This is a genomic window from Bradyrhizobium sp. ISRA430 (assembly GCF_029909975.1).
In the GTDB taxonomy this organism is placed as follows: domain Bacteria; phylum Pseudomonadota; class Alphaproteobacteria; order Rhizobiales; family Xanthobacteraceae; genus Bradyrhizobium.
Genome location: NZ_CP094516.1, coordinates 6,868,334 through 6,925,714 on the forward strand (window position 1 = coordinate 6,868,334; position 57,381 = coordinate 6,925,714).

Sequence of the window (57,381 nt, forward strand, 5' to 3'; positions counted from 1 at the left end):
CGTCGATGCATAATCCCGTTGTCAGGCCGCGGCCATACCAGCGCGCGAGCATTTCCTGATTGTCCTGGGCGTAGGTTACCCGCGCGATCAGCCGCGTCTTGACCCTCTCGAGATCTTCGGTGCTCGCGGGATTACCCGCAATGTCCGCTATTACCTCGTCGATGGAGCGCTCGATCTGGCTGAGTTTGACGCCGGGTTTTGGTACGGCAGAAATCGCGAATAGCGAGGGATCGAGCGCGGCAGAGTGGTAGGTCGCTCCGGCAGTGACCGCGAGCTGCTTTTCGACCACCAGCGAGCGATAGAGATATGAGTTGACGCCGCCGCCCATCAACTGCTCGAGCACGTCAAGCACTGGACCCTCGCCGGCGGCCGCGGTGCGAGCCGATGGTACAAGATAATAGCGGTGCAGGGCGGGCTGCTCGACGCGGGCATCGGCCAACGTCACTGTGCGCGGCGCGGCCGGCGTCGGCTCCTGCGGCCGCAGGCGTTCCACGGGAATCGATGCTTGCGCGGGGATGCCGCCAAATGTGTCCGTCACCATCGAGCGGATTTCCTTGGGGGCGACGTCGCCGGCGACAATCAGGATCGCGTTGTTCGGTGCATAGAAGCGCTTGTAGAAGGTAAGCGCGTCCTCTCGGGTAAGCTTTTCGATTTCCTGGCGCCACCCGATAATGGGGCGACCGTAGGGGTGGTTGAGGTAAAGCGCCGCCATCATCTGCTCGGCGAGACGTTCACCTGGATTGTTGGCGACGCTCATATTGAATTCCTCCAGCACGACGTCGCGCTCGCAAAGCACGTCCTCATCTTTGAGAATGAGACCGGTCATGCGGTCGGCTTCAAATTCCATCATCTTGCCGAGGTGCTCGCGCCGCACGTGCTGGAAGTAGCTGGTGTAGTCGAGCCCGGTGAAGGCGTTCTGATTTCCGCCGGCGCGCAGGACGGCCTTGGAGAATTCATTCGCCGGATGTTTCGAGGTGCCCTTGAACATCAGGTGTTCGAGGAAATGCGCAAGCCCCGATTTGCCAGGCGGCTCGTCGGCGGAACCGACCTTATACCAGATCATCTGAGTCACAACGGGTGTGCGATGATCCGGGATCACGACCACCTGGAGGCCGTTCTGAAGCGTGAAGCTAGCTGGTCGATCCGATCTGACCGTGTCGGCAAAGACGCTCTCCCCTTCAGGAAGATATAAGTCAGTGCTATCATCCATTCTGTGCTCGACCGCCAGCGCGGTGAGCGTCGTCGAGCCAGAGGCATTAGCGGCAGTACCTCCTGCCTTGGCGGTGACCGAAATCCCATTCTTCATGGCATCTTCCATACTGATCCACGTTCATGGTGGACAAATCCGACAAAGCGGGGAGCCGCGCGTCGTTTGCCAAACACCAGAGCAAAGACCGGACCAATTGCCGGAGGGGCGTACTCACGGCCGCGCGCACGCCAACTGGACACAAAATAGAACTGGCGCGTACCATCCTGGCAAAAGGTGAACCGTCGACGTGTCGTGAACACGACATTTACGCACGACGCGTCAGGATGACTTGGCGTCAACTGGCAGAATGGAAAACTTGCAGAAGGGGTGGATTGAGCGGCGGTATGACGTCGGTGCAACTTTCCGCAGGCTCGCGGTTACACATCTCGCTCTACACGATGAATGGCTTGGCAATATTTCTCATGGTCGCGAGGCGGGAGTCGGCGAGCAGCTCCTTGGAGTACACTGCGCCGAAGTAGTCGAGGACGAAGGTGCCAGAATAGCGTAGATTATCGGCCGCGCGGATTAGGTTATCGAGAATTGTGCCGACTTGGCTAATGCGGTCGCGATAGCGCGCGCGGATAACGTTAACGGCGTTCATCGAGTGGACCGCCTCGTCTGCAATTACCTCCCTCAGCCAATGATGGAACATGCTGTTCCCAAGTGTGTCGTAAAACGGCTTTTCTGCTGCATAGGCGCGACAAGTGCACATCTCATCAAATGCGATCATAACCATTAGGGAAAATTCGTCCTTCAGGTGTTCAACGATCGGACCAAAATCATGAGATCGAGCCTCCAATCTCTCCCGAAGATTCTTTTTGGATCCATTAGCGACAAGTTCAATGATCCGGATGAATCCGTCGGTGTGGCGCTCTTCGTCAATCGCCCAGGCGTTGAAGAATGCGGCAGCTTCATCGGAAGCGATAAGATTTCTCGCCACTAATTCTTGTTTCAAGTACCGGGCGTCATATTCGGTGTACAGATCAGGCCACAATTTGTCCCAACGTGCGCGGACAGCCGACGGCTCGGCGGCGAACATCGCTGGCGTAAGAGTATTGAATAATTCTTTTGGACTCCAGTTCCGTCGAAACGGCGTGATCATCCGAGTGCCCCTAAACGCGTAGGATGCGAGCGCGCCGGCGCACAATTGTTGTCATCCGTACGCTCGTGTCATCCGTACGCTCGCAGAGCATATGCTACAAACAAGAGGCCGTCGTCTCCTTGTTTTGGTAGGCTGATGGCCAGAGGTCTTTCGGCTGGCTGCAGTGTCCCCTTGAATGGCGCAGTAGCCTTTTGTGATCCACACGGCCGCAAAACCAGGGACACTTGTCATTGCTAGTTGCGGGTCTAAAACGGCCTCACTTGACCTCGCGAGGGGCGCTCTGGCGGGCCGCCATGCTGACAGGCACGATAGTTTCAGCAGATCCACGACGCCGCATATTGAGGGGTAGGACTGCGGCACGTTTTGAAGCACAATTAGCGGCACACGTGGCATCCGATGGGAGTCCCCGGCATCAATCGGGTGTGGACCAATGGTGGTAGTCTGCGTCCCAGTGGATCCCGAACGTTAGCCTCGTTCCCATAGCCCTTTAATTTTCGGCAGTTGCGGCGATACGACTTCCTTGAAAGGGAGTGCACGGATGAAACACCTCATCATGAGTATCGATGAGTATCTCTCTGGCCTTCTTCGATTCCGCTAAATTCTCGGTGAAATCCCTGTGCACTCCCGCCGCGCAAGCGCACCGCTAAATCAAGTAAACGGAGCGACGGAAGAGAATCAGAAGCTTATGCGATAAGCTTACGCGACCTGGTAGATTGCCTAGGGTTGCGCGATTGAGAGGATCCGTCGCTAAGCAGCATTTCGGTTGTCGACCGGCGAGGTAAACAACTGCTCAATCTCGCTAGCTTCGATGAGACGGAGGAAGTCACAGTTGCGTGCCGTTTGCTGTTTATGGAGGCAAAAGGATGGCGACAAAGCACCGGCTCTCTGTCATTCAAATCACCAATAAACGGATTGCTCAAATTAGTTAGTGAGGATTCCAACGACAGGCCAGTTCACAGTCATCCTGATTGAGATTGCAAGCCGAAACGTGCCTCGCTCGCGCTAGCTATTGCTAACTCCGCTATCCAACCAATAAACTGAGCCAACGGGGTGCAGAAGCGCCCGGATGGAGCACTGCCGAGCCGGGTTTTATGTGGATGTGCTCCTTGTGGAAGACATTCATTATCGGCCTCTGTCATGCCGGCAAGGTTCTGCCAACCATTCACGGCTTCCACTCCGACCGCTAACGGATCGAAAACGGTTTTCGAGCAAGTTCTTGCCCGGGATAGCAGGGGAGGAGATCCACACATGACCGGACCGGCCGTTATGGAAAACGTGCGCCGCTATCGCGCGATAGCTTCGTTGTGCCGTCAGTCCGCCGCATTTCGGCCAATCCAACGGGACTCATTGCTAGCGCAAGCTGCAGAGTGGGAGGAACGCGCGATCGCGGAGATCGAGAGATACTTCAGTTGTTCTGCTGCACGTCCTGCTTGATTGCGCTCGACGATGAAAAGAATCCACCATCTGGCCAATAGGTCGGATCATGAAAGGCAATGCTGGCCAAACGATCCAGTCGCGCAAGCGGCCGCGCTGGGAATTCATCGGCGGGAGCTTCGAATAGAACGCTCAAACAGCTTCATCATCTCCGCCAGCACATCCCGGGCCCTCGTCCAGCCACGGGATAGCTCAGCTCTGTGGATTGCTTCCGCCCTCGCCGACGCTGTGCCAAGGGCGCCGTTACGTTGCCCGGAGGGATGATGCGTTCGCATTCGGCAAGAAGAACTCCTTGGTTCGGCACCGTTCGTCGCGGTGCCGTGCAAACATTAAGCCCTAAAGCCGACCGTAAGAGGGGCATGCCGAGTAAATCTGCTAGCCGCCAGGAGCTCGTGTATGATCGCCTGATGAATGTCGGCGCGCGCTGGCCAGCCGGAAGATCCGATGTTGCGCCACGCAAGGAAAATGGAAACTCCGGCTTATCAAAAGCGCAATTCCGCCATCTCCTGCGGATGCAGAAATCATTGATCAAGAGTTATATGGCGAAGGGCATGAGATGCGAGGCTGACTCGCCAAAGTCGATCTGGCCAATGACGTGGGTTATCTTCGTGTAGAGCCTGTACGCTCTACATAAAGTCATATTCATCATCATACGGATCGTTCGCGGGCTTTGCCGCACTCTCGGTACACCTGGCATTGCCGCTATTGTCTTCAGTTGCGGCAAGATACAAAGGCGGTTTACCCGCTCGTTGCCATTTGCATCCTTTTTCCATTTGTCCTCGTGCTTGGTGGGATCAAGCACCATCATCGAGTCACTTACCTCAACAAGCCAAACGCTGCTGCGCGGGCTTTCGCTTCCGGATTGAAAGAGTGAGAGAGGACGAGCGGTTCGTTGCCGTCGATCCGGAGCTGATGTTCAAGCAAGATATCGCCCGCGTTATCGACAAGCGGATGAGTAGCCCGGAAATCTATTATTGAGGTGAGTTCATCTCACCCAGGAAATTGTTCGCGCCAATCATTTTTGCGCTTGAACAGCTCACTCGGGCGACCTCCGGCTTCCGTTCTCAGGGCCCGGCGCTCTTGTTCTCGAGCTGATAGCTGAAAATATCGCGCTTTCTCCGAACCAGACTTCGTGCCGAAGCAAAACGCAACGTCCGCTGTTCGTTGAGCCTTTCGGGACACCCGAGCTAGGGTATCGCTGGGGATTCGCAGCAATATGCTCTATGTCTCCGCCATAAAACTCCGTCAGCTTGTTCTCGAATGAAGATCTTGAGATCTCAACCACCGGTGGCTCGTCAACCAGCGCGTATGGCGGGACTGCAGCCGAAAATGAATCAGAGGAGAAACTCGATGGCGCCGAATTCAGGAAGGAGAGTATATCTGGCGAATCTTTGGCGATGCGCGTAGTACCGGTCATTAGTCGCGCTCGTTCTCATTTCATCGGCCTCGGAAGCGCATTTGGTATCGGATAAATTGCTGGTGCGCTGAAACATGAAGCCTCCCATTTGTATCGACGAGGTCGCGAGGGCTGCCGCCGATTGAGTGTTCCGCATTGATGGTAAGCCTAGCTGTCGGTATGCTGACAGCTTAGCATCAAGACGTCACCATTCCGATCCGCTCCCGCATTGGCTCGTTCGAGATAGCGCCGCGAAGTGCCGGCCGTCCGCCTGCGGTGCTGGGTTGGCGCCGCCGGCCTCCGTCTTACCTTCAAGGGCGAGGGACAGTTTGAAGTTATTGCGCAGCATCGGGTTTGCGGGTTCCGCTGCGAGAGCTTGGCGGTAGAGTTCTTGGGCCTCCAGATGTCGGCCCTCGTGATCGAGAACAACTGCTTTGGCATTCAATGCGCGCAGGTCGCCAGGGGCTGCCAATAAGATCCCGTCGAGCACCTCAAGCGCATCATTCGGGCATTTGCGTGCCAGCAAAGCCCGCGCAAGAGGAATCGCGGCATCAACATTGTCCGGTCGTTGCTTCAGTGCATCGCGCAAAGCCTCCTCGTCAGCATCCCGACCGAGGGCGTGAGCGATGCGCTCGCGCATAGCTGGATCGACCTCCTTGGCCCCGACCAGTTCTGCCGTAGACGTCGGCTGCTGTGAAAGACCCGACTTGTGCGAGTTAACGCAACCCGCGAGCAGCACAATGGCAAGCATGGGGAGAAAGGCCGAGCACGAATGGCGACGAAAATTACGCCAGCGCCGCAGAACGTTAATCTTACATGAATTCATAAGCGTCCTCACGACCCCAAACCTGTGCTCGTCAGCCGGCCGCAGGGAGGAGGTCACGATGCCCGCCTGTAGGAGTCTTGTCCTTGCCGGGCGCAAGTTTGACGGAGCCAATCGGCTGGACGGTGAAATCCGAGGCGAGATCCTGATAGGAGAGAACAGGTAGGTCTATTCCATTGCGGGTGAGAAAGCCGCGGACGAAGCGCCGGATATCCATCGAGCCCAGGATAACTGGCTGGTTCTGACTGCGTGCGATGCTCGAATGGATCTGGCGAAATTGTGAAAGCAGCATCTCGCTTTGCCGATCCTCCAAAACGAGATAGGGACCGACAGCGGTCTCGCGCACCGCACTGCGCACGATATCCTCGGTCTCGCGCTCGACGATAAAAGCCGCCACAACACGATGGGCGTTGGCGTAGCGGTGACAGATCTGCCGCTTCAGAGCGGAGCGCACATATTCGGTGAGCAGTACGGCATTTTGTTCCCGTTCGCTCCATTCTGCAAGCGCCTCCAAAACCAAACGGGTGTTCCGGATCGGGATGCCCTCGTCCAGCAAGCGACGTAGGACATCCGCGATGCGAGGGATCGGTGTCGTGCGCAGCACCTCTTTCACCAGATCGGCATATTCCTGCTCCATCCGGCCAAGCAACTGACGCGTTTCCTGAATGCCCACCAGGCGCTGTGCATAGCGCGTCAACGTTAACTGCACGCGCAGGGCGATGATTTCGCTCGGACGGTGGTGCCCTATTCCGGCAGCTTTGAGAGCAGGCGCATGGACTTGTTTGATCCAGATCCGATTCGTGTCTGGGTCGTGCCAAAAGGGGATCCCGCTCAAATCAATGTTCGCCACGTCGTCGTTAAGTAAGAGTTGTGTAGGGTCAATGGCGCCCTCTTCCACGGGCACTCCTTCGACATCCACCCGGAATTGCGATTGGGCCAGGTGCTTTGCGCTTTGGGCGGGAATGCGTGGAATTGTGATGCCAAGATCAGCTGAAACCAGTGCCGAAACCCGAGCGACGCACTGCTCGAGTTCCCCTACGTCGATTGCCTGCATCAGGCTCGGCGCTAGCAACAGCGTAATTGGAAGTGCCTCCGCGGGCACGGCTTGCTTCTGACCCTGTGCGGAAGCGGGAGCCGAACCGGTGGGACCGGCGCCGGCTTTGGGAGCGGTCTTGCCCTCTTGCACGCCAACCTTGAGAAAGCTGGCGGCGGAGAAGAGCGCGGCCAGTATGACAAAGGGGGGCAAAGGGAAGCCAGGAACGAGCCCCATCACAAGCAAGACACAGGAGGCCAAGCGTAGCGCTTGTGTGCTGGCCGTAAGTTGGTTGACGATATCGGCGCCGAGATTGAGTTTGGAAGGACCGTTGACACGAGTAACAATGGTTGCTGCGGTAATTGACAGCAGCAGGGCCGGAATCTGCGAAATGAGCGCATCACCGATCGTCAGGATGGTGTATTGATGCATCGCCTCCTCGAGGGACATGCCCTTGGAGAGTGATCCGATCGTGATGCCACCCAGCATGTTGATGCAGATGACTATGAGTCCGGCTATGGCATCGCCCTTCACGAATTTCATAGCGCCGTCCATCGCACCGTGCAGTTGGCTTTCTCGCTCCAGCGCGCCGCGCCGGCTGCGGGCTTCGTGCTGATCGATATGGCCGTTGCGCAGCTCCGCGTCGATCGCCATCTGCTTGCCCGGCAGCGCATCGAGCGTGAAGCGCGCCGATACCTCCGCCACCCGTTCGGCGCCCTTGGCGAGAACCATGAACTGCACCATGGTCACGATCAGGAATATGACAATGCCGACGGCGATGTTGCCGGATATGACGAAATCGCCGAACGTATGGATGATGCTGCCGGCATCGCCCTCGGCTAGGATCAGTCGCGTCGTTGCAACGGTGAGAGCAAGACGAAAGACGGTGGAGATCAGGATGACGCCCGGCAGGGACGAAAAGTCGAGCGGCGTGTTGAGATACAGGGCTACCATCAACAGCAATATGGCAAACCCCAGATTGAAGCCGATCAGCATATCGATCACGATGATCGGGATCGGCATGATCATCATTCCGATCGCCAGAAGAAGCATCAACGCGACCATCAAATCCGGGTGAGCCGGCGCGCGCGTGATGAGATTTCGTAGAAGGTTGGCCATGAGAAGCCTTATTGTTGTTCGATTGCAGCTGTGCTGCCCCGCAACAAAACATAGCGTTTGAAGACGGCTTGCGCTTCGGTCATGCGGCCAGCGTGACGCAGGGCGTGGCTGCGCATCAGCATCAAGGGCAGACACGAAGATGGCTCGTCATCCAGTTTATCAAGCTTGTCCAATACCGACAGTGCTTCGTCACCGCGACGCTCCGAGATGAGAGCGTAGGCCAGGATGCGGAGCAGGCCGATGTCTTGGGACTGTTCGTGAGCGACCAGCCGCAACAGAGCCAGGCTCTTGGCGCTCTGTCCGCACGCAAGGTAGACATAAGAAAGCACGCAGAGCAAATCTCGCTCCGGCCCGGAGATCAGCTCGACAGCGCCGGCTTCGGAAACGCGCTGTGTAGATGTGAAGTGTTGCACTTTGTCTGGCCCGGCCATCGCTAGACTTTGATCAAGCCGTTGTGACTCTGCCGGAGCAGGATTAATTGCTGCAGCTCCAGTTGCAGAAGCGCGGCCCCTTCACGTGACACCAAATCCTCTGGCGCGGCTGATAGCGTATCAGCCAAACGCTCCAGAAGAAGGCCGTGTTGCTCTGGACGCAGAACATGCGAATGACGTAAGCGCGGCGTCACGAAGGAGAGCAGACCGTGCGCGAGATTGGGCTCATTAAGCCAAGCGGGTTCCGAGCCTGGCTCGACCTGACCTGGCGGGGCGCGCGCCTCGTCGAGATTGACGCGCGAAACTGCATCGATCGAACTGAGCTCGAGCGCGCTCTCGATCGTGGCGTCCACCAACGGATCCAGCACGTCGCTGTGACGAGAAATTGAGGTGTGGCTCTTGTTATCATTGCCACGCGTCCGATCAATCCCGATGGACTTGCCTCGAGAACTAACGGGCGTGATGGCAGATGCATGATGATCGACGTTTGGCTCCTGAAAAGAGGTGCCAGGCTTGACGGGATTCGGGGGCAGCCTAGTCATGGCACTTTGCTTCCTTACCTGCGGCCTAAAACGCTAATAGGGTAGGGTGGCAAGCCGACCATCCCGGCTCAGCAAAACACGCCCTTCCTCAATCCCGCAGACGGTCCATCCATTGCTCAAGAGCGCGCCGACGAAATACTTTTGACCAGCAACGACAATATAGGGTTCGCTCCCGCGCCAAACAGCTTGGACCTCAATTGCTGGGGGCGTCTTCTCAACCTTGATGGCGACCGCATTGACAAGCGTATAAGCGCCATTGCTATTTTGATCAAACCGCTGCTGGACGTCTCGCCATGTGGCGAGCGAGGCGGGCGTAACGGTGCCGTCGGCGGTGACAACGCCCGCCCCAGAGCCGACCTTGATGCCGACAAGGCCCGCTCTGTCAACTTCCTCTTGCAGCCGCTCGGCAGCTGCATTGGTGGCCAAAGCATCAGGAGCGCTGAGCGCCAGCGTGGGTGCAATGGTCGTAGCAGGGGACGACCGGCTTGACGCCACGGTGGTGTCGGTCTGGACAAAACTGGATGAGACTGCGCCAATCGCGGCAGAGCTGATCAGGACAAAAGTGAGAACGGCGAGCGATATACGCCGGCGGTCGACGGAGCCAGGTTGTTTGTAGTCCTCGATCGTCCAGCGAATGGACATCGCCCCGGCATGCAAAACGACAGGAAGAGGGACAACAATGGGCTCATTCGCTAAAACAGTCTCGTGCCCCTCGATCCTGACGTCCCTCGCAAGGGCCTCGATCTCGATTGAATTGGAATGCGGGGTGACACGGAGATGGTGCGGTTCGAGGCCTTGTTCGACGAAGATTAAGTCTGCATCGAGGCTGCTGCCAATCAGACACGATCCGATCCCCACTTTACTTGTCAGCCCAGAATAACCCCCCGACAGCACTTCGAAATGCAAGCAATTTGGTTCATTCACGGTCAGTTTCCTGAATAGCGAACGGGACCGTACGGCAAAACCGTACGGCCCGTTGCGACTTCACAGACTAAGCAGCCGGGGAAAGTGGGGCGGCGACGCCGCCCCATCTCATCCCTTACTGCACCCGCTCATCGGCCGCTTTTTTGATAGTCGAAAGCTCAGTCGAGACAACGCGAAGTTCCACATCCCTCTCAGCAGCCTTTGTGCTGGTCGCAGTCAGAGCGGCGATTTGCTTTTGGAATGCCGCCTCTCCAGCAACTTCAGCAGCCGTGGAAGCTGCTGCAGCAGTAGCGGTGCCGGCTGCCCCACCTGCAGTCGAGGTACCAGACGCACCAACTCCTTTACCCATACTATTCTCCTGTTTGCTCGATTTCGCCGCCACGTGCGGCTCCTATTTCCTAACGTCGCAACATGCGACGTCAGGAATCCTCCTCTGTCTCGGCCATGACATCGTCGAAACGGCTCATTGCACTATTCGCAAATTGGAGAGCAACGGCTCCAAGAGCGACGTTGAACGCTTGCTGCATAGCGGCTTCATGCGAGCTACCGCCCGGAGTGGACGCGCCGCCGTTTACGGGAATGTTTGCATCAGGCGATCGGCCATGATCGTCGCGCTCGCCAGGCTTGTGAGATGCTTTTTTGCCGCCGCTTTTGCCGCCAGCCGCATGGAGGTCAGCATCAACGTGCCCAGCGGCGCCAGAGCTCGTAACGCGCATCGGGTTCTCCTATGTCAATTCGATGTGCCAATCGAGGCAGTTTCCACCCTCCACTCTGCAGGTATTAGCTTTCGACAAGCTGACGAGTCGTAGAAAATACAATGAGCCGATGGTGGATCGTCATTAAACGTCTTCACCAGCAGACCGTATTTGAAAGATGGCCGGCGAAAGCTGGAGATCAGATGGTTAAGACAAACAATCGTTTGTGGAGCTTGATCGAGTGAGCACGTTGCTCATCGCTTCGAAAGCGTTCAATTGGCGAAATATCAAAGCCACCACTAATAACGTGCTGCAATCTCGGGCTGATGTCTCTTGCGATGCCTCCGAGCTCTTTCGACAATTTGCTTGCGGTCAGGCGATGCGGCACGGAGCTTGACCTCGTCGGGAGCGAGGCTGAAAGCCAGAGTGACGGCCGATTCAGCGGCCAGAGCGGTCCATCGGCCCTGGCGGGCCCATGGCAGATCCGTCAATCGCGACCCACTTTCAGGGAGACCGAGCAGGAGCCCGCTACTCGAGAAAGAGCCCTTCGGCTCTACCGCTTTGCACCAATGTGCTCTCGATCCTTGCGCAATCGGCTGGCTCCGCGGCTGTGGCCGTCTATCGGGTATTGTTAATGCATCGCGATGTTGACAGGCGGCGTATGCAGTCAATGGAACTTCACAGCGGCAGACCGGGCTTGAGGTCGGATTCGAACGATCGAGTGCGGCCAACATAGTTTGTGCGCAGTGAAGAGCCGAAATAAGTTCCTCGGATTCGGGGGGTCTCAAGTTTGTTGGTGGAGCTTGCGCGACCTACTGCTCGGCAGAGAGGCCCAACCGCGCGGAGGCCGCGCAAGCGCCGTTTTCAGCGTGATCCTGAGAAGATAGCGTCGCTCCGCCTAGGCGTAAGCGCCTGCAGCTTGCAAGCGCTCGGATTCGATGCGAGCCTTCAGGTTATTCAAATAATCCTCCGCGTAGGACTGGGCCACCGAAACCGGCAGGTTGATGCCGGCCGTCGCGGCTTCTTGAATTGCCTGCTTCACCAAGCCTTCTCGCATTGCTAATTTGACCTCAGGTCCGGCGATGCAGCCCACCGCCTGTGCCGCAAGGCTCAGCCCGGCTTCTTCCAGCGCTTGCTTTATGTTGCCGCCACTGATGGCAGTGTGAAGAAGATTTGCAGCTTGCGCCTCGGCTTCGAGCACCATTGACGCCAGATCGGCCAATTCACCCAAACCTGGAATGAAGCCAAGGACACCGACTGCTGTCGCGGCCCAGTCGAATACCTTAGAGCCAACTTTGAGCACGTCATTAAGTGCGTGCATGAAGGCGCCACCGTTCTTTTTGGCAGACTTGATGTCGGGCTGGTCTGCCACGCCCATCGTCATGTCCGCGACCGCGTCCTGCTCGGCAGGCGTTCGGACGGCATGCGTCTTCACTTGGTGGACGGTGCGGTTCGCACCCGACATGTTGTTGAAGAACTGGTTGAAGTCGCTGCTGCTGATGTTGCCGGAATCGACCGTATGCCCGCCGCCGAAGTCGAAGAACTTATGGTGGGTTTTGTAGCCCGTAATCGCGTTGTTCATCAACCCGAACAACACAGGATCGGAGAGCAGCTGGGAGGCCGCCTTTCGCACCTCGGGCGTGAGGCTCTTATCATCGACCATGCTCGCCAGCTTTTCCCGGGTCAGATCACCGTTCCCGAAGAAAGCGTTTTGGTTCTTGTTGATCGTATTGAGCGTATCGAGCTCGGCTTGCGTGAGATTCATCGATGATGAAGCAATCTGCAGGAAGTCCTCTTTGTGGACCTTGTCTATCGAGCCACCATACAACTGCTTCCATTCATCCGGGTGATCGAGGAAGTATTGAGCGGCCGCGAGGACCTGTGGCGGGCATTTGCCGGTTTTGGCTTCGCCGTCGACGATCCGCTTGAAATCCGCAAGGCTCAGGTTCTTAGGCAGGTTGTCGGAATACCGATAGAGCTCGCGCAATGCATCGGTCTGGGTCATAACCGATGGCTCGCCATTGCCGGTGCCGTCGGAAGGGATGTAGTTTTGCGTATAGCTCTTTGCCCGCTGCTCCTGGAACGCACCAACCTGAGGGTGGTGATCGGAGAAGCCGGAGAGATCACCTGCTTTAATCTTCCCGCCGCAGCGGCCGTCACCTTGCGAGCCTATCGCATAGAAGAGCTCTGGGTCCTGTTGCAGAGCCTCGATCGCGGCTTTTAGATCCGGTGGTGTGGAGGGATCGTTGGCCAAATCTCCAAGAGATTTCCAATCCAGCGGGCATTTGTCTTTGTGTCGGTTCAGCACCGACACAATCTGCAGCTCGGCATGAGTCAACGTGCCGCTGTTCCACGTGATCCTGGAGCTTTGTACGGGTGCCTCTGCAATCTTCGGTGCGCTCGCAGCGGAGGAGGACTCAGTGGAGGATGGCTCTGGCGCCTGCTGACATGCGTCCAGTGCGGCCTTGACCTCCGGCGGGAGGATGTTCCGCACCTCCTGCGTGAGTTCCTCCGTCAGCTGCTTGGCTGAGTCTGCAGCCGCCGGATCCTGCGGTGCGGAATGGTCATCGACTTTGTCTTTCAACGAGAAACTAGCCAGCATGGCCTCGAAATTTGAAAGATCCCGCGCCGATGAAGGCCCGGGCGCCAGCCCGGACAAAGTGGAGCTGGCGATTAGCGACAGGTTGTTGACTGACATTATACGTCCTCTGATTTGAGATCGCACCACAAGTCGGTCATGTGGCGCAGCCCGAGAATCGCGACGAACAATGAGCAATAAATGTTGATAGGATCGATGGCACCTACCACTTGCTTCCGATTGCTCAGTGCGTCCCAGCGCTCAGTTCCGCTACAATCTATAGGCACATCGCCGTCTAGATGTTCACGCCCTATGGTAGGTTCGATTAGCTTTCCAAAAGCTGACGGCATTCAGAGGTTTCATAACGAGACGCGAAATGACAGTGTGAAAGGCGGTCATGGTTCTTGATATCGGAATCGGCTTGCCTGTTATATCTCGATCGCTCGCGTCCACGCCAACTAGGTCGAATTAACGAACCCGAGTCTGCCGCTCTGCGGATGGTCACGTGCGCTGATTCCTGCAACAACATCGCAGGTCTCCGCAGCATCTTATAGTGAAATCACCCACGCCTAGCGACCTCGCGTCTGCGCCCAACGAGAGCGTTGGCGTCTGCCCGATGAGCCAGATACAGAATGATCGTATCAGATTGACTGGCGTAGATGCTCGAAAGAGTCCGACGGTATTGTGTGGACCATGTTGCCCCGAGCGGATCGAAGCTCAGCTGCGCCTGGCATTCTTTATGTCATCATGCTTATCCGCTTGGCGAGTGTTCGCTCGAACCTACAGGCCAAAGGTCAGAGTCTAGCGATGGTTTGAGACGAATAAAACCTCCTTCTCGCCATTCCGCCCTGTGAGGCACACCCAGCATGGTGAACGTGGTTGTCCGGGCAGCCCTGGTCGGTATGAGATCGCGGCTTCTTAGCATTTCGATCTGAGCAGGCGTAGCGGTTTGGCCAGTGAAGATCCACTCGTCCCTGGCGCGACGGCCGTTCGCCATGGCGAAATCTCCAAGTTCCGGCGGAGCAACCCGTGCGGGCAACGCGAGCTCCGCTTGAGACGGTCCAGCGTGAGGTGACCCGGATCTTGCCACAAGGTCGTGGCCGAAATCGGAGGCGTCCACGCGATGCTGAGCGGGGCTGTTAGGAATTGGTCCGCTCGCCGCCGCTCAATGATGGCTCGACACGCGATGATCTGCCTCCGAGTTCCTACCAAATTAGGTCCTGGCTGTATTCGGGTATTTTATGCAATGCGACTCTCTCGGACCGGCGGGCGACGAGGACGAGTGGGACGCTGGGCTGTTGTCCGCGGGGCTTAGCGCGTTGAAGTCCATCCTGTTCCTCCTTTTGGACAACGGAGGGGCTTTCATTCTTTTGGGACGAAGCTCATTTGCATGGCAGAGTTCGTAGAGTTGTTCAAAAGCTCGCAAAGGTCGCACGAGGCGCTAAAGCGGCAAAGCACGGTCGCCGATGCTGCTGGCCAGGACTCTGGTTCGCATCCGTGGCTCCGGCCAGGACGTTTATTGCGCCGCCCTGCGGCATCGGCCATCTACATATCCGCGCTCTGACAATGGCAGCAGTAGCTTTCGAAAAGCTGACAGAGGGCATAAACAGACGCATTACACCTCTTCGTAGGCGATCTGTTGTCATCAGGTCATTTCTCACCTGCATCGGGTAGGTGGACCATGCCGTCATGATGTGGTGCCTCCGGCGGAGGAGCGTCATTCGGTCGTCCTTCGCGAATGACCACGCTGGAGGATCCCCGAAACAGCATCAAAACCGACTCGTGCGGTGGCTTTTCGCCACCGCTCGGGTTTCGCCGTGCCTGTGCCTCCGCCGCAAGTCCTTTGAGTGTTTGCTCCACAAGCGCGACAAAGCGGGGTGGACCAGAGGCGAAGACGAGGCCATCTCCCGGGACGGCTCTCACGATGTAACGCTCGTCGGAGATGTTGAGCGCATCGAGTGCCGCCTTGAGCGCATCAAAGCTGATTGGACTCAAGACCAAAAGGCGGCTTTGCGCCTCATGCGCGTCGGATACATAGAGCACCAGCCCATCGTAGTACCATTGAAGATTGTAGAGATTGATCAACCGTTCGAGGAACTCTCGCGGTGGGAGATCGGGCATTCGCCCGCGAATCCGCCCCTTCACCCCGGTGCTGACATTGATTCTGATATTTAGGTTGTTGCCGAATTCCTGCAGTGCGGCCGCGAGGTCCTGATCCAGAACTGTGTAACTATAAGGCGTCGATGGCAACGCCAGGGGGGCGCCGAGCGCCTCGACCACGTCCAAGCAAATGAAAACACCAACATAGAGAAGTTTCTTCAAGATGTGCCGCCTTGTAGATGGAATGAGCATTCCTGCTATTTTACGCTCGAGAACAAGCACTGGAATTCGTCCCAAAATTTGGAAGCCGCTGCTTCGTCGAAAATTGGAAGCTGACCGTGATCATTAGATGACAGCTGCTCGTCAGTTTTTGGTCAGCTTGCTTCTCTAGGGTGCCGGCCCGTTCGTGTGAACTGACGGGCTCACCTCACTACGTGACAGAAATGATTTCCTCCATGTTGTTTGGCATTACGTCGATCCCTGCCAACTCCGTCGAGTGTGCCTCCAACGGCTGTTCGCCGGCACACGCCCAGTTTGATGAGAGTCTTGCGCAGGTGGCCTCGAACCAAGGTGCCGCCTCTTCTGTGACCGAGCGCGCGCCAGCTCCATTGCTGCCGGAAGTGCAGCGCGCAGTCATGTCGCCGAGCCCGCTCGGCGATCGTGTCCTTCAGAGCATTTCTGCTATCCATCAGGGCAAACCATTTCCGTCGGGTGCAGTTTCGCCGACGCTCGTCGGCGAGCCTGATCCTACCAAGAGTCTCCAGCTTGGGCCGGCAGCGCAACCAGTCTTGCGTGTACAGCAAGTCGAGGTACATCCAGCGGGCAAACCGGAAGGTGCGGATCATTTCGACTCGGCGCTGGCGAATCTGCGGGATGTTTACAACGGCGTCATCCAGGTTTCGCTCCTTTCCAAGGGGACAGGTGCTGTCAGTTCATCTCTGAACAAGCTTCTATCGGCGGGCTGAGCGGGCCGTTGGCTGTCTTGACGAAAGACAAGATCTGTAACGGCTGTCCCGCAAGAAAGCGGCTTCATGCTCTCGTCCTGTTGCCGCTTTTGCTGACCCTCGCCGGTTGCAAAGCTGATCTGTATACCAAAGTTCAAGAGCGCGAAGCCAACGAGATGCTTGGGCTGCTCCTGAGCAAGGGTGTCGATGCCATCCGTGTTGTCGGTAAGGATGGGACCAGCACAATTCAGGTGGAAGAAAAGCAGCTAGCCTACTCAATCGAGCTTCTGAATGACCAGGGCTTGCCGCGCCAACCCTTCAAGAGCCTTGGTGAGGTGTTCAAGGGGGCGGGCCTCGTTGCCTCTCCGGTTGAGGAGCGAGCCCGCTACGTCTATGCTCTCAGTGAAGAATTGTCGCGCACGATCAACGATATCGATGGGGTTCTCTCCGCCCGTGTTCATGTCGTTCTGCCGAAGAATGATCTTTTGCGACAGGATGCAACCCCGTCTTCGGCGTCGGTGTTCATTCGATACGCCTCGAACGCGAAGCTCTCAGCCTTGCTGCCGCAGATCAAGATGCTCGTCGCCAACAGCATCGAAGGTCTATCATACGACAAGGTGGCGGTCGTGTTCGTGCCGGTTGAGCGGGCTCAGCATGAGGTCTCCGTTGGGCCAGCGGCAGCTTCCGCCGAACCAACCAAGTTCATTGCAACCCACATTGCGATCGGTGCAGGAGGTGGGCTCGCCGCGTTGGGCATTCTATCTTACGTGCTGCTGAGCACACGTGGGCGACAGCTTCGTCAATCCTGGCGCAAAGTGACAAGTTTCGGCAGAGATGCCAGCAAGCCAGCGGTCCAGTCCGCCGGCAAAAAGCTCTCCTCCGATCCGAAATAGCGGCAGCAGGTCCGTATCGATGGCATCCACTAACCCAAGTTATTCACTCAACCCGCATTCCGATCGCCTGCGCGAGCTTGCCGCTTTGATCCATCCCAGCCGGTTTGCCGGCCATCTTGATGGGCTTCTGTCGGACGCCACAGTGCTGCAGTTGCAGAAGTCTCCAAGACTGCAGCAAAGACTGGTCGAATTGCTGCTAGGTAGGGAGCTGGTTTCGAACGGAACCGACTGGGGTAGTGACGTTCTGCTCGGGCATGATCCGCGTCGGGCGGCGCTGCTCGCTGGCAGTATCTGGCATGCCCGCTCGGTGCTGAAGCCTGTGTCAAGGCATGATGTAGCGATTCTGATCGAAAATATTGGTGCCGAAGCACATGCTTTCGCAATCCGACACTTATCCAGCGCCGTCGCAACCACATCGATTGACGATCCGGAGAAGCTCGCGAGCCAGATTGAAAATGACGGATTTGCCTGCCTTGGCGCTTGGCTCAAGAACGCATCAGAGCTTGACCGTGTGCGCGTTCTTCTCCGCTTACCTGTGGGGACCACCGCCGAATCTCCAGCAGCCGAACACCACAACTCAGCGGGTCAGTTACTGTCTTTGGTGGTGGCCCACTTGGCCACGGAGGAGCCAGCGGCATGACGGCCAATGAAACAGTCTTGCCATATAGCCCGCAGATACGGCCGCTCGGTCCGCTCATACCAGCCGCGGAACTTGGCATCTGGTACGATGCGGTGCAGACGCGCGCGCTAGCCGAGCGATACCTGCGGCAGGTTCGCAGTTGGGCAAGGAAGGCCTATCAGCAGGAGCGGGAGCGCGGGCACTGCGAGGGTCTAAGGTCAGGCTCGGACGAAATGGCACAGCTGATTGCCCGAGCTGCTTCCGATGTGGCCGCGCGAAAAGCCGTTCTGCAACAGGAGTTACCACAGCTCGTCATTGAGATATTGACCGATTTGTTGGGCTCCTTTGATCCGGGTGAGATGTTGGTAAGGACCGTTCGTCACGCTGTCGAGAAAAGATATGGCAGCGCAGAAGTATGCCTTCACGTGTCTCCTGTGAACGCTGATGCACTAAGACATGAATTCCTGGCGTTCGATGGAACGAATGGTCGGCCGAAAGTCAGAATTGATCCGGACCCTGCTGTGGGGCCGGACCAGTGCGTTCTGTGGAGTGAGTTCGGTAGTGTCGATTTAGGACTTACCGCGCAGCTCCGCACATTGCGTCTCGCCCTTAATCCATCTTCTCAGGAAAGCTATCCGTGACGACGCAACAATCAGGCCATGATCAAGCCGGCGGAGAAGGAGATGTGCATGCGGCGATAGCATCTCTGAGATTCGCAGCAAAGGATGTCGATACGCGTGCCGTGCGGGGACGGATCACGCGTGCGATCGGCACCTTGCTCCATGCCGTGTTGCCAGGGGCCCGTGTTGGAGAACTTTGCCTATTGCAGGATCACGCTTCCGGATGGTCACTTGAGGCGGAAGTCATCGGTTTGCTGCCGGACGGGGTGTTGCTGACGCCCATTGGCGATATGGTAGGCTTGTCCCACCGCGCGGAAGTGCTCCCGACCGGGCGCATGCAGGAGGTGTCAGTCGGGCCCGACCTGCTCGGCCGCGTGATCGATAGCTTCGGCCGTCCCCTCGATGGCAAGGGGCCGATAAGGACGGTCCACACTTGTCCGCTCCGCGGCAAGGCGCCCAACCCGATGAGGCGGCGTGGCATCGAGCAGCCGTTTCCGCTCGGCGTTCGCGTTCTGGATGGACTTCTGACGTGTGGCGAAGGTCAGCGCATCGGAATCTATGGAGATGCCGGTTGCGGTAAGTCGACGCTGATGTCGCAAATTGTAAAGGGCGCGGCCGCCGATGTCACCGTGGTTGCGCTCATAGGGGAGCGTGGGCGCGAGGTGCGTGAATTCATCGAACGTCATATTGGAGATGCCCTCGCTCGCACGATCGTTGTCGTTGAGACATCCGATCGATCGGCAATGGAGCGGGCGCAATGCGCTCATATGGCGACCGCACTCGCCGAGTATTTTCGTGATCAAGGGCTGCAAGTCGTTCTGATGATGGATTCGCTGACGCGCTTTAGCCGTGCGATGCGCGAAATCGGTCTTGCGGCCGGAGAACCTCCCACCCGGCGCGGCTTTCCTCCTTCCGTCTTTGCGCTGCTTCCTGGTCTGTTGGAGCGAGCCGGTATGGGCGAGCGGGGCTCGATCACGGCATTCTATACCGTGCTTGTCGAAGGTGACGGCACGGGCGATCCGATCGCCGAAGAGTCGCGCGGCATTCTCGATGGTCATATCATTCTTTCGCGCGCGCTGGCCTCGCGAGAGCATTTTCCCGCCATCGACGTGCTGTCGAGCCGAAGTCGTGTCATGGATGCGGTCGCCTCTGGTCCACATCGCAAGGCGGCATCCGCCTTCCGCGATCTGCTCTCGCGCTACAATGAGGCTGAGTTCCTGATCAAGGTCGGTGAATACAAGCCGGGCAGCGATCCACTGACTGATCGGGCAATCGAGTCAATCGAGGAACTGCGCGCATTCTTGCGCCAGGGACAGGACGAGCCGTGTAGCTTTGAGGAGACCGTTTCATGGATGTCGCGTCTGACGGCCTGAATCTCGTGCAAGCGTCAAAATTGCGGCTGGTGAAAGACATGAGAGAGCGAAGCGCGCTTCGTGAGTTGTCAAACATGGAAGACAGGCGCCAAATTGCGGTCGCAGCGCTGCAGCGAGCGTCTGAGAATCTTAAAGGCGCGGAGAATCGTCGCGCCAAGGCCGAAGCTGAACTTTATCAGGAGCTGGCGTCGCTCGAGATGGTGTCCGTGACCGAGCTCGATCGTCGCTGTCAACTCGTCCTTGGGCGGCTGGCGGCAGAGATCGAATCGGCACGCCAGGCGCGTGAGCAGGCGCGCATCGCGCATGAGCAGGCCCAGCGGGCAGTGAATGAAGCGCGGACCATATGGGCCAAGCGTTCGGCGGCGAGCCAGAAATGGCAGGAGATTGAGGGCGATGTCCAGCGCACTAGCGCTGTCCGTTCGGAGTTTGCAGCCGAAATCGATGCCGACGATGAGGTTTTGCTCCGATATCAGGCTGGTTCGCGCAGCCAGGCGGTCGGTGGCTCAAACTAATGGCTGGTTCTCTTATCACGTCGCGAGCTGCGCCCGCGGAACCTGTCGATAAATGCCATGGGTGAACCCGCACTATTTCAGCCAGCGGCAAAGCTGTCGCATGAAGTGGTCTCCTGGCTCAACGAGATCGCCGCACCGCGCGCGGTTCTGCAGAGCCGCATTGGCGATAAGCCGCTATCGATCCGTATGAGCCGGCTTGTTTGGCAGGCCGAGCCATATGCCATATCGATGCTCGACTGCGTATTTTGCGCCGGAGGCGAGACCGCTGTGTTGTCCTTGCCCCGCCTTCTCGTCGAGGCACTGATTTCAACGGTCCAGTATGGCCTTACTTTACCTTCCGACCCAACCCGCTCGCTTCTTCTCGAACTTGCACTGGAACCTTGGCTCGCTCCATTAGAGACCGTGCTCGCGCGGAATTTGCAGCTGATCTGCGTCGAAGACGCAACGGCCAAAGACCCCTATTTGGAGTTCGACGTTACTTTCGGGCCGCTGGCGGCCAAGGCCCGCCTGTTCTTGTTCGCGCCTCTTGACGGTCTGGTTCCGTCTGCGTTTCGTGTCTTAGGCGAGTTGATCGGCGAATTACCGCGAGATTTAGGCAAGATTTCTTCGGAATTGCCGGTCGTAATTGCGAGAGAGATCGGCTCGCTGCGCGCGCCCATCAAGCTTCTTCGCCAAGCACAGCCCGGCGACGCACTGCTGCCCGACGTCATTCCCTTTGCCCATGGCCAGCTCATCTTCGCTGCGGACAAGTTGTGGGCGCCGGCGCAGGTCGCGGGCGACAGACTTATCCTTCGGGGACCATTCCGCCTGCAGTCCCATCCTCTAAGGTACGCAAATATGACGATACGCCCCCAAGCTGAACAAGCAATTCCGCCCTCGGAAGCCGACATCGACAGTGTTGAGATCACGCTTGTGTTCGAATGCGGCCGCTGGCCCATCCCGCTGGGTACGTTGAGAAGCATCAACGAGGGGCACGTGTTCGAGCTTGGCCGGCCGGTGGACGGTCCGGTCGATATTGTTGCCAATGGTCAATTGATCGGCCGCGGCGACATCGTACGTGTCGGTGAAGCGTTGGGCATCCGGTTACTTAGCAAGTTGGCGGTCAATGGTTGACATTCAACCGAGCATCCTTGCGCTTGTTGCGGCGACCGCCGGCCTTGGCCTGCTGGCGTTCGCAGTTGTCACAACAACGGCGTTCATCAAGGTTTCCGTCGTTCTCTTCCTGATCCGCAACGCGCTCGGCACTCAGTCCATACCACCGAACATCGTTCTGTATGGTGCTGCATTGATCCTTACCGTGTTCATAGGCGCCCCAGTATTCGAGCAAACCTACAACCGCGTGACCGATACGCAACTTCGTTACCAAACCGCCGATGACTGGTTGACCGCCGCCAAGGAGGGCAGCGAGCCGCTGCGCGCCCATCTCAAAAAGTTCACCACTGAGGAGCAGCGCACGTTCTTCCTGTCGTCGACTGAACATATCTGGTCGGAGGAGATGCGCGCCAACGCAACAGCCGATGACTTTGCGATCCTCGTGCCGTCTTTTTTGATCTCGGAGCTTAAGCGTGCGTTTGAAATCGGTTTCCTTCTCTATCTTCCGTTCATCACGATCGACCTGATTGTGACGACAATTCTGATGGCCATGGGCATGTCAATGGTATCACCAACAATGATATCCGTTCCTTTCAAGCTCTTTCTGTTCGTCACAATCGACGGCTGGTCGCGGCTCATGCACGGATTGGTCTTAAGCTACGCATCCCCGGGGGGGTGAGATGGACGAGGCCAGCATCCTTACCCACCTGAGCCGATCATTAGTCCTGTTCATGATCTGGGTTCTACCGCCGCTCCTGGCAGCCCTCGTGGCCGGATTGGGTATTGGCATCGTGCAGGCAGCAACCCAGCTCCAGGATCAAACCTTGCCGCTTACCGTGAAGCTCCTCGTCGTCGTCGCCGTGCTCGTTCTGTTTGCCCCGGTCCTGAGCGCGCCGCTGATCGAGCAAGCCCAGCATATCTTCACTGAGTTCCCCGCGCTCACAGCGAGGTATTAGTGCGCGCGGAACGCAAGCCTGTCTAAGTTTCAGCTATAGCGTCGCGTTTGTTGGCCTTGATTGTGAACCACAAAAGGGCGAGTTCGTCAGCTTATCGAAAGCTCGCCTCACTATTATGAGACGGATAGACATCCGAACTGTCCTGTTCGGCTCTATGAGCCTGCCGTATTCGGAGGAAGAATGACCCCATTTGGAATTTCTATCCGTTCGATTCAGGTTTTTCTTACGATGTGATGGAATTACCTGCTGAGACCCGGTCCTCGATGCACAGCCTGGCGAGTTGTCGACGCAAGTGAACGGGCGAACCGCTTTGATTGCAAGCGGCCCCACGATTCTGGCGTTCTGGTGAATGAGCCTGCGAATGAAGGTGCCGCTCGAGACCGATCTCCATAGACTGAGAAATTGATGGAAGCTTCGAGGCCCTCAGATCACCAAACCGCGCTGCGGCCGGTGAGAGCCGAAAAAGCTTGGCTTGTAGGCCGCGCAGCGGCGCGATTTGGCCGGTGCTCTCATCGAATGGTTATACCTCTGCGCCGGATGGCTCTAGCTATATGGATGGTTGAAGCCGAAGTCATCTAGCTTGTGGGATGCGTGTCGCTCTGCAACCGCTGGGACACGAGGGTCGCTGATCTGCAGAGTTCTTGACGTCTCACATCATGTCGACGCGAGTGCGACGGTTGCATTGGCTGAAGCGAACGACGAGCTGAGCGCAAATGGATGTCTTGTCACCCACCGAGACGCAAACTCTGGTTCAGACTGCTGTCGAGTTCATCGTTGCGGCCGGACTTGGCGCGGCCCGGGCCCTCGGCATTATGCTGGTTCTTCCGGTATTCACGCGACCGCACATTAGCGGGATTATCCGCGCAAGCGCGACGGTTGTGATTGGATTGCCTTGCTTGATGCAGATCAGGAACGGCTTGCAGACACTAGATCCGGGCACCCGTATGATTGCGGTCTCGCTCCTCGGTTTGAAGGAGATATTTATCGGCCTGCTGTTCGGTTTTCTGCTTAGTATACCGCTTTGGAGCATCCAGGCCGTTGGTGACATCATTGATACCCAGCGCGGCATCTCCAGCCAGGTGGACGATCCTGCGACACGCAGTCAAACCGCCCCGATGGGGCTCTTTCTCGGGACTGCCGCGGTTACGATCTTCGTTGTATCAGGAGGTCTGCAGACCATGGTCAAATGCCTCTATGGAAGCTATCTGATCTGGCCCGTGTATCGGCTGCTACCGCCCCTGACCCAGCAAGGGGCCATGGAGTTTATCGGGCTCCTCGACCATATCATGCATACGACCCTCGTGGTCGCCGGGCCCGTGCTGGCTCTGCTGCTTCTGATTGACGTATCCCTCATGCTGCTCGGGCGCTTTGCGCCGCAAATCAAGCTGAACGATCTCTCTCCGACCATCAAGAATGCCGCCTTTGGCATCATCATGGTCAGCTACGCCGTTTTCCTGATCGAATATATGGGAGCAGAGATCATTCGGTTCAACGGCGTGCTGGAGTGGCTCGAGAAGTTCTTGAAATGAACGACACGGGCGAAGAGAAAAACCTTCCACCAAGTCACAAGAAGCTGAGGGACGCGCGTAAGAAAGGGCAGAGCCCGCGCAGCGCCGACTTTGTGACCGCCGCAAGCCTTTGCGCTGGTTTCGGCTGCCTGTGCTTCAGGGCCGGCCCGATCGAAGACGGATGGCGCGAAGCCGTGCGGCTCATCGACAAGCTGCAGGAACAGCCCTTCAACAGTGCGGTCCGGCAGGCGTTGCTCGGATTGATGGACCTTTCTATAGCAGCCGCGGCCCCCATCCTAGGTGCGGCGGTGGTTGCGGCGATTCTGGCCGGTGTCTTGGCCGGCGGCGGGCTGACGATTTCGGTTGAGCCGCTTAAACCCAGCTTTGAGAAATTGGATCCCGTCAAAGGGCTGAAGCGGATTGTCTCCCAGCGGTCGGTTGTCGAGCTTGGAAAGTCTATCGTCAAAGTTTTGGTTCTTGGCGCTACGTTCGTTTTCACTGTGCTCGCAAGTTGGAGGGCACTGGTATACTTGCCCGTTTGCGATTTGAGCTGCTTTGGTTTTGTCTTTAAAGAGCTCAAAGTGCTGATCGCGATCGCTGCCGGCGCTCTTCTGATTGGCGGCTTGGCTGATCTGCTCATTCAGCGTTGGTTGTTCTTGCGCGACATGCGCATGACGCAGAGCGAAGCCAAGCGCGAGTCCAAGGAACAGGATGGTAATCCGCAGATCAGGGGTGAACACCGCAGGCTCCGCCGGGAGTCGGCGAACGAGTCTCCGCTTGGCGTCCATCGGGCGACAGTGATACTGACGGGGCGAGCGACGTTGATTGGGCTGCGCTACGTTCGGGGCGAGACCGGCGTCCCGGTATTGGTGTGCCGCGGTGAGGGCGAAACGGCTTCACAGTTACTGGCGGAGGCCCGCGCCCAACGTCTGAGCATTGTCGAGGATCATGTGTTGGCGCATCAGTTGATCCGAAAAGGTGCGATGGGCAAGGCCGTTCCGATGGAGTGTTTCGAGAGGGTTGCAAAGGCAGTCTTTGCCGCCGGCCTCGTTTAGCGTCGCGCAAAACAGCGATGCGCTCAAATCTGTGGTCAACGACCCAACTGTCCCAGAACCTGATCTGCAAGCTGCACGATCCCAAGAAAAGGACCGAGCAAAGATTGGATTCCAGGAGGCTCGTCGGCCGATTCCAAAACTGATATGGACCAGAATGCCAACCGACGTTCATGCTGCTCGGGTCTTACGAGCCGCTTATTGGGTTTCTGGCGCAACCCTGTTATGGGTTTCATCCTCCAAATTGCTCCTATTGCCCACCGTCGTTGCCCCACGTGCGGTGATGGGAAGCACTGCACGATCACCACTGGTCGGCATGACAGCGTGATTGCCTAACAAGTCGCCAGGATCATTGATCATGACCGCGAGGTTATTCCGGACTGAGCAGCCAAGGGTTGGATTGAACGAATTGTCGTTCACCGTAGGACCGACGATGGAGAGCGAGGGGCAGACCGGAGGATGAGCTTCGAAAGTGATCGCTTCGATCCTCACCCCGGAACGAGCCGGCAAATCCACACGAGAAGCGGACAGGCGGATGTTGTAGGTGGCAACGCCCATGGCGCGAGCCTCGTGGGCCACCTGTGCAATGAGTCTGGGTGGGCCGATGACACCCACATGGAGGGCGTCCCGCCGGCCGCGACTGGTCGCTGCAATAAAGCTTCGCAGCCGATGCCGTTCGGGGCCACGAAGGCTCTGCAGGAACAGCACGCTACTCTTCTGCTCGACCTGGATCTCTTGGTCGGCCGGCGCGGGCTGGATCGAGGCAGTATTTGCGCAGCCCCCCAATGTTGCTCCAATAACGATCGGGTAGCACAGATGTCGCAAAGTCATTTGGCGATCCTCATTCGATAATAAAGCCGGCGCTGCCGGTCAATCCTGGTGCGCTGGCGCGAGGCGCATCGCGCTCTCGCGGCGGCCGGGCCACCGTGTTCGTCAAAATCCGCCCCGCGTCTGAGGGCGGTGAGATGCGGTCGCTCGGCGCACTCATCCGGTTCGGATTCGGTCCGGGCCGCACGATGTAGGGCGTGACAATAATGACCAGCTCGGTTTCACGTTTTTGAAACGATGAGGAGCGAAAAAGTGCGCCCAGGATCGGCACATCGCCGAGCCAGGGAAACTCGCCGATATCAGTGTTGAAGTTGCGCCTGATGAGGCCGCCGATTGCAAAGCTCTGACCGCTGGCGAGCTCGACCACGGTGCTCGCCCGCCGAGTCGAGAGGGCAGGGACCGCCATGCCATTGATTTTGACTTCGCCTTCGCTCGACAGTTCGCTGACTTCGGGCTTCACACGGACATTGATCTGATTATTGTTGAGAACCGTCGGAACGAACTCGAGGCTCACGCCGAACTGACGAAATTGGACCGAAACCTGCCGGTTGTCCTGCATCACCGGAATGGGGAATTCGCCGCCGGCGAGGAAGCTTGCGGCTTCGCCGGACATCGCCGTCAGATTCGGCTCAGCCAGGATTGAGGCGAGGTGCTCGCTTGCGAGAGCGTCCAGAACAGCGCTCAAGTTGGTGTTGCCGGCGCTAAACCCAATCCCGATCGTGCCGCCGCCGCCGGCTGCGCCGGACCCTCCCCCTTTGCCGGTGACAAGGAAAGCGCCGTTTGGGCTCGAGGCGGTGAAGTTGATGTTGAGATCCTTGACGGCGGTGCGGGAGACCTCTGCCACCCGTACGCTGAGATTCACCTGTAATGAGCCGGCGACCTGGATCTTGTTGACAACCAGCGCGCCAGCCCCAAGAAACTGCTCAGTGACCTTCCTGGCGGTCTCGACGACCTCGGCATTAGGCGCCGTACCGCTAAGGATCGCGCCGCGCGGGGTATAGCTGACCTGAATCGGATAGTCGCCGACCTCGGCCTTCAGCGCGGCCCGCAGATCCTCGATCGGTTGGGTGACGACAACACGCAGCTCGGCGAGAGCCTCTCCGTTGTCGTTTAGGGCGAACAGGCTAGTCCGTCCCGATTTTTTGCCAAACACGAAAATCGTGGTGTTCGACGGCGCCTGATAATCCGCAATGGCCGGGTCGGCGATAAAAATGCTCGCAGCCGGTCCGGTCAGATGAACTGTCTTGCCCTGTGAGGAGGTAAGGTTGAGCGTGCCGGTGGTGCTGCCAGGCGCCGCACGTGGCGGTTCTCCTTTGCCATCTCGCTTTGCCTGAGCTGCGGCAGCAAGCGGAAGTAGCAGAGCGACTGCGCACAGGGCGTAGCAGAGGCGGGGAAAAGCGGCATAATGCGAGCCGCTGGCGACCATCGACGGCCCATCAGCGCCGGCGTCATTGTTAACGAAGTTCAAGGAAGTGCTGCTTTCAAGTTCGCTAGGCAGCCGATGCTGCGCCGATGAGTTCAAGGGTGTAGCCGACACCGCGCGCGGTCTTGATCCTGAGCGTTGCTCCCGCCTGGTTCAAATGAGCTCGTAAGCGGTAAATCCCGACTTCCAGCGCATTGGTCGAGACCTCGTCGTCAAATGCATACAAGCTTTCTTCGAGCGCTGTGCGGGGCACGGTACGGCCCGCGCGGTTGAGCAAATGTTCAAGAATGCACACTTCGCGGCGCGCAATTCTCAGTATTCGACCACCGACAGAGACTTGTCTCGCGATCGGATCGAAATGCAGATTCCCGAATGTGACGACCGGCGCGGTCATTTGCGTTGACCGTCGCAAGATGGCCCGCATGCGAGCAATGAGTTCGTCGATCGACACAGGCTTGGGTAAGAAATCATCCGCGCCAGCATTGAAGGTCGCGATTCGCCGGCTGAGATCATTGAGACTGCTCATCATCATTGCCGGCATTGATCGTCCTTCGCGCCGCAACTGCTTCAACCAGTCCAAACCATCTCCATCGGGCAAGACGGATTCGAGCAGTATCATGTGGTAGTTCGCGCAATCCAACGCGGCCGACGCCTCATCCAGCGTCCGCGTCACGTCGACGGCGAACCCGCAATTCAGCAGCGCCTCCTTTACGACGCGGCCAAAGTCCGCATGATGATCAACCAGGAGAATTCGCATTCATCGCCTCTCGTCCATCCTCGGCAGGACTTGAGCGTGTCACGCTTGACCAGAAGGTTCGGCGGAACCCAGAGGATGCCCCTTTGGCGTGAATTCGAAAAGCCATGCGCGATACGCAAGAGCTTGTTGGCAGGCAGCCAATGTCTGCACGTCCATCGTCAGCGAATAGGCGGCGGCCTGCGGCGGATGGTTCGAGCCCGCGGCGCGGCTCAAAATCTCCCTTACGCCGGCAAGAGATCTGCAATCTCTCACGAGGCTGAGGGCCCTGGCGATGTGCTGATTCGTCTGCGGGCCGAGCATAGCGGTGGCCGCATGCATTGCGCGAACGCCTGCAGCGGCAGTCGCGCCACATCGGCGGAGCAAAAGGAAAACGCAGGCGAGAGCGGTTGTATTTGCCACCGAACGGACTTGCGAAACCGACATTGGAACTCCCAAATCGTCTTGATCCGCGGTCAGTCCTGCAAGGCCGTTGAGCCTGTAGTGTCGTCAAGTCACCACGATACAAGTTTTCCGCGTTGAAGATAGTTCACGCGCTATGCGTCGGACAATGGGCTGTAAAAGGCCGAGATACGACGCAACGATCAACACGCCCATCGGCGGTTAGACATTGTCTCGCTAGCCGGTGATGGCCAAACAAGGCGTCAACCGTCCTCAAGCTCGGTCGCTTCCGAGATCTTCTCCGCGCCAGCCGAGCGAGGGCTGCCAAGGAAGGACAAATCGAGCCTGGCATTGCTGTCGCGCATTGTCTGGGCTGGTGACGCCGACTCCATTTCGTCAGACGGCCTGAACAGCGCGAGAACGATCTAGTCTCGAGCTTGGACTCAGCCTGTGATCGGTAGCGCGATCGCTCGCGTTGTTCTTGTGCGCTGGATGCTGGTCTGGCTGCGAAGAACACGCTTCGTCCTGCGCTCACAGAGCCGATTAACGATGCAAGCTCTGAATCGGAGCAGTCGAGTAGTGTCACAAGGCGCATCGGCCGAGCATTGAGGTTCTGAAACGTTCGCAATTGTTGCTACCTGTCACGAAGAGTTCACGCGAGTGGAGTCTGTCGCGAGACTGTCGGAAATCCTACAATCTGACGCTGGGTCAGATTCAAGTGTCTTTAAGGACTCTTTGTATCGGTGCCATCAACATCGGAATCCTTGTGAGGCAATGACGACACAGTGCGGCCATGCCGTCGGGCTGTGCGAGGGTCAATCTCGCTCCGTCCAAGGTCGTCAGCATTTGTCCGTCCAATCAAGCGTAGCGCCAGAACGCCTTGAAGCGCGCGAAGAGGCAGTCGTTCGGCTATGACGCCAAGGTCGGCCAATCCGATCCGCCTCATACTCGGCAATTTAGTGGGAAAACCGTGGCGGGGACAGGACGTCGATGTGACGCGCAGGACCTAACGTCCGAGATGCAGACTGCCGATCGCGCGAGCCAAGTTGTTCGGCAAGGGGCTGAGGAGAGAATCGATTGCCAGACGTCATCTTGAATGCGGTCTCCATACATTGCGATCGACTATGAGGCCTTTGGGTATGTTCGGCAAAATCGATTGTTTTGATGGAACGCATCCAGGTTGCGGATCGGCTGTAGGTTAATAGCGCTGCTTGCTACGGGTGAGTGAATGAATGATGCGATCAGAGCCGAAACACTGTTGGTTGACGGCGCTATCATTTCAGAAGGAGTGAGCTAACGCGAGGGATGCTGCGCTTTCAGCAGCTTACCTCACCAAATCCGCCTGCCAGCCCCCTGAGGGCGGCTAAACAATTCCTGCCGCCGAATATCACATGCATCCAAGATGCCGCGATGTCCCAACGAGCGAAAAGGGAAGAGGGGACAAGGTCGGTGTCCTCCCGACCTTCATTCGTAGGCGTCTACCGCGGTACGGCTCGATCAGCGCCTTGAACGGCCCGTCGGTCGCCCCCGATTACGATTCATCTGTTGTGCATGAGGCGGAGCTGATGCGCCGCTTTTCAGTTCTTCGTCGGAGGTCATTTTGATGCTTGATCGCCAACAAACCTGCCAAATGGCGCGATCGACCGTCTAGTCATTACTCTCGCGCTTGTAGGGATTTGCTTCGCTACTGGTGCGGTAGCTTTCCAAATTGCCTCCAAGGAACAGGCGCTCGGTTTCCCGGGTCGGCGTTCTGCCCAGCGAGCACATCAGATCGACATCCCTATCGATGTTGTCCTGATCCTCGACGTTCATTCCAAGCCCAATGCTACTCAGCACGTCGTCGGGCGTCCAGACAGCGGTCTTCGGCACAGTATAGGTGTGTAGCATTTCCGCATTGTTGGCAATCGCTCGCGCCCACGGATCGCGAGAGACGACGAGCTTTGACGGATCTTCGACTAACGATACGAAGGGTGAGGCTGTTGTCTTCCCCCGCATATGCCAACCAGCTTGGCGGGCCCGGTCCATCGGATACCGCTCCAGAGGATCTCCAACGGAAGAATGATCCCGAGCCGTGTTGCGGACATGAGATATTGCACTCGTGTTCTCTTCCGTGTGAGGCTTGCAATCAGTGTCCTGATTTTGAAAGCGCCGCAGTGTGACATATGACGACCCCGCTACGTCGTCGAATACGCGATCTCGATCAATGGCACCTTCGGTCGCCGATGACCAACGTGCTGCTTGCTGCTCGGCAAGTTCGATCTCGTTCCGAAGTGCTTCAAGAGTTGCACCTGTCAGTGTTGCGGCAAGTTGAGCGCGCGCACTGACGAATGATGCGGCTAGATAGCGACTGGGTCCCGAGGCCGCCTCGTTTGGCGCAGATGAGGGCGCGGTGCTCGCGGAACCTGCTGCTAAGGAGACTGACTCCGAGGTTGGGTAAAGCGCATCCAAGTCGTCTCGAGCCAAGTCATTCAGCTGCTGCTCAAAGTTTGCTTGAGCTTCTGAACTTGTCGGTGCGCTGTTTTGGGCGCTAAGCTCGTCCTGCTGTCTACCGACGTGGTGCGGCTGCTGAACCTCAAAGGAATCGTCTGGGGCATTCCGCTGATCAACATTCATCCCTCTCTCTCCCTTCGAAGTGCCGGCTGTCGGCATGGATTGTTGCAGGTGCAGCTTTCGAGAAGCTGACGGACCGGAAAGAGGCCATTTAGCTTAAGCGCTGCCTTGTGGCTTCTGGCACTGCTGATTCGATTAGGTTGAGATCGGGGGGCGTCGACCGCCGCGAAGCGTTCGCTCCACCACCTCATTGCGGACGCCTCGCCTCGAGCAGACAGTCCTTGAGACTAAGAAGGACAAGCGAGCGGATGCGCCTGATCGAGTGATTCTTTCGTAGATCGTGTGCAGATGTGACGGCTGCATCTTCTCGCTCGTTAGGCCTGCTGTGGACCAGCGCGACCGCTCGTCGTTTTGTGTTCCAAACGGCCGACCATCAAACGAATCGTTCTAGTCGACGCCCGCGAGCCGAAGCCCCCCAGAAAACCTGACCTACGAGGTTGTGATGTCGGAATAGCCGTCACAACCACTTGCGCCTGATTGCGGCAGGCTGCTTTTGTACAGGCGTGAGCGCGTTTGCTGAAAGAAAGCCAAACAACTTGCGAGCACGACATCTTGAAAAACGTAAGCTGTGGTACTTATCGAGGGAGAAGAGCATATGAAGATTACCGGCAAAGGACTGACGATCCTGTTGTCCTTGCTTTCGGTCGCGAGCGTTAGCGCGCTGGCGAGAGCCGATGAGCCCTCGCCGAAATACACCGAGGTGCTCAATGCCCTGCAGGCGGGAAAGAATGTGAAGCTCATACTGGACATGAGCCGCTGTAACCCCGCGGAGGGTGGCAAGCCTGCATCGGCGACGCAAGCCGGTCTGGTTATCAATGCATTCAGGGTGACGGTCCAGAACGGAATCAGCTTCGCCAATGCTCACCAAACGGTCGACAGCTCTGGACATGCCGTGACCGAGTACATCCGCCATAGCCTCAGCCGCGAAGGCAAGCTGACGGTGCGAGCCTCGAAGCTTGTGGTCGGAACCACCGAACTCGTGAACCAGGGCGAATTCATCTGCGAACTGCCGGATGGCGCAAAGTTCATCTGGTAACGAAGAGCACAGAGAAGAGGGGGCGCTCCGAAGAGTTGATCCTTTAATCGTGTAGAGACCTTCGCAGTATGACACGGATCCTTTCGATCTCAGGGAAGCTCAGAGGTTTTCTGGCCGCCCTTTTCGTCTGGGAAGGATCGGGTTGCGCCAACTTGCTACTGTTCGACCAAGGTAAGTCATGAGGGCCGTCGATCTCCATTCGATCTCAGCGATTGGAGGATCGACGGTTCGGGCTGTCATCATATGGGTTCGAGCCAAGGCTTCTCAGTTGAACGCTCCAGATGAGCTGGGCAAGGTACGTCCCCACGCCGTCCGCGGTCCTTTTGGGGAGTGTATTTCCAAACGATCAAGTGGTGATTTCGGATGAGCTCGTATCTTTCATCCCGCGTCTTTTGGGGGTCTTTCACTTGAAACTTCCGTGCTGCCGAATGCAGCCGGCAAGGTGATTGAACCATCCCGCCTAAGATCATGCTGTGAATGGCCGCTAGGGGTTTGCTCACCGCCGACGCGGTTCTGACGAAAATAAGCGATCCGACGTGGATTCGGGAGCTTGAGCGGCTGCCCGAGGTGCTGACAGCATATCGTTCAGCCAAATTGCGGCCGATGGAAGAGAAGAACGCGGCCACCGGGTAGACTTTCAGCCGTGTAGGGCTCGCCGTGGATCAAAAAGCAGGTCATGGGGACGCCCTGGCTCGGCAGAAGGCCCAGGTTTTGGAGCATGTCAATCACGAGAGGCGAAGCTTCTTGCGGGCCGTGCCTCCAGTCGTGGCCGAACAACTCTCCGAGTTCAGGCACTTGCGGGAGCGGGTGATGGCCCGAGACGGGCGCGGCGGGCGGCAGTTGGAGGTTTGGGGCCTGCAATTCGAACCAGGAGGGCCGATCAAACCCAGATGCGAGGCCGTAGGTATGCGGGGGAGCCGTCGGCGTCACGAGCGCAGCGTCACTCCTCGAAGCGAACCTTGGGTGATGGATGAGTTGAACGTCATTGGATCCTCTCGGCCCCAGCACGGCCGTATATCGTTCGCCGCCAATCTCATAGTTGATGAACGGACATTCCGCATTAGGCAAGAAGTCCCACTTGCCCAGCTCGGAAAGCATCATGTCGGGAGCCAGCTGGGTGCGATGGGAAAAATCGTTGGGCACTGCGAATGAAACGTCAAATGTATCGCCAACAGCCGGAGAGCGCAGATGGATGAGCTGAAGATCGCTACGCCCACGCGGTCCTAACACGCCCGTATAGCGTTCACCGTGAATGTCGTAAGTCTTTACCCACTTTGCTGCATCCGGCATCTGACCCCAGCGGCTGAGCTTGGAACGCATCATGTCCGGCGCGGGCTGGGTGCCATGGGAAAAATCTTCGGTAACGGCCAAAGAGGCGTCGAAGTTCTCGCCGGCGGTCTCCGCATCTTGATTCATCATCCGTCCAAAGTCTTTTTCAGAGGCGAGACCCTGCGGCCGTGAGCTGGGCTGCCAAATCACGGCATCGAAAGGATCCGCTCCGCCGGCGCTATGGGTTGTCGCCTCCATTGCCGTCCATAACTTGGATGCCTCCAGACCGAAAGCAGGCGCAAACCGGCCTCGATCCGCAGCATCGAAAAGCTCTTGCTGGGCGACACTTTGCACGTGCGAATGGGTGACTGAGCCGGCGGTTGGCCAACGCACCGGTGCATCGTGGGATGTCGTCGGCAAGCCCTCGCGATCGCCAGCACCTAGAAGCTGTTCTCGGGCGACATCTTGCACGGGCGAGTAGGCGGCCGAACTCATGCTCGGCCAAAGCACCGGTACATTGACTGGCGGCAGGCCCTCGCGATCGGCGGCATCTAAAAGCTCTTCCTGGGCGACACTTTGCACCTGCGAGCGGGTGACCGAACTCGTGGTTGGCCAAAGCAAGAGTTCATCGAAGGACGCCGCTGCCAGGCCCTCGCGATCCGCGGCATCGAAAAGCGCTTCCTGAGCAAAGCTCTGCAGGGGCGAGGGGGCGGCGGCACGCATTCCCTGCCAAAGTACCGGCGCATCGAAGCTGGCAGGTGGAGGCACATCGTTTTGGTGCACAGCGTCGAAAAGCATATCCTGGGCGACAAGCTGCGCCGGAGAACGAGCGGTTAAACCCATTGCCTCCCAAAACTGCTGAGCATTGAAACCGCCCGTCGGCAATGAGCCGTCCGCGTTTCCTAAAGGCTCATCACGTTCGAGAAGCTGGACGGGCAAATCGGCGGCCGGCTGCATTGACTGGCGCGAGGCGCTCCCGTAAGTCGGCGAGTTGTCCCGCCCCGCGAGTCGGCGGTAGTCATTCAGCCTGTTCAACGCATAGATGAGTTTCTTGTCCTTCGGAAACAAAGCATCGGCATGGCCAAGCAACGCTTTGTGGCTGAGCTTAGCAATCGACAAGGGGCGCAGTGCTGTCGCTAGCTTGCGAAGACTGCTAGCGTAATTTCCGGCGGTTTTTGCGTCCATTGCTCGACCAAAGCCCGCCTCGGTCGCCTCTCTGATGAGGTTGGCGTCTTCCTTGGACGGACGATAATGTGTTGTGGGGGGCGGAGCGGTATCGCTTGGCTCCCGGTACCTACTCACCATTGACAATGCAGAGAAGATGACCTTGTCTTCTGGCAGTAGCTTCTTGGAGCGCTCGAGCAATGTGTCGTCATCGAGCTCAGCAATCGAGTGACCAGACTGCTTCAGCAGATCTGCCAATTTGCGAAGCCGACGGTCATAGATTTCAATGGTAATCGCCTTTGGCGGTGGGCCTCGGTCAAGGGCAGCACCAGACGCTGCTCGGATGAGGCGATCGTCTTCTTCGGTGATGTCATAAAGCCCACTATGGGAATATACCGGGCCGAGCTGCCGCACCTCTCGCAAGTGTTGCTCGAATACCGCTTGCGGTTCTTTGGGCTGTTCAACCGTGGTATCTGATGCAGCGGAATCTTTATACGCTGGGTTGATCGCGTTGTATCGATCCATGCTGCAGTCCGCTGGCTTCCTTCCTCGTTCTTTCGCTACTCACGTTAGCTTTCCAAAACCTGACCTGGCCGGGCGGAAAGTTAGAATGAATATTGGTCGGCAAGTGCCTTTTCGAACCCGACGACGAGTGCGGCGAACGTAAAGACGGTACAGGCTTCGGCTGAAATTCTGGTTTTCCAGGTGCAGTACGCGGCCAGCTCCCCCGATGGCCAGCTCGGCCGGAGCATTATAGGCGGAGCGAAGGCTGCTTTCGATTTTCCGAGCATCGGAAACAGCCAAATTACCTTGCTAAGCCTCCACCCTCAATCTTCTTTCCCTGACTTTCTGTATGGATTCGATGCGCTAGCGGTCCGATAGTCATCCAGATTCCCGCCCAGAAACAGTACCTCGCGCTCCTCAGTTGGGGTATCGCTCACCCAGGCCAGGTCGGGTTCATCATCCTCAGTCCCGTCCTCAAGAATACTGACGATCTCCTCGGCCGTCCAAGCGGTGATCCTCGGCACCGTGTACGTGTGCAACTCATTGGCATTTTCCGCGATCACTTTGGCGCCATACTCGTTGTCGTCGTCCGGCGAGAGGAGCAGTCGTGAGGCCTCCTCGGACAGTGACACAAAGGGCGAAGAACTGGTGTCGCCCCTCATGTGTTCTGCCGCTGCGCGACCCAGATCAAGTCGTTGGCCTCCCCAGATATTCCAGGGGGCGGCGTCGAAACGCGAAGCCGCCATGGAACGCAAATGGGCCATCGCACTTTGATTGGCCAACCCGCGCGGCTTGCAATGGCTGGCGTGGTTTTGAAAGCGCTGCAGCTCCAAGTATGAGGATGCCACCACGTCGTCGTAAACGCGGCTACTATCCACGCCGCCAGCCGACGGTCCAGTCGCTCCTGACCATGGTGTTGATGTCTGCGCAGCGAGTTCGATTTCTCTTCTGAGTTCCGCAATGTTCGCGCAGGTCAGCGTTGCGGCGAGCTGAGCGCGCGCTTTTACAAAGGATGCGGCTGTGCACCGTTCGTTCTTCGGGATAAGGTCCGCTCTCCTATTGCCATCCGTTGCAGTTCGGGTCGATCCAGCCCCGGCTGAAGCTGGTGCTGGGAGGACTGGCCGATGCTCTCCAAGCCGCAGCTCAAAGTCTGCTTGCGCGGTCTCTTCCTGTTGCGGCTCGACGTAACTCATGCGAGCGGCGGACGGGTTGACGTTGTCAAATGGGTCCATTCCCTTCTCCCATTGGTGGCCTTGTCAATGTCGTTCGAACAAAGTTGGTCCGATAAGGATCAGAAACCGAGGCGGGCGCAAATCTCGATAAAATTGCAGCGGATATGGTTCTCGAACGGGTCGGTATGTTGAGGGCGTACGGATGGGGCTGACCCAGGATCCAGGTCCTTCTCTTCCAGAACTTGAGCCATCAAGTGGGCCGCTGTCCGGATAGAGATGTTGCTATGCTAGAGGGCCTAGCTGTCGAACAGCTGACCAGGCTCATTGCTTCAAGTAAATTCCGAGGGCGATCTTGCAGCGCCCTCTCCTCGGTGAACTCCGGCAGCAGCACTTTGCCGACGAAGCCTCCTGACGCACGGATCATCACCGTGTTGCGTCGCTGGTGGTGATAACGAAACGGCCGCAGCCCGCAGCGGCGGCAAAGCGCCAAGAACAGGTGCCGCGACCATTGGTCGGAAAGTGAGAATTGCTGTTCGATCGGCGGATCGTGGCGAGCGAGCTCCTCGACCCGGGCACGCACCCGCTGTAGCGCAGCTTCCGCCGCAAGGCGCTCACCAGCAGTTCCGGTACCCGCGAACAACGCCTCGATCTTCCGAAGCTTCTCGCGCAGCTGCGACTCGCTGGTCATTCTGATCCCAGTTGCCCGCTCCGAACCGGGATCACCCCATCACCGCGTGCCTGCGGCGTCAATCATCCCGACAGCGCTATCCAGAGCATTCCGCGCGAGTCAAGGCCCGGCACGGTGAGCTTCCCGTGACGCTCACGAATAATCCAGTACTGGTGGACGATTCTACACAGTGCATCGCAAGCAGTTTCTGCGAGAAAACCGGCAGTCTGCAGCCGATATCCTGAGCTGGATCTATCGCGGTCAACTCTTCAAGGCCATGGCCTTAAACCGAGGTTCGTGCCTCCCTCTGCGATCATGTCTCGGACCTTCGCGTTTAAGGCGAGAGTACAAGACAAACGATGCCGAGCCGATTACGCGCTGGCCCCACAACGAATCCTAGTTCGTCGAGCACCTGTACATGGACCGTTTCCAGGTGCCATCTGACTTCAGATAATCAATCAATTGCAAACATCTAATTGGCCCGGGGGCGCAAAGCGTCCGCGGTGCCAAAATCGGGGAGGGGTGTTCAGATCCTCCCGCGGGTTTCAGGTCTTGACGCCTAGCGCCCAATCCTTGGCAGCATACCAACATCGTCCCTTTGCCCGTTGCTTCCAATAGAGCGTCGAAACGTTTTGCCATCCCCTGGAGGCAAGAGCCCTCCTCAACCGTCTTTCCTCGGACGATTCGACAGCAGTATCGCTGCCCTCAGCGAAAACAAATGACACTTCGCGTAATGCCTGCGCTTCAAACTCTTTTCTCCGACGTCTGACGAGCAATGCAACCGCATGCATCGCATGTCGCCCTACAAACCGCGCTTCCCGTTCGGGAGTTCCAAGAGGAAATAAAAGGCGTCCGCCCTCTTTCAGATTGTCGACCCAGGTGACGGCTGGTCGGATTACAGCAAAATTGACGTAAATGAGATCGGCCAATGGAAGTGCGCAGTTCTTGCCATCGGCATTCAAAACCTCAACGTTCCTCCAAGGTCTCAGGTTCTCCTTTGCGAATTTTGCCAATGACTTGTCGTATTCGATAGCCAACACTCGCCCCTTTTTGCCGACAAGTTCGGCAAGAATGGCGCTGAAATAGCCCGCTCCCGCACCTGCGTGGACAACGGTTGCCCCCGTTAGCGGTCCGACTTTGTGCATCATCCACGCGTGCAGCGACGGACTACCGTTGTTGACGCCACGCTTTGGATCAAGGGAGATGACAACATCTTGGTAGAGGAGTGAGGGGTCGTTCGCATGCAAACGCAAATGAGGCGCCCATGGAGTCACCGCGTGCCACCGACGGCCCCCAAGAAAGTGTTCTCGCGGAACAGTCGCAAATGCCTTTTCTAATCTCTTGTCGCTATCTGCTCCGGCCAGCGCCAGTACCTGCCGGGCATACAGTTGTCTTACTTCGCGGATATTCATTCCTCTACCCTTAGTGTCGCCAAACGTGGCGGATGCAAACATGCACCTGACCTTAGATCATAAATGTAGGGTAAGATCTCGTAGTTAATCGAAATCAAATGATTTTGAGTTCTTGAGGTGACCTCGTTGGTGCTTGTCACATCTTAGTTCGATCTCAGAAAAGACGATGGTAGTCGGACCGCCCGCCAGTTCGCGCGAGAGTATGTACGACTGCCTCATCAACTCGCCCGCCGCGATAGCGCTCTGATTTCGGACTTTGCACGCCCGCCTTCGCTCACATCGAAGGTGGTCCGCAGGAGTGTGACGGCCTCTCGCCTTGCGTTGGGCACCACCACTATTCCCGTTCAACATCCTCGAGCATGGCGTTGTAGAGCATCGCCCCGGTCACGCGCTTCTTCAGCTTGGTCTTCTCGTCCTCCAACGCCTTAAGCTGCTTGGGTCTGACCGCCTCCTGTTCCCATAGAATCCCGATGATCTGCTGGCCCGTGAAACTGACTTGACTTCATTGGGCCGTCCCTTCCCAACTGATGGGGCTCTACCCATTCTTGGAGGTTCTCGCGAGGCTCAGACCATCTACAATTCATCATGGCCGAAATGGCCAAAACGAGGCCCGCAGAAAAGATAGGAGCTAGCAAATGGGCTCATCAGTACCAAACCTGATCCTCAAAACCGACTACGCCACACCAGCAGAAGAAACGGTTTTGGAACTCCACATGGACATTCCCCTTTCTTCCGAGGAGACAGGCAGAATCCGGCAGTTCCTCGCAGAGAATAATTGGAAGGCGCTGAAGGACTATGTCGGAAATTCAAGGCCCCAACTTCGCTCTCTCGTATCGGAATGGATCGACAAGACAGAGGATCGCAAGCTTGGTAAGGTCGTTTCGCTGAAGAGCAATGCGTCGTAAGTATCCATGTCTCATTGCCGCCTGCTACCGCCACAATTTTGCGGCGGTAGCAGCTGAGGAGTAGCTCAGTGCTGCGCCTTTCTGATTGCGATCTGACGATAGAGCGTCGAGCTGAAATTCGAGCGGCATTCCAAGCATCCGGTTTCGCGAGGATAATGGATTTTCTGCCGCCTGACGCAGCCGCGGCTGTGTCGGAAGCTCTCCAATTGTTCGACGCATGGTCGGTTGTATCTATCGCCCCGGATGGAACGCCGGTCTGTCTCGACCGCAAGGATTGGGAGCGCCCTCGTCCTGACGGGCGCCAGCCGTACAGTTCCAATGGATCATTCCAGTATCTGTTCAAGAGCTATCCGCTCGTGGAACGACTGCGGGACGATTGCGCCACCGGTGTTCTTCGCACAATTGCTGAATACCTAACTAGCGCGAAATTCCGACGAATCGTTGCGGATGCGACCGGGCATCGCGAGTTTATCCATATCGACGGGTTTGCTTCGCGCTTCGAAGCCGGACATTTTCTAACAACTCATACCGATAAGCAACCACCTGGAACACCGGGAGTTCGAAAGGTCGCCTACTCTCTCAACCTCACAACTCGATGGAGCAATGACTGGGGTGGACAGACTTGCTTCTGGAGCGATCATGATCCACCCATATGTGTTCCACCGACTTACAATACCCTCTTGTTGTTCGCGGTGCCGCGGCCACATTCCGTACTATATGTGCCTCCCTATGCGCACGGCGCCCGACTCGCCCTTACCGGATGGCTACATGAATGAGGCTGTATTCATCCGACGCGGACGGACTTCGCGATAGAGACGAAGGAACGTCTCGTGGTTCAAGGCAAGTCCCTTGAAGCGCATCGACACCTGCATACGAACATAGCTGTGACCTGCCACTGCGTATCTCCAGATGGAGTTAGAGTCCGGCCTGAAGAAGGATGGACAGATGAAGCGAGCAAGGTTCACGGAAGAGATGGGTATTCGGTCCCGATCGCCTGACCTATTTGCCGCGCGGCACGTTTTGACTGACGATCTGGACCCATTCCATCAAGGAGGAAAAGTCATGATCTACGTCGGCCCGGATGTTTCGCTGAATTCGGTTGCGATATGTGCGGTGGACGAGATCGGAAAGAACGACGAGGGCGGACGCGCCATCGATTGTGCAGTACCTCGAACCATGGGCAGGTCAAGTTGAACGGGTAGGCCTCGAGGCAGGACCGACATCAGAATGGCTGACCGCAAATCTAATCGAACTGGGACTGCCGGCCGTCAGTTTGGAAGCCCGCCAGGTTAAGGCGGCACTTTCAGCCATGCCGGTGAAGACCGATCGGAACGACGCCTGTGGGATCGCGCAGGTAGTGAGAACGGGATGGTTCAAGCCTGTTTACGTCAAGAGCATCGGCCGCCAACGGGCGCGGACGCCGGTGAGGGCGCTGATGAGTGGGGTTGAGTGTGAGAGAAAGGCGTCCGGTTGCATCGCGGTGGTCCTTCGAGAATGAGTGTGTTGCAACGTAAATGAGACCTTATCGCCCTCGGTCAGGAGGGCCGAAGATAGCGTGCTTCCGTACTGGCGAGTTCATTGTACCTGAAGAGTTCGAACACCTCGTCGAGTGTCGCAATACTCGGTTCAATGCTAGTTGTGTTCTCCTCAGTGAGGATACGATGATAGACCTGCCGCGTTGCCCTTATTGCAGCGTGCAGGGCATGGTTAGCCCAGATCACCGTCGAGATGCGAGCTTTGGGGTAAGCAGAGACTGGTGTTCGATAGTACTTCGTTGGAACGATCACCACCGGCAGTCTGTTCTGCCAGGCGCGTGCAAATTCAAAAATCTCGTCGCGGCGCTCTTTCGCGAGTGAATGAGGATCGCATCAGCTCCGGCGTCGGCATAAGCGTGAGCGCGCAAAATTGCCTCGTCCATCCATAGCCGCGAATCAGTGCTTCGATCCGGGCAACAAGAACGAGGTCTTCCGCAGCTGTATCCTTCACTGCGCGCAGACGGCCTGAAAATTCGTTGACATCGGCGAGGGGATGCCGATCACCAACAAACGAGTTTGTCTTCGGAAAACCGCTGTCCTCCAGCGCGACGCCGGCACCGCCACGTTGGCGGAGTTTGCGTGCGAGCAGACGGGCATTGTTGAAATTGCCGAAGCTGCCATCGCCGTCAACGAGCACAGGCAGCTGCGTTGAGTCTACGATCCGCTCGACTGCGTCGACAAGCTGGCTCCAAGACGCTTCGTTGGCATCTCGGTAGCCCAGAGAGCAGGCAATCGACAGGCCCGATGCCCAGAGAGCTTTGAAACCTGCGCCCTCAGCCAGAGCGGCCGAGAGTCCGTCATGCGCTTACATGAGGAAGGAGAGTGCGCTGCTGGAGCAGACGTCGGCCCGCAGCATTTGCGAAGGTGAGAAATCAATCGCCTCATTAGGCCCTTTGGCGAGAGCAGCTTGCGATTGGTTCTGCATGCTGATGCCTGCGTGCGGTTGATCGAGCAACGATCATCTATGGAAGGTGACATATTTATGTCATCTAGATCAATTGCGAGAATTGGTAGTTGACCGGGCCTCGCAATTGTTGCGTTTCGCTGCAGATGTGCAGCAACAGTGGTTAAGCTAGGATGACCGAAGGACGTGCGATTGTCGGTAATGACGATTGAGATAACGCACGTGGAGGCGGTTCATCGCGCGGATCGAGTTCGGTCCATACAGAGCGAGGCAACCGGTGATTGCAGGAGCATCGTGTTAGGTAGTTCGAGACCGCGTCACGTTCCCCTTGCGAAGCCGCTAGCGGCGTTGGCTCTTCATCTCGCGATGACATTCCTTCACCGGTCCAGGCATGACATCGGTCATGCTTGACAGTGGCCAACGCTTTCGAGTAAGCGCCACTTCCCAATTTGCGAAAGCGGCAACGATGATCAGGTCCACACTCGTTCAACGTATCGCCGGCATGCGTCCGCATCTCTATCAGGGCATCGTCGACAATATTGTGAGCGCAATCCTCGATGAGATCGCCGAGGGGCTCGCGCGCGGCGACCGGGTTGAATTGCGGCGCTTCGGAGTATTTTCGATCAAGCATCGGCAGGCTCGCACAGGCCGTAATCCAAAAACGGGCGAGTACATGCAAATTGAGCAAAAGCGTTTTCCGATCTTCAAGGCCAGCAGGGCAGTCCACGAGCGGCTGAACCGCCACGAGTGCTCGGTGACGGGCAGCTCACCGTCTGAGGTTGTCTAAGAGGGGCAAGCTGACGAGCCTCAAGACGATTTGGTTCGGGATTGACCAGGCCCTGCAAATGGTGCCAGGGAAGGTTCGCCAGAATAACGTCTCTCTCCTCCGGGTGAGATCAAGTCGGAATGGATCAAATCGGAATCCTGGACGACTTGAAATCGGGAATGCCTAGGCGAAATCACCGGGATCCGCTCACAGCCATTAAAGTATGCGCTTCAAAGTATGCGCTTCGCACTGGATTCCGACGCAGGGCAAACGAGTTCTGCATGTTGCGGGTCATCAGCTCAACGGACTTCGAACAATCCATGTTATGATGAGGATTCCCTGATCACGGCTGCGTGCCTCGCCGCTGCTCTGGGAAAAGCTAGACACAATTGATTTGCTGTGTGAAAATCCGACGCAAACATCGACCGAATGCAGCCACTACTTCACCGCCGCGGGATACGCTGCAACGTGATCGGCGAACGCTCTTCGGTCCGGCGCGACGGTCCCGTGGAACCAGGCATTGAGAGCCCATGCCCACCGAAGGTCTGTGCTTACAGCGTGAGGCCACGCTGCGCAAGAAAGTGGTCCGTAACCGGTCGCATGATCTCCCGAGCGATTTCGTCTTTGACCTGGGCAGCCGAGCTGCAGCTTGGCATCGGCATTGCCCGTCAAACCAAATTCCGCGAGACGTTGATTCAGGCGTGCCGAAAACTCCTCTCCCATCGCCTCGCCAAGGCGCGCCTGCATGGCTGCATGGTCTTTGCGAGCGAAACGCTTCAACACCGCCTGCCAAGTTTGCCAGCGTGTGGCCAGGTAGTCGGCAAAGCCTGCCGCCTCCTGCTCCCGAACCGATGTCTGGCAAGGGCGATGTCGGCCTCCGTAACGAAGGAAACGCGCTCGAAGCGCATCTTTGAGGCCACGGGCTGCAGCTCCGGTGCATCGCGCAGCTTCACTTGATAGGCCAAATAGACCTCGATCTCGTCGACGAAACGCAGTGAGCGGAGCTTCTCGCGAGCGATGCGCTCCAGCACATCCAAGCGGAACAGGATACGGCCCTCTCTCCAAGATGCCTTTGAGATTCCCGTCAAAGTCCCCGTCCTCGACCTGAGCATTTAGGCGCGCGGTCTGCATGCCGTTCCAGGTCAACGTGATGCGATCCTCGCAGGTTGCGCTCGCGTCGAAAGCCAACTGGAAGTACTGTTCGCGCAATCGGTGCCTTCTTGCCGCCTGCCGCAGGTCATCGCGCACCGCCTGCTGGAACGCCTCATCGCCGTAGTTCACGGTCTCCTGCAACTTGTCGAGAAAGCGTGCGTAGTCCTGAGCACCGTGCTCTTCGCCGAAGCTCTGCCAGAGGGCCAGCGTCTCCGGCTCGCCCATGAGCCAGTCCGCGACCGCCTCAGCCAGAGGCCGTCCCGGCCCTTGCGCCGTTCCTCCCTCCCATCGAGAAGGAGACTCGAGGCCCTTCATAGCCCTCGGCATGCAGGGCTGTCGCAAGGTTCGTCCGCACCCGCTCCGACAGGATTCGCTTCCAGGCTAAACTAACTATGGAAGCATGTCTCAGCTGCGTCAGCAGGGTCTCGGGTAAGCTCGTCAGTCGGTTCCAACCAGCGTGGAGCGTTCTGAGGCTGGCAGGGAGGGAGTCGGGCAAGTGAGTCAGTCGATTACGGGAAACGTCGAGCCGCCAGAGATTGTCCGGAAGTGCGGCGGGCAGGTGGGTCAGCTGGTTCTCGTTCACATGCAGAATCTGGAGCCTGGGCGGGAGAGTGTCGGGCAGGCTGGTCAGCTGATTGGCGGGAACATCCAGGCGTTGGAGTCCAGAGGGAAGGCCGGACAGGCTGGTCAGCCGATTGTCGGGAACATCCAGGCGTTGGAGTCCAGGGGGGAGGCCGGACAGGCTGGTCAGCCGATTGTCGGCAACATCCATGCGCCGGAGCCCGGGCGGGAGAACGGGCAGGCTAGTCAGCCGATTCGACCTGGCGTAGAGTTCCTGAAGACTAGTCGGAAGAGATTCCGGCAGATAGGTCAGCTGATTGTCGGAGACGTCTAGGCGCTGGAGCAACGCCGGGAAGCCGGGTGGCAAGACCGTCAGGGACAGCGATGCAAGGTTTAGCTGCACAGTGGTTGCGGCCATCTCCCAAGCTCTTATTCTTCTTGCCGCGTCTAGCCGATTTTCGCGTCGGCTCAGCACCTCTTCGGCAGCCCAGGCCGCAAGAGCCTGGTCCTGCGGCGCTTCGCCATCAGCCGGAGTCTCACGGTTCATCGTCGGCGGCCTCCCGCGCCCCAGTTTAACTCGACGAACCTGATCACCAACCCGGTGAGACCGCATAGGCAGTCTTGCCGTCGATCTCGTTCGGAAAAGTGAGACGTATTACCAACACTCGGCTGGCACTCTCCTCGGACCATCAATGCCGTCTTTTCAGTCGTCAATTTAGGTAGGCGCCTCCGAAGTGATGCTCCTGGAAACCGCCGTTGTCATCATGAAGGTCACTGACGAATGTAAACCAAGCGGATCAAGACTGCGACTCGCACTAGGCCGACCTGTCAGTTTTTTGCCAAGCGGTCGCCGACCCTCTCGAGCAAGTGCCGGAGTCGCTTGGACATTGGGAGGACGTCGCCTATGTGTCCGAGCAGAATTCTCTTGCCCGACGAGTCGGCGAACCGATCCGGCATTCGTATGTGGCGGAGATCTTCATCAAGTGACAAGTCGGGCGGGTACACCCGCGCAATCCGCCGCTGAACTGATGCTTCGCGCCTGAGCGGCGGAAGTCGCGGCATTCGCGCTGCCACGCTCATACCTCATGAGCAGAGGGAAGTTGTGCGAGATGGGCGAGTAGTCATGGTCCCTTTTGTGGAAATGAATTCGAACGACTTGCCAAGCCCGATGCCCGCCATTTGATCGAGGTCAATGACGCGGATAGTGCTCGGCATGGTGTGGTCTCCGATCTGCCGGTGCAGCGTCAGATGTTCGAGGTTATTTACCGCAGAGACTATAATGACTTCAATTTTCCGACCAATCAGGATGGGACACTTGGGAGGACGCCGTCAATGTTGCCATCGCGGACTGCTAGGGCCGAGCCATCACCGACGTGCGGTCACCTTGAGCGACCAGCGCCTCCTGAATCCAGCGCAGCTTGGACCCATTTGGATTCGCTACCCAAGTTGCCCGCCCTCGCCGTTGATATGCAGGCCAGCGTGCCCGCGGAGAACTTCCCATGCACGAGAGACTTCACACATATCGTCAGCTTGGGATGGGAACATGGTTGCCAATCAGCCCCCGATGCCTTGGTCGGTTCACTGAGCAGAAAAGGACTTCTACCGGCGACATCGCTCCATTCGCGAACACATTTTTACATACATGGTCGGCCTTACACACCTAAGTTGGGGCAAGAAACAAGAGAGCCGACCCCAAACAATCCGAGTGGGCTTAGCGTAACGCTCGTCCCGGGGCATGGGCTTGAATCTCACCAGCCAGTAGCGGCGGGCATCGATAGCGTCCCGGGACATGGCGAAGAATCATCATCGACCAAGGCTACGACGTCCGCGATGCCGGTGAAGGATGGCAAAGGCTGTGGACTGTGGTGGTGTTTTAAGTCCGGGCTATGCAAAGCGTTCCGAGGGAGCGGTCGCGAAAACTCGTCCGGCCGTCTGGATGAGCCCGATGAACAGGCCTCCGGATCCGGCATCCCAGTGCAGCCTCCGCTGGCGCTCCACCGCACGCAGTGGCTGGGTGACGAGCATATCACGGCGGATTACACACTCCTGGAGCGGGAGTTGCGGAGGAACAATCCGGATCTAGCCGCCCGCACCCGGTTTGTGCAGCCGGTGCAGGCTCATCTGCTGCGCTTGACCGACGACGCGAAAGCCCGGCAGGAGACCTTGCAGGAGATCAACAATGGTGGACATGGTAACGATACCGCCAACTTCCTGTTCGTGCCTATGAACACTGGCGGTGCCAGTAGCAGCGACGGCACGCATTGGTCGCTGCTGCTCATTGATCGCCGCGAACCGAAAGCGATCGTTGCCTATCACTACGACTCCTTGCGAAAACGTTCTCACACCGACGGGGCAAGACAGCTCGCAGTCAGGCTGGGCGCTCGCCTCGAGACCGCCCGCATGACCCAGCAGCGGAACAGTCATGATTGCGGCGTCTTTGTCGTGGACGGCACACGGGCGCTGGCGAGGCGATTGGCGCAAGGAGAGCGGCCTGATGACGAGCCGCTTCACCTCGACAACCTCGTCGCCGATCGGCGGGCACTCCAGGATCGACTGAGCGGTCGTGTGCATTCGCGACGCCCAACTCGCTGATGCGTTTGGGCTGATGGAGCTGGCTGGCGCGCCTCTTGCCGGCACCAGAACCTTGGCCGGGTACCAGGCGCGTGAACGACTGGGCGGCTTGCACACGACCCCGCCCTGCATCGGATCGTGGTAGTCGGTCTGTGATCGACCGCCCATCGGACGCTTCGACACCGAGCGACCGACTTAAAAGCGAACCTCTCCGCGCGGCCGGTCTGTCTGAGCGGTGGATCGACACGTGCCTGCAAACCCATCAAGAACATCGTTCTGATGTGGACCCAGCGTGGGTGCCGCAGGTGGTAGGATGGAAGAATCGCGCCCAGCTTCCGGCCGCGGACTTTAGCCTCCTTTAAACCGATTGGATGCGGCCGAATCATGATCGGCCTGGTTGATAGTGTTCAATCGGTCCATGATCTCGTCCGCCAGCATAGCTCTCTGGCTCCTCGCTACTCATGTTAGCTTTCCAAAACCCGACGTGACCGCCGGTCAGGTAAAAATGAACGAGGTCCTGAAAGTGCCTGCTCTAAGGCGTTGCAGCGTGAGTCGAGGCGCAAAGAAAGATTTGTGAAAAAAGGGGGACGGTTGAGGAGTTGAGTTGCAAGAGGAGTATGCCGCTCCATTAATGATCGTCTTTTCAGATCTCAGTTGCGGCGATCGGCGCTATGACTGGGGCGACCGGTATGATCGACGAGTTTTTGATCGTTGCAGGCCAGCGTAGGTAAAATATCGCTTCCTTAGATCAGCTAGTAGATAGGTATTTGGGGCGGCATCAAAATCGTGAATTGCACGAAGTCTTGTGCGTTTCCCGACGAGCTTTCGTCGGCACGTCAGTTTTCGATAGAGGTCGCAACTTCTGACGACTGGTCAATCCCGCCGTGAGAATAGCGACACGAAGTCAATTCATACACCAACCCGGTTAAAGGTGTTGGGTTTGCGACACTGGCGCCGACACGCTCGCTGGGGCGACAGAACATCCGAGCGCCTGCCGGCAGCCGTTCTCTAGGGAACATCAGAAGCCGAGCGCGCTCTAAATGCTGATGGCACGGCCGTTGCTTTGGAGGCGACGAGTCAGTGACGGCGCGAAGCGCATTCAGACACGATGGGACAAACTTGCTCGCAACTTCCTTAAAACGGACCCCGTACAGAGCACCGAGCGTGCGACATCTACCGTACTCGCTCAACAGGCGATCCGTTGATCGGATGGGACGGCGATGAGGCAGCGCGCTCGCGAGTGAATTGGAAAGTTAAAATGACAGTCCCCAAAGCCATATCGGCGCGACGCCAAACGACCGATGTAGACGCAATGATCGCTGATCTCCGGTCGTGCGAACACCCGCATGATGTAGAGGTATGCGGTATGCTCTTGCACATTTTGCCTGGTGTTCTATCGCCACGCCTAAGTCACGCTCCCGATGCCTTGGTATCGAAGTGGCACATCCAATCTGGAGCGACAGTATTGGATCTGGGATGCGGATCAGGCGTGCTGGGCCTGGCGGCACTCCGCGCTGGGGCAGAACGCCTGGTGGCTCTCGACATTAATCCACAAGCCGTTCTTACCACAAAGACGAACATCGAGCGGTTAGGTTATGCCGATCAGGCAGAAGTGCGCCTCAGTGACGTTTATTCTGCGCTGCAGCCTCAAGAAAGGTTCGACCTTATTCTGTTTGCCGCCCCGTACTGGAACCGAAAGGCAAACGACGACCTGGAGCGCTCCTGCTTTGACGAAGATCACAGCACCATGGCCTCAGCTCTGGGGAGAGCTCATAACTGGCTCACTGCCAATGGCCTGATGTATGTCGTCTTTTCCGATCAGGGAGATGTTGGGCGCGTCGTGAACTTGATCGATGAGAGTAAGCTGCGTGTTAGAAACATGCATGTCTTCCGGCCATCGATCGAAGGAGGACATATCCGTATCATCTGGGAACTCACGGCTCGGTGAAGGCTCTTCGGGCGGCGAAGCCCTCCCAACCCCGACTTCTGGTCAAACCCCTTGCTATCGCCTCAAGCTCGGGTGAATTGAAGGAATGGGCCGACTGCTCGGGTGCCCGTTGTGCGATCTGCCGACGGGGCATAGGCGAGCATCCGCGACAGGGTTGGACGCGACAGCCGCCGGCTCGCCAAATCGGAGTGTTCTTGCCAAACATATGTATGATCGCTTGATTGTCTCAAATTGCTCAAAGGATGCCGCCGACCGGATTAAGTGAATTTATGAGAGCCCGGAGGTTGGCCAATGGCTTTATTGCGTCCAGCGACCCAATAACGCGTAAGACCGCGCGTACAATCTTGCAGTTGATTCTGTGACAGCTCAATCATGTGTAGGTCGATGTCATTGATGACGAGTTCGTCCGATGCACGGCAATCCGAGATCGCACGGTTTGTGGGAGCCGCCAGCGCCGCCGTCTACGGGTCCTCCTGTCGGTGATGCGCAAGCCGATGTTGTTGTGATCTCAAAGTCGTGTACGACATGAGATGTTCCAACGACGATCCATCGACGTACCGAGTTGAAAATCCTCGCCTCATCTTCTGTCAAAGTGTCCCGACGCGGGCGCGCGCGGCGCAGTTTGCCTGAGCCAAAGGCTCCTTCGGGCCAATGACTGAGCCGACAGCCACCACCTCTGATGTCGGGTTTGCAACATGCTGTCGGGGCCGTGACGCCGATTGAGAAAATCGCTTTTACTAATCAAGCCATTTGCAATTGGCATAGGGCTTGAAGGAGGTGAAGGCGGAAGGCGGACGTCATCCAGTAGCGCTTGCGCAAGGACGGTAGTGATGGCTTACAAGGGTGTCGCCTCTCGGCTTATTGTATGCGGCGGGTACGACGTTGACTTTCCGCGATCCGTCGCAATGCGTGTTCGCGTATGGTTTTATCACGGTGATTGATCACTGGGCGGCGGTTCGAGACGACATCGATGCGCGTGCGCAGCACGGTGCCGCGCCTGTGCCGGGCCCCGTGCCCGCCGGCATCGATGTCCGTGGTGCGGCCGAATTTGAACAGCTCGAAACCGAGGTCCGGCGCATGGACGCCGACGGACCGACCGCGGTTGATTGGAGCAAAGTCAGCACGCTGTCGCTCCATATCCTGTCGAACCAGTCAAAGGACCTTTTGGTTGTCTGTTGGGCCACCTATGGTCTGTTCCGGACCGGAGGATACCAGGGCCTTGCGGTCGGCCTAGGCATTTTGCGCGGCACGGTGGATGCGCATTGGGAGGGGCTCTTTCCGCCGATCAAGCGGGAACGGGCGCGGGTCGGAGCAATCGATTGGCTCGTTGGTCGCGTTGGGCCGGAGGTGGCCGAGAATGTGCCGATCGAAACTGAATATCCGGCAGTGCTCGCCGCCTATGAGGCGCTTGACGATCTCGACCGCCAGCTGCGCGACAAGCTGGTCAATGAGCAAGCCTCTTTGGGCGAGTTGTTGAGGGCTCTGCGGCCGCACTACGAAAAAGCCAAGCGCGCAAGCGCCGTGCCCCCGGAACGTGCGGCGGAGGCGGCCCGAGCTGTCGAGGAGGCCGGCGTCGCCCCGGCGGAATCCCCTCCGCCGGTTGAGGTGGCACGACCGGCTGGCGCCGATGGCGACTGGGCCGGCTTGCCTGATATGCTGCGTCTAGCTTCGGCCGCCCGGCGCGTTACGTCCCCCACAGACCCGACGGTCTATCTGCTCAATCGTGTCGGCTCCTGGATGCGCTTTGACGCCCTGCCGCCGGATACGGGCGGCCGCACAACGATATTTGCGCCTGCGGACAATATCGCAGCGTTGGAAACCAAAATAACGGCCGGTCAGCACGCCGATGTCTTGAATTTGGCCGAAGAGATCGTCTGGATGTCACCGTTCTGGCTCGACGTTCACCGGCATGCTGCGAAAGCATTGGAGCAAATGGGGCCGCTCTTTGAGCCGGCGGCCGCGGCAGTGCGCGCAAGCCTAGCCCTGCTGGTCACACGCTATCCGCGGATCTTGACGTTTCAGTTCAATGACGGACGGGCGTTCGCGGATGAGGAAACGCGCGCGTGGGCCGCCGTCGGTGGTGCGGACGTGTCGCCGGGCCGTGATCCTGCCGACGAAGCGGTTGTTGAGGCACATAAGCTGATTGGCGATGGGCACCCTCAGGCTGCCCTCGAGAAGCTGTCACGTGCGCTGGATGGCGCGAGCGGAGAACGAGCGCGGTTCGTGGGCCAGCTTGCGCAAGCACGTTTCTGCATCGAAACCGGCTTCGTGACGACCGCCGTCCCGCTGCTCGAGCACATGGAAGAGGTGATCGCCGAGCGCAATCTCGAACGCTGGGAGCCTCGGCTTGCGCTCGACGTCGCCGAATTGCGCTTTCGCGCGATGACTCATTCCGACTCTCAGCAATTGATTGATGAGCCGCGCCGTTGCGCCGTGCTCGAGCAAATCCGAAAGAGGGTCGCTGGCATCGATATCGCACGGGAGAGCCAGCTTGGCCGCTAGCTGACTTTATCAGGGCAGAGTCTTAAACAGGAGCTGATATGGCACAGGAAAGCTCGGTTGCTCCAAAGGAGCGCATCAATATCCGCTTCAGGCCGGCAGCCGGCAACCTCAAGGAGGATGTTGAGCTGCCGCTCAAATTGCTGGTTCTGGGCGACTTCACCGGACAGGCCGATGACCGACCGATTGAACAGCGCGAGCTCGTCAATATCGACAAGGACAATTTTAACGAGGTTGTCAAAAGCCAGGAACTGACTCTTCATATCTCCGCCGAGAATAAGCTCGACGATCAGCCTGAGGCTGGCAAGCTGTCGGTGTCGCTGCAGTTTCAGAGCCTCAAGGACTTCGAACCCGAGCGTATCGTGCAGCAAATCCCCGAACTGCGCGCTTTGACCGAACTACGCGCGGCCCTGATCGCTCTGAAGAGCCCGCTCGGCAACGTGCCGGGTTTCCGCAAGGCCATCCAGAATCTGCTCGAAGACCACGGCGCGCGGCCGCGGCTCCTGAGCGAGCTCACCGGCAAGAGCGAGTGAGCAGATCAGCGAGATTCCTTGAGGGGCGAGCGCTATGACCGACACAAGTGCGCAGCAGCCGGCCGAAGTCGCCACCCCGACCACTGACCTTTCGTTGCTGGATCAGGTCCTCGTCCAAACCAGGATGACCCCGCGCGACGAGGGTTACGACCTCGCCCGCCGGGGCGTCGCAGCTTTCGTCGCCGAGCTCATCAAACCGAACCGGGCCGACGAGCAGGTCAACAATGCGCTCGTCGATCAGATGATCGCGGAGATCGATCGCAAAATCTCGACTCAGCTCGACGACGTGCTGCACACAGACCAGTTCCAACGGCTCGAGTCGGCTTGGCGCGGGCTTAAGTTCATGGTCGACCGCACCGATTTCCGTCAGAACATCAAGATAGAAATCCTTAGCGTCAGCAAGGACGAATTGCTCACCGACTTCGAGGACAGCCCGGAGATCGTCAAGTCGGGCCTGTACAAGCACGTCTACACCGCAGAATATGGCCAGTTCGGCGGCCAGCCCGTCGCGGCCATGATATCGGCCTACGAGTTTGGCAGTGGCAGCCAGGATGTTAAGCTGATGCGGTACATGAGCGCGGTGGCCGCCATGTCGCATGCACCAGTCATAGCTTCTGCTGCACCGGACATGTTCGGCGTCGAACGTTACGAGGAGATCGCGGGTCTGAAGGACCTGCAATCGGTGTTCGAGGGACCAAAATATGCCAAGTGGAACTCGTTCCGCGAAAGCGATGACGCTCGTTATTTCGGCCTGACGCTGCCGCGCTTCCTGCTGCGCTTGCCCTATGGTCCAGAGACGGTTCCCGTGAAGGACTTTAATTACCAGGAGGCCTCGGACGGCGAAACCGACAACTACCTCTGGGGCAACGCTGCCTTTGCCTTTGCGACGCGCTTAGCCGAAAGCTTCGCCAAGTATCGCTGGTGCCCGAACATCATCGGCCCCCAGTCTGGCGGCGCGGTTGAGGATCTCAATCTGCATACCTATGAGGCAATGGGACAATTGCAGACCAAGGTCCCGACTGAGGTGCTCATCTCGGACCGGCGCGAGTTCGAACTAGCCGAGCAGGGCTTCATCGCGCTGACCATGCGCAAGGGAGCTGACAATGCCGCTTTCTTCTCGGCCAATTCCGCGCAGAAACCGAAATATTTCGGGAACAGCCAGGAAGGTAAGGTGGCCGAGCTCAACTACAAGCTCGGCAGCCAGCTGCCCTATATGTTCATCATCAATCGTTTCGCCCACTACATCAAAGTGCTGCAACGCGAGAACATCGGCTCCTGGAAGAGCAGCCAAGAGCTGCAAGGCGAGCTGAACAACTGGATTCATCAGTATGTCGCCGATCAAGAGAATCCGTCGGCAGAGGTGCGCTCGCGGCGGCCTCTGCGAAAGGCGGAGATCATCGTCGAGGACGTCGAAGGTGAGCCGGGCTGGTATCGCGTCGGCATCGCTGTCGTTCCACATTTGAAGTACATGGGTGCAGACTTTGCTTTGACGCTCAAGGGTAGGCTCGACAAGCACTGAAGGTGACAGGCGATGTTCGACCGCAGCCTTATGGAGCGCTTGGAGGACGGGTCGGCGACCCATCGGGTGTCATTCGAACGCTTCCGGGCAAGCGTTCTGGACAACCTACGTCGGGTTCTAAACTCACGCCAGGGCTGCTGCGAAACACGGCCGGACCTCGGCATGCCCGACCTTAACGAGACGGTCGGGCAGGGAGCCGACGCAGTACGCTCGCTCGCCCGTTCGCTCAAGCAGCAGATCGAGACATTTGAGCCCCGCTTGAAGAATGTTTCGATCCGCTTTCATGCCGATCCCGACAACCCGCTGCAGCTGAGCTTTCACGTCAACGCGACGCTCGATTATGACGACCAGATGGAGCCAATTTCCTTCGATGCGATCTGCGATAAGCACGTTCGGATAAGGGGCTGAGGCGGCGGTGGCCCTTAATCCCTATTACGAAGACGAACTCTCCTATTTGCGCGAGCTCGGCGCCGACTTCGCGTTGGCCAATCCGAAGCTTGCGCCATTTCTCGGGCAGGATGCCACCGATCCCGACGTCGAGCGGTTGCTCGAAGGATTCGCCTTCCTTGTCGCGCGGCTGCGCCAAAAGCTCGACGACGAATTTCCCGAATTCGTCCACGGCCTGTTGCGGATGGTGTGGCCGCAATATCTTCAAGCTCTGCCGCCCATCACGACCCTGTCTTTTGCCTTGAAATCATCGGCGAGCGCCGCGAGCCTGAACCTGCCGGCCGGGACCAGCGTTCGCTCGCGGCCGATCGACGGAACGAACTGCACGTTCGTCACCTGCTACGCAATCGAGGTGCTGCCGCTGAAGATCAATGACGTTCAGCTGGAGAACCGGACGAGCGCGGCCCGGCTAATCCTGCGTATCAAAGCAACCGGTCAGCAAAACCTGTCATGTCTTAAGAATGGTCGGCTTCGCCTCTTCTTCTCGACCGAGCGGGAGCCGCAAGTGGGGCGCTGCCTGTTGGCTTGGCTGTGCCGTCACGCCTCGGCGGGGACTGTTACGGTGGCCGATCGACAGGTGGCCGCAATCGGCTCAGCACAGATCGCGCCAGTCGGCTTCCGTGATGACGAGGCGGTTTTGCCCTGGCCGCGCAACGCCTTCTCAGGATTCCGGATCATTCAGGAGTATCTCTGTTATCCTTCGAAATTTCTCTACGTCGAATTGTCTGGCCTCGAGCCGCTCGCAGCCCACACGGAGACTGAGTGCAGCCTCACCTTCGAGTTTCGGCGCCCGTTCCCGGCCCGGTTGCGCGTCGGCAAAGGCCAGATTTGCTTGAACTGCACGCCGGCAATCAATGTCTTCAGCCATGAGGCCTCGCCAATTCGGCTAAATCGGACCAAGACCGAATACCGCGTACTTGCCTCGGGAGGGCCGAACTTTTCGATCCGGTCCGTCGATGGTGTGACCGGCTATTTGCAAGGCCGTCCCGAACGCATCGAGTTCGAGCCATTCGACCTGTTGCGCCACGATCTGCCGGGCGCCGAGCGCAACCGCGCCTACTTTCGCGAGCGTATCCGGCCTGCGGTGGTCGGCCGGAGCGTCGATCACTACGTGACTTTCGTTGACCGGCTCGACATCGGCCAACATCCGCCGATCGACGTCGCATCCCTGCAATTGACCTGCTCGAACGGACCCATTGCCGACCGGTTGCCTGTCGGTAGCGTGGATCTGCCGACCTCTGACACGCCTCGCTCCGTGACCTTCTCCAATATCACAGCGGTCGTTGCAGAGGTGCCCCCACCGGTCAGTGATGGCTTATTGCGGCGGTTGACGGCCAATCTGGCGCGCAACTACGGCGTGGTGGCCAACATAGGTACGTTGCGGACCGTGCTTGCCAGCTACGAGTTCCGTGCAGTCTATGACGTTCAGGCGCGTCGCCGCCTGGAGTTGTTGCTCGAAGGCCTAGATCAGTTCGCGACCACGGACACCGATCACGTGGTGCGCGGCGCTCCGGTCCGAATGCGAAATATCGAACTAGCCGTGATCGACAGCAAGATCGGTGGCGAGAGCGAATTGTTCCTGTTGGGAGCGGTACTCGACGCCTTTTTCGCGACGTTTGCCGGCATCAATATGCTGCACCGGTTTTCGGTTCGTGGCACGGAAAGCAACGCACACTACCTATGGCCAGCGAGAAGCGGATCGATCACGGCACTCTGACCGCGCCCGACGAACGCGATGAGCTTTCGGCATTCGGGTTCTTCTCGCTCGTTGCGCATCTCGAGCGGCGCTTCAGCGCCGCTCCCCCGATCGGCTCCACCGATGATCCCGCGCGGGAGGCAGTGCGCTTCCGCGCGGCGCCGACGCTTGGCTTTCCTGCCGAAGAGATTGCGGAAGTCAGACAGGTCAAGGCCGGCACCGAGCGCGTGGAGGTCAACGTCAATTTCCTCGGGCTGCATGGTCCCTCCTCGCCGCTGCCGCCCTTCTACGCCGAACGGGTCATGCATGCAGAGGGCATGGGATCGCTCCGCGATTTTTTTGATTTTTTCAATCACCGTCTGATCAGCCTGCTGTTGCGGATCTGGCGGTATTACCGTCACCATTTGCGGTTCGAGGAGGGCGCAACCGACGCGATCTCGGTGCTGATTGGCACGCTCTTTGGACTCGTGCCCCGGGAAGGCACCGCAGACGAACGGGAATGGCGGGCGCGGCTGCTGCCGCATGCCGGCGTCCTTGCGTTGTGCAGCCGGTCCGCCAAGCTTGTGGCCGGCTTGATTTCCAGCCATCTGAACATTTCAGCGCGGGTCGAGGAATTCATCTGGCGCGAGATCGACATTCCACGGCAGGCGCAGTGGCACCTTGGCCGGGCTGGTCTTGAGCTCGGTGTCGATACCCTTGCCGGTGAAACCATGCCGGACATCGTAGGCAAATTCCGGCTTTGCCTCGGCCCGCTCAACCAGCAGCAGTTTCGGTCGCTGCTGCCTGGTTGCGAGAGCCATGCCATCGTTTGCCGTCTCGTCAACGTTATTCTGCGCGAGCCCTTGGCATGGGATCTCCAGCTAGAATTAGCGCTCGGGCAGACGCCAGAATGGACTCTGGGCGAAGGAGAATTAGGCTGGACGACATGGATCGACCCGCCCAATGGAACCGGAAGCCTTGTTCTATTGTGAACGTTTTCGAGTTGTTCGGGTGAAGATCACTCGCGATGACGGGATACTGGACCATCATCGCCGTCACGGATCACGGGCCGGAGTCGCAGTCAACGTGGCTAGACGTTGCCATAGCGTGCTGGCTGCGGTCCAATGGCTTCCATGACCGAGAGACTGCTATGCCAGTGCACCGAGTCGAGTCCTTACGACCGGTAGCACGCCGTCACTTGCATGCGCCCCTTGGATGCGGATGCAGAGAGCGCGGACTGGCGCGAGGTCGCGAAGATCATGTTGCGCATCGATCCGAGCCACGAGCCGGTGCGCGCCCGCCGGGCACATGAGAGCCATCTCGTTCGCGCCAAGTATGTGAGTAGGCATGGCCACCGGCGGTTGGCGCTAATGCCGTTCGGCACGCTATTTGCCCAGCTCGCTGGTAAAATTGGGGGAGCAGTAGGGTGCTAAACGTAAAGCTGGATGTCCCGCTTGTCGGCCAACAACATGGCTATGACGGCCAATTAAACATGCGACGAGACTATGCCGGAAATGTACGACCGCATGGGAACCACAATTGTTGGTATGCTTGCGCTTGTATGCTGTCGTACTACTTTCGCCCAGGCCCTCGGTTGGGTCTACCTTCTGTTTGGCGGGCCGACATAGGCATCAACGGCTACCAGTTTGACTGGTTGGCGCGCACCGAAGGATTAGAGAGGCTCAAGCAGCCAGATGACGGATTAACGCGTGATTTTATTGAAGAAACGTTGATCGCACGAGGGCCAATCTGGGCTGCGCTGCGTCTGCCGTCAATCTCTGGGAACGAACCACCATGGGACGGGCATATAATAGTGCTGACTGGTCTGATAGAAGACATGTTGTGCTACAATGATCCGTCTTATCCAGCGCGTGGAGTGATCTACTTCGATGGTCTCTTGTTCGACGACCTTTTTGTCAAGAATCGCGACTGGCTGTGAAATCCCCCCTCTGGACCGCAAGGCCTTCCGACTGCGAACGCCCGAGCGAAGACACCTCCTCCTGCTTTCGTATCCGATCGGCGACATGTAAGGCCAGAAGCCGCCGCCGAGGGCGCGAGTGGTTGGCCGGGCATGGCGTGAAAGCGCGCTGCTTTTGCCTCCCTTCATCGCATAGGATTGTCGGCAAGCCGGTTGCTGTGCGTGTGATGGCT

51 protein-coding genes and 3 pseudogenes (1 of these 54 running past the window's edge) are annotated in these 57,381 nt (G+C 58.0%); 28 read left to right on the forward strand and 26 right to left on the reverse strand.

Annotated features, from left to right (window positions below):
• Positions 1-1,210 carry the 5' portion of a pitrilysin family protein gene (locus MTX21_RS32655; protein WP_280970866.1) on the reverse strand. It extends 143 nt beyond the left edge of the window, so only the first 1,210 of its 1,353 coding nucleotides appear in the window; it begins with the start codon at positions 1,208-1,210; its stop codon lies off the left edge, out of view.
• 430 nt (positions 1,211-1,640) lie between these two features.
• Positions 1,641-2,351, reverse strand: a complete 711-nt coding sequence (locus tag MTX21_RS32660) for a hypothetical protein (protein ID WP_280968677.1) — start codon at positions 2,349-2,351, stop codon at positions 1,641-1,643.
• Positions 2,352-3,599: 1,248 nt separating this feature from the next.
• Here MTX21_RS32660 and MTX21_RS32665 point away from each other — a divergent pair.
• Positions 3,600-3,785, forward strand: coding sequence for a hypothetical protein (locus MTX21_RS32665; protein WP_122405457.1), 186 nt, complete (start codon positions 3,600-3,602; stop codon positions 3,783-3,785).
• Here the strand turns inward: MTX21_RS32665 and MTX21_RS32670 are convergent.
• Positions 3,757-3,921 (reverse strand): hypothetical protein, encoded by a 165-nt coding sequence (locus MTX21_RS32670; protein ID WP_280971194.1) that lies wholly within the window; start codon positions 3,919-3,921, stop codon positions 3,757-3,759. The genes MTX21_RS32665 and MTX21_RS32670 overlap by 29 nt on opposite strands.
• A gap of 127 nt (positions 3,922-4,048) precedes the next feature.
• On the opposite strand from MTX21_RS32670, the gene MTX21_RS32675 reads away from it, so the two are divergent.
• Positions 4,049-4,399: a hypothetical protein gene (locus tag MTX21_RS32675; RefSeq protein WP_280968678.1), complete on the forward strand. Its 351-nt coding sequence runs from the start codon at positions 4,049-4,051 to the stop codon at positions 4,397-4,399.
• 987 nt (positions 4,400-5,386) lie between these two features.
• Here MTX21_RS32675 and MTX21_RS32680 read toward each other — a convergent pair.
• From MTX21_RS32680 to MTX21_RS32725, 10 genes are all read right to left on the reverse strand, one after another.
• The gene (locus MTX21_RS32680) at positions 5,387-5,932 is read right to left on the reverse strand and encodes a tetratricopeptide repeat protein (RefSeq protein WP_280968679.1); all 546 of its coding nucleotides are present in this window, start codon (positions 5,930-5,932) and stop codon (positions 5,387-5,389) included.
• Positions 5,933-6,038: 106 nt separating this feature from the next.
• Positions 6,039-8,156 carry a type III secretion system export apparatus subunit SctV gene (gene sctV, locus MTX21_RS32685; protein WP_280968680.1) on the reverse strand — a complete coding sequence of 706 codons (2,118 nt, stop codon included), beginning with the start codon at positions 8,154-8,156 and terminating at the stop codon, positions 6,039-6,041.
• 8 nt (positions 8,157-8,164) lie between these two features.
• Entirely contained in the window at positions 8,165-8,587 is a 423-nt protein-coding gene (locus MTX21_RS32690; protein WP_122405455.1) for a histidine kinase, read from the reverse strand.
• A gap of 2 nt (positions 8,588-8,589) precedes the next feature.
• Positions 8,590-9,129 (reverse strand): hypothetical protein, encoded by a 540-nt coding sequence (locus tag MTX21_RS32695; RefSeq protein WP_280968681.1) that lies wholly within the window; start codon positions 9,127-9,129, stop codon positions 8,590-8,592.
• 33 nt (positions 9,130-9,162) lie between these two features.
• The gene (locus MTX21_RS32700) at positions 9,163-10,053 is read right to left on the reverse strand and encodes a hypothetical protein (RefSeq protein ID WP_280968682.1); all 891 of its coding nucleotides are present in this window, start codon (positions 10,051-10,053) and stop codon (positions 9,163-9,165) included.
• 115 nt (positions 10,054-10,168) lie between these two features.
• Entirely contained in the window at positions 10,169-10,435 is a 267-nt protein-coding gene (locus MTX21_RS32705; RefSeq protein ID WP_280968683.1) for a nodulation protein NopA, read from the reverse strand.
• Positions 10,436-10,472: 37 nt separating this feature from the next.
• On the reverse strand, positions 10,473-10,769 hold the full coding sequence (locus MTX21_RS32710) for a hypothetical protein (protein ID WP_280968684.1): 297 nt from the start codon (positions 10,767-10,769) through the stop codon (positions 10,473-10,475).
• Between the two features lie 178 nt (positions 10,770-10,947).
• On the reverse strand, positions 10,948-11,136 hold the full coding sequence (locus MTX21_RS32715; protein WP_280968685.1) for a hypothetical protein: 189 nt from the start codon (positions 11,134-11,136) through the stop codon (positions 10,948-10,950).
• A gap of 510 nt (positions 11,137-11,646) precedes the next feature.
• The gene (locus tag MTX21_RS32720; protein ID WP_280968686.1) at positions 11,647-13,446 is read right to left on the reverse strand and encodes an HrpF/NolX family T3SS translocon protein; all 1,800 of its coding nucleotides are present in this window, start codon (positions 13,444-13,446) and stop codon (positions 11,647-11,649) included.
• 1,530 nt (positions 13,447-14,976) lie between these two features.
• Complete coding sequence (locus MTX21_RS32725; protein ID WP_280970867.1) at positions 14,977-15,678, reverse strand: secretin N-terminal domain-containing protein; 702 nt, start codon at positions 15,676-15,678, stop codon at positions 14,977-14,979.
• 191 nt (positions 15,679-15,869) lie between these two features.
• Here MTX21_RS32725 and MTX21_RS32730 point away from each other — a divergent pair, with 191 nt between their 5' ends.
• From MTX21_RS32730 to MTX21_RS32780, 11 genes are all read left to right on the forward strand, one after another.
• On the forward strand, positions 15,870-16,391 hold the full coding sequence (locus MTX21_RS32730; protein ID WP_280968687.1) for a nodulation protein NolB: 522 nt from the start codon (positions 15,870-15,872) through the stop codon (positions 16,389-16,391).
• 32 nt (positions 16,392-16,423) lie between these two features.
• On the forward strand, positions 16,424-17,263 hold the full coding sequence (gene sctJ, locus MTX21_RS32735; RefSeq protein ID WP_280970868.1) for a type III secretion inner membrane ring lipoprotein SctJ: 840 nt from the start codon (positions 16,424-16,426) through the stop codon (positions 17,261-17,263).
• 19 nt (positions 17,264-17,282) lie between these two features.
• The gene (locus MTX21_RS32740) at positions 17,283-17,903 is read left to right on the forward strand and encodes a nodulation protein NolU (RefSeq protein ID WP_280968688.1); all 621 of its coding nucleotides are present in this window, start codon (positions 17,283-17,285) and stop codon (positions 17,901-17,903) included.
• On the forward strand, positions 17,900-18,523 hold the full coding sequence (gene sctL, locus MTX21_RS32745) for a type III secretion system stator protein SctL (protein ID WP_280968689.1): 624 nt from the start codon (positions 17,900-17,902) through the stop codon (positions 18,521-18,523). Before MTX21_RS32740 ends, sctL begins: the two co-directional genes overlap by 4 nt.
• Positions 18,520-19,875 (forward strand): type III secretion system ATPase SctN, encoded by a 1,356-nt coding sequence (sctN, locus tag MTX21_RS32750; protein ID WP_280968690.1) that lies wholly within the window; start codon positions 18,520-18,522, stop codon positions 19,873-19,875. Before sctL ends, sctN begins: the two co-directional genes overlap by 4 nt.
• Complete coding sequence (locus MTX21_RS32755) at positions 19,851-20,387, forward strand: hypothetical protein (protein WP_280968691.1); 537 nt, start codon at positions 19,851-19,853, stop codon at positions 20,385-20,387. Before sctN ends, MTX21_RS32755 begins: the two co-directional genes overlap by 25 nt.
• 57 nt (positions 20,388-20,444) lie before the next feature.
• Positions 20,445-21,500 carry a type III secretion system cytoplasmic ring protein SctQ gene (gene sctQ, locus MTX21_RS32760; RefSeq protein ID WP_280968692.1) on the forward strand — a complete coding sequence of 352 codons (1,056 nt, stop codon included), beginning with the start codon at positions 20,445-20,447 and terminating at the stop codon, positions 21,498-21,500.
• Complete coding sequence (sctR, locus tag MTX21_RS32765; RefSeq protein ID WP_027563377.1) at positions 21,493-22,158, forward strand: type III secretion system export apparatus subunit SctR; 666 nt, start codon at positions 21,493-21,495, stop codon at positions 22,156-22,158. Before sctQ ends, sctR begins: the two co-directional genes overlap by 8 nt.
• Position 22,159: 1 nt before the next feature.
• Positions 22,160-22,435, forward strand: a complete 276-nt coding sequence (locus MTX21_RS32770; RefSeq protein WP_025038819.1) for a flagellar biosynthetic protein FliQ — start codon at positions 22,160-22,162, stop codon at positions 22,433-22,435.
• 713 nt (positions 22,436-23,148) lie between these two features.
• Entirely contained in the window at positions 23,149-23,964 is an 816-nt protein-coding gene (sctT, locus tag MTX21_RS32775; protein ID WP_280968693.1) for a type III secretion system export apparatus subunit SctT, read from the forward strand.
• The gene (locus MTX21_RS32780) at positions 23,961-24,998 is read left to right on the forward strand and encodes an EscU/YscU/HrcU family type III secretion system export apparatus switch protein (RefSeq protein WP_280968694.1); all 1,038 of its coding nucleotides are present in this window, start codon (positions 23,961-23,963) and stop codon (positions 24,996-24,998) included. The genes sctT and MTX21_RS32780 overlap by 4 nt, the downstream gene beginning before the upstream one ends.
• A 195-nt stretch (positions 24,999-25,193) precedes the next feature.
• Here MTX21_RS32780 and MTX21_RS32785 read toward each other — a convergent pair whose 3' ends face one another.
• From MTX21_RS32785 to MTX21_RS32805, 5 genes are all read right to left on the reverse strand, one after another.
• Entirely contained in the window at positions 25,194-25,826 is a 633-nt protein-coding gene (locus MTX21_RS32785) for a CpaD family pilus assembly lipoprotein (RefSeq protein ID WP_280968695.1), read from the reverse strand.
• 10 nt (positions 25,827-25,836) lie between these two features.
• The gene (locus MTX21_RS32790) at positions 25,837-27,249 is read right to left on the reverse strand and encodes a type II and III secretion system protein family protein (protein WP_280970869.1); all 1,413 of its coding nucleotides are present in this window, start codon (positions 27,247-27,249) and stop codon (positions 25,837-25,839) included.
• 64 nt (positions 27,250-27,313) lie between these two features.
• Entirely contained in the window at positions 27,314-28,003 is a 690-nt protein-coding gene (locus tag MTX21_RS32795; RefSeq protein ID WP_280968696.1) for a response regulator transcription factor, read from the reverse strand.
• A gap of 39 nt (positions 28,004-28,042) precedes the next feature.
• On the reverse strand, positions 28,043-28,321 hold the full coding sequence (locus MTX21_RS32800; RefSeq protein ID WP_280968697.1) for a hypothetical protein: 279 nt from the start codon (positions 28,319-28,321) through the stop codon (positions 28,043-28,045).
• A 1,707-nt stretch (positions 28,322-30,028) separates the two neighbouring features.
• Positions 30,029-30,994, reverse strand: a complete 966-nt coding sequence (locus tag MTX21_RS32805; RefSeq protein WP_280968698.1) for a hypothetical protein — start codon at positions 30,992-30,994, stop codon at positions 30,029-30,031.
• A gap of 592 nt (positions 30,995-31,586) precedes the next feature.
• Here MTX21_RS32805 and MTX21_RS32810 point away from each other — a divergent pair.
• The gene (locus MTX21_RS32810) at positions 31,587-32,027 is read left to right on the forward strand and encodes a VirK family protein (protein WP_280968699.1); all 441 of its coding nucleotides are present in this window, start codon (positions 31,587-31,589) and stop codon (positions 32,025-32,027) included.
• Between the two features lie 585 nt (positions 32,028-32,612).
• Here the strand turns inward: MTX21_RS32810 and MTX21_RS32815 are convergent.
• From MTX21_RS32815 to MTX21_RS32830, 4 genes are all read right to left on the reverse strand, one after another.
• Positions 32,613-34,985 carry a hypothetical protein gene (locus MTX21_RS32815; protein WP_280968700.1) on the reverse strand — a complete coding sequence of 791 codons (2,373 nt, stop codon included), beginning with the start codon at positions 34,983-34,985 and terminating at the stop codon, positions 32,613-32,615.
• A gap of 302 nt (positions 34,986-35,287) precedes the next feature.
• The gene (locus MTX21_RS32820; RefSeq protein WP_280968701.1) at positions 35,288-36,196 is read right to left on the reverse strand and encodes a hypothetical protein; all 909 of its coding nucleotides are present in this window, start codon (positions 36,194-36,196) and stop codon (positions 35,288-35,290) included.
• Between the two features lie 190 nt (positions 36,197-36,386).
• The gene (locus MTX21_RS32825; protein WP_280968702.1) at positions 36,387-36,824 is read right to left on the reverse strand and encodes a hypothetical protein; all 438 of its coding nucleotides are present in this window, start codon (positions 36,822-36,824) and stop codon (positions 36,387-36,389) included.
• Positions 36,825-37,348: 524 nt separating this feature from the next.
• Positions 37,349-38,257, reverse strand: a complete 909-nt coding sequence (locus tag MTX21_RS32830) for an rRNA adenine N-6-methyltransferase family protein (RefSeq protein ID WP_280968703.1) — start codon at positions 38,255-38,257, stop codon at positions 37,349-37,351.
• Between the two features lie 593 nt (positions 38,258-38,850).
• Here MTX21_RS32830 and MTX21_RS32835 point away from each other — a divergent pair.
• The 3 genes from MTX21_RS32835 (at position 38,851) to MTX21_RS32845 (ending at position 40,314) form a co-directional block, all read left to right on the forward strand.
• Complete coding sequence (locus MTX21_RS32835) at positions 38,851-39,120, forward strand: hypothetical protein (RefSeq protein WP_280968704.1); 270 nt, start codon at positions 38,851-38,853, stop codon at positions 39,118-39,120.
• 68 nt (positions 39,121-39,188) lie between these two features.
• A complete protein-coding gene (locus MTX21_RS32840; protein WP_280968705.1) occupies positions 39,189-39,896 on the forward strand; it encodes a 2OG-Fe(II) oxygenase family protein in 708 nt (235 codons plus the stop codon).
• Between the two features lie 286 nt (positions 39,897-40,182).
• Positions 40,183-40,314 carry a hypothetical protein gene (locus MTX21_RS32845; RefSeq protein ID WP_280968706.1) on the forward strand — a complete coding sequence of 44 codons (132 nt, stop codon included), beginning with the start codon at positions 40,183-40,185 and terminating at the stop codon, positions 40,312-40,314.
• Between the two features lie 341 nt (positions 40,315-40,655).
• Here MTX21_RS32845 and MTX21_RS32850 read toward each other — a convergent pair.
• Positions 40,656-41,436, reverse strand: a pseudogene (locus MTX21_RS32850) (isocitrate lyase/phosphoenolpyruvate mutase family protein).
• Positions 41,437-41,962: 526 nt separating this feature from the next.
• Between MTX21_RS32850 and MTX21_RS32855 the strand changes: the two are divergent.
• Positions 41,963-42,346 carry an HU family DNA-binding protein gene (locus MTX21_RS32855; protein ID WP_280971325.1) on the forward strand — a complete coding sequence of 128 codons (384 nt, stop codon included), beginning with the start codon at positions 41,963-41,965 and terminating at the stop codon, positions 42,344-42,346.
• 755 nt (positions 42,347-43,101) lie between these two features.
• Here MTX21_RS32855 and MTX21_RS32860 read toward each other — a convergent pair.
• The 3 genes and pseudogenes from MTX21_RS32860 to MTX21_RS32870 form a co-directional block, all read right to left on the reverse strand.
• Positions 43,102-43,437 (reverse strand): NEL-type E3 ubiquitin ligase domain-containing protein, encoded by a 336-nt coding sequence (locus tag MTX21_RS32860; RefSeq protein WP_280970871.1) that lies wholly within the window; start codon positions 43,435-43,437, stop codon positions 43,102-43,104.
• Positions 43,438-43,441: 4 nt separating this feature from the next.
• Positions 43,442-43,804: pseudogene (locus tag MTX21_RS32865) on the reverse strand (NEL-type E3 ubiquitin ligase domain-containing protein); the annotation flags it as partial.
• Positions 43,722-44,585 (reverse strand): hypothetical protein, encoded by an 864-nt coding sequence (locus tag MTX21_RS32870; protein ID WP_280968707.1) that lies wholly within the window; start codon positions 44,583-44,585, stop codon positions 43,722-43,724. The pseudogene MTX21_RS32865 and the gene MTX21_RS32870, both read right to left, overlap by 83 nt.
• Before the next feature lie 344 nt (positions 44,586-44,929).
• On the opposite strand from MTX21_RS32870, the pseudogene MTX21_RS32875 reads away from it, so the two are divergent.
• The 10 genes and pseudogenes from MTX21_RS32875 to MTX21_RS32925 all read left to right on the forward strand — a co-directional run.
• A pseudogene (locus MTX21_RS32875) lies at positions 44,930-45,025 on the forward strand (DNA-binding protein); the annotation flags it as partial.
• Positions 45,026-45,868: 843 nt separating this feature from the next.
• Positions 45,869-46,630: a Ulp1 family isopeptidase gene (locus MTX21_RS32880; protein ID WP_280968708.1), complete on the forward strand. Its 762-nt coding sequence runs from the start codon at positions 45,869-45,871 to the stop codon at positions 46,628-46,630.
• Positions 46,631-47,975: 1,345 nt separating this feature from the next.
• Positions 47,976-48,557 carry a 50S ribosomal protein L11 methyltransferase gene (locus MTX21_RS32885; RefSeq protein ID WP_280970872.1) on the forward strand — a complete coding sequence of 194 codons (582 nt, stop codon included), beginning with the start codon at positions 47,976-47,978 and terminating at the stop codon, positions 48,555-48,557.
• A gap of 882 nt (positions 48,558-49,439) precedes the next feature.
• Positions 49,440-51,059, forward strand: coding sequence for a type VI secretion system protein TssA (gene tssA, locus MTX21_RS32890; protein WP_280968709.1), 1,620 nt, complete (start codon positions 49,440-49,442; stop codon positions 51,057-51,059).
• A 38-nt stretch (positions 51,060-51,097) separates the two neighbouring features.
• The gene (gene tssB, locus MTX21_RS32895) at positions 51,098-51,589 is read left to right on the forward strand and encodes a type VI secretion system contractile sheath small subunit (protein WP_280968710.1); all 492 of its coding nucleotides are present in this window, start codon (positions 51,098-51,100) and stop codon (positions 51,587-51,589) included.
• A 34-nt stretch (positions 51,590-51,623) separates the two neighbouring features.
• Positions 51,624-53,108, forward strand: a complete 1,485-nt coding sequence (gene tssC / locus MTX21_RS32900; protein WP_341510946.1) for a type VI secretion system contractile sheath large subunit — start codon at positions 51,624-51,626, stop codon at positions 53,106-53,108.
• A gap of 12 nt (positions 53,109-53,120) precedes the next feature.
• Positions 53,121-53,516, forward strand: coding sequence for a type VI secretion system baseplate subunit TssE (gene tssE / locus MTX21_RS32905; RefSeq protein ID WP_280968711.1), 396 nt, complete (start codon positions 53,121-53,123; stop codon positions 53,514-53,516).
• Positions 53,517-53,523: 7 nt separating this feature from the next.
• On the forward strand, positions 53,524-55,272 hold the full coding sequence (gene tssF / locus MTX21_RS32910) for a type VI secretion system baseplate subunit TssF (protein WP_280968712.1): 1,749 nt from the start codon (positions 53,524-53,526) through the stop codon (positions 55,270-55,272).
• Positions 55,236-56,222: a type VI secretion system baseplate subunit TssG gene (tssG, locus tag MTX21_RS32915; protein WP_280968713.1), complete on the forward strand. Its 987-nt coding sequence runs from the start codon at positions 55,236-55,238 to the stop codon at positions 56,220-56,222. Before tssF ends, tssG begins: the two co-directional genes overlap by 37 nt.
• Before the next feature lie 434 nt (positions 56,223-56,656).
• Positions 56,657-57,169, forward strand: a complete 513-nt coding sequence (locus MTX21_RS32925) for a papain-like cysteine protease family protein (RefSeq protein ID WP_280968714.1) — start codon at positions 56,657-56,659, stop codon at positions 57,167-57,169.
• The last annotated feature ends 212 nt before the right edge of the window (positions 57,170-57,381 follow it).

Bases quoted from the DNA above. Each gene is read 5' to 3' on its own strand.
- MTX21_RS32660 (WP_280968677.1), bottom strand. From the start codon at position 2,351: ATGATCACGCCGTTTCGACGGAACTGGAGTCCAAAAGAATTATTCAAT.
- MTX21_RS32665 (WP_122405457.1), top strand. From the start codon at position 3,600: ATGACCGGACCGGCCGTTATGGAAAACGTGCGCCGCTATCGCGCGATA.
- MTX21_RS32675 (WP_280968678.1), top strand. From the start codon at position 4,049: ATGCGTTCGCATTCGGCAAGAAGAACTCCTTGGTTCGGCACCGTTCGT.
- MTX21_RS32680 (WP_280968679.1), bottom strand. From the start codon at position 5,932: ATGCTTGCCATTGTGCTGCTCGCGGGTTGCGTTAACTCGCACAAGTCG.
- sctV (WP_280968680.1), bottom strand. From the start codon at position 8,156: ATGGCCAACCTTCTACGAAATCTCATCACGCGCGCGCCGGCTCACCCG.
- MTX21_RS32690 (WP_122405455.1), bottom strand. From the start codon at position 8,587: ATGGCCGGGCCAGACAAAGTGCAACACTTCACATCTACACAGCGCGTT.
- MTX21_RS32695 (WP_280968681.1), bottom strand. From the start codon at position 9,129: ATGACTAGGCTGCCCCCGAATCCCGTCAAGCCTGGCACCTCTTTTCAG.
- MTX21_RS32710 (WP_280968684.1), bottom strand. From the start codon at position 10,769: ATGCGCGTTACGAGCTCTGGCGCCGCTGGGCACGTTGATGCTGACCTC.
- MTX21_RS32720 (WP_280968686.1), bottom strand. From the start codon at position 13,446: ATGTCAGTCAACAACCTGTCGCTAATCGCCAGCTCCACTTTGTCCGGG.
- MTX21_RS32725 (WP_280970867.1), bottom strand. From the start codon at position 15,678: ATGCTCATTCCATCTACAAGGCGGCACATCTTGAAGAAACTTCTCTAT.
- MTX21_RS32730 (WP_280968687.1), top strand. From the start codon at position 15,870: ATGATTTCCTCCATGTTGTTTGGCATTACGTCGATCCCTGCCAACTCC.
- MTX21_RS32740 (WP_280968688.1), top strand. From the start codon at position 17,283: ATGGCATCCACTAACCCAAGTTATTCACTCAACCCGCATTCCGATCGC.
- sctL (WP_280968689.1), top strand. From the start codon at position 17,900: ATGACGGCCAATGAAACAGTCTTGCCATATAGCCCGCAGATACGGCCG.
- MTX21_RS32755 (WP_280968691.1), top strand. From the start codon at position 19,851: ATGGATGTCGCGTCTGACGGCCTGAATCTCGTGCAAGCGTCAAAATTG.
- sctQ (WP_280968692.1), top strand. From the start codon at position 20,445: ATGGGTGAACCCGCACTATTTCAGCCAGCGGCAAAGCTGTCGCATGAA.
- sctR (WP_027563377.1), top strand. From the start codon at position 21,493: ATGGTTGACATTCAACCGAGCATCCTTGCGCTTGTTGCGGCGACCGCC.
- MTX21_RS32770 (WP_025038819.1), top strand. From the start codon at position 22,160: ATGGACGAGGCCAGCATCCTTACCCACCTGAGCCGATCATTAGTCCTG.
- sctT (WP_280968693.1), top strand. From the start codon at position 23,149: ATGGATGTCTTGTCACCCACCGAGACGCAAACTCTGGTTCAGACTGCT.
- MTX21_RS32780 (WP_280968694.1), top strand. From the start codon at position 23,961: ATGAACGACACGGGCGAAGAGAAAAACCTTCCACCAAGTCACAAGAAG.
- MTX21_RS32785 (WP_280968695.1), bottom strand. From the start codon at position 25,826: ATGACTTTGCGACATCTGTGCTACCCGATCGTTATTGGAGCAACATTG.
- MTX21_RS32790 (WP_280970869.1), bottom strand. From the start codon at position 27,249: ATGGTCGCCAGCGGCTCGCATTATGCCGCTTTTCCCCGCCTCTGCTAC.
- MTX21_RS32795 (WP_280968696.1), bottom strand. From the start codon at position 28,003: ATGCGAATTCTCCTGGTTGATCATCATGCGGACTTTGGCCGCGTCGTA.
- MTX21_RS32800 (WP_280968697.1), bottom strand. From the start codon at position 28,321: ATGCATGCGGCCACCGCTATGCTCGGCCCGCAGACGAATCAGCACATC.
- MTX21_RS32805 (WP_280968698.1), bottom strand. From the start codon at position 30,994: ATGAATGTTGATCAGCGGAATGCCCCAGACGATTCCTTTGAGGTTCAG.
- MTX21_RS32810 (WP_280968699.1), top strand. From the start codon at position 31,587: ATGAAGATTACCGGCAAAGGACTGACGATCCTGTTGTCCTTGCTTTCG.
- MTX21_RS32815 (WP_280968700.1), bottom strand. From the start codon at position 34,985: ATGGATCGATACAACGCGATCAACCCAGCGTATAAAGATTCCGCTGCA.
- MTX21_RS32820 (WP_280968701.1), bottom strand. From the start codon at position 36,196: ATGGACCCATTTGACAACGTCAACCCGTCCGCCGCTCGCATGAGTTAC.
- MTX21_RS32825 (WP_280968702.1), bottom strand. From the start codon at position 36,824: ATGACCAGCGAGTCGCAGCTGCGCGAGAAGCTTCGGAAGATCGAGGCG.
- MTX21_RS32830 (WP_280968703.1), bottom strand. From the start codon at position 38,257: ATGTTTGCATCCGCCACGTTTGGCGACACTAAGGGTAGAGGAATGAAT.
- MTX21_RS32835 (WP_280968704.1), top strand. From the start codon at position 38,851: ATGGGCTCATCAGTACCAAACCTGATCCTCAAAACCGACTACGCCACA.
- MTX21_RS32845 (WP_280968706.1), top strand. From the start codon at position 40,183: ATGATCTACGTCGGCCCGGATGTTTCGCTGAATTCGGTTGCGATATGT.
- MTX21_RS32855 (WP_280971325.1), top strand. From the start codon at position 41,963: ATGCTTGACAGTGGCCAACGCTTTCGAGTAAGCGCCACTTCCCAATTT.
- MTX21_RS32860 (WP_280970871.1), bottom strand. From the start codon at position 43,437: ATGCTCAGGTCGAGGACGGGGACTTTGACGGGAATCTCAAAGGCATCT.
- MTX21_RS32870 (WP_280968707.1), bottom strand. From the start codon at position 44,585: ATGAACCGTGAGACTCCGGCTGATGGCGAAGCGCCGCAGGACCAGGCT.
- MTX21_RS32880 (WP_280968708.1), top strand. From the start codon at position 45,869: ATGCCGGTGAAGGATGGCAAAGGCTGTGGACTGTGGTGGTGTTTTAAG.
- MTX21_RS32885 (WP_280970872.1), top strand. From the start codon at position 47,976: ATGCTCTTGCACATTTTGCCTGGTGTTCTATCGCCACGCCTAAGTCAC.
- tssB (WP_280968710.1), top strand. From the start codon at position 51,098: ATGGCACAGGAAAGCTCGGTTGCTCCAAAGGAGCGCATCAATATCCGC.
- tssC (WP_341510946.1), top strand. From the start codon at position 51,624: ATGACCGACACAAGTGCGCAGCAGCCGGCCGAAGTCGCCACCCCGACC.
- tssE (WP_280968711.1), top strand. From the start codon at position 53,121: ATGTTCGACCGCAGCCTTATGGAGCGCTTGGAGGACGGGTCGGCGACC.
- tssG (WP_280968713.1), top strand. From the start codon at position 55,236: ATGGCCAGCGAGAAGCGGATCGATCACGGCACTCTGACCGCGCCCGAC.